Source organism: Rhodococcus sp. WY5 (assembly GCF_018588185.1).
In the GTDB taxonomy this organism is placed as follows: domain Bacteria; phylum Actinomycetota; class Actinomycetes; order Mycobacteriales; family Mycobacteriaceae; genus Rhodococcus_F; species Rhodococcus_F qingshengii.
The window spans coordinates 5,693,565-5,750,275 of sequence record NZ_JAAMPR010000001.1; the positions used below are offsets into that span (position 1 = coordinate 5,693,565).

Genomic DNA, 56,711 nt, shown 5'->3' on the forward strand with positions numbered 1-56,711 from the left:
CCGCGATCTTGTCGCGGCCCCGCTGAGCGGTCTGCGCCGTCAGATCGACCTCGACGGGTTGACCCGTCCGCAGAACTTCCTGAGCAGCCCGCCAAGCTCGCTCGTCGACCAGACGATTCTTGACGAGACCGAGTTCCTCGGCGCGAGGATTGAAGAGCACGACGTCGTGAAAACCGTCGACGACGGCGATACCGCTTTCCGAAGCCAACACGATGAGGTCGAGAACCTGGGACATCGTGAGCCCGGTCTGTTCGTCCGAGCGCTGACTCTGGCGCGACGACAGCCTGGGTACCAGCACCCCGCCGACGAGGTAGCCGACCAAGCCGGCGACCACGACCAGCAGCACTGCAATCACGACACTCACGGCGCAATCGTACGTTCGCGCGAAGAGTCGGTTACGGCGGGTTCGGACGTTCCCACCCGTGTAATCCGCCAGGTGGACGGCGTTGGTTCGTCGTTCATCTGCTGTTGGCCGAGGCCCCCCGAAATCACTGTTCGGGGGGCCTCGACGCACATCATCGGGTTGCTACTTTCCGCCCTGATTCGCCACCGCGGCGGCGCCGGCAGCTGCGGCCTCCGGATCCAGGTAGGTGCCGCCGGGATTGAGCGGCTTCAGGTTCTCGTCGAGGTCGTAACGCAGCGGGATTCCGGTCGGGATGTTCAGGCCCGCGATGTCCTCGTCCGAGATGCCGTCGAGGTGCTTGACCAACGCACGCAGCGAGTTGCCGTGCGCGGTGACCAGCACGTTCCGACCGGCGAGCAGCTCCTGGGAGATGGTGTCCTCCCAGTACGGGATCAGACGCTTGACGACGTCGAGCAGGCACTCGGTCAAGGGAACCTCGTCGAGGTTCGCGTACCGGGGATCGGTGTCCTGGCTGTACTCGCTGCCGGCTTCGATGGCGGGCGGCGGGGTGTCGTAGCTACGACGCCAGAGCATGAACTGCTCGTTTCCGTACTCTTCCTTGGTCTGCGCCTTGTTCTTGCCCTGCAGAGCGCCGTAGTGGCGCTCGTTGAGACGCCAGTCGCGCACTACCGGGATCCAGTGGCGATCGGCGGCATCGAGCGCGAGGTTGGCGGTGCTGATCGCGCGGCGCAGCAGAGACGTGTAGAGAACGTCGGGCAACAGGTTGTGCTCGGCGAGCAGTTCGCCGGCGCGCTTGCCCTCGGCCATGCCCTTGTCTGTCAGGTGTACGTCCACCCAGCCGGTGAACAGATTGAGTGCATTCCATTCGCTCTCGCCGTGGCGGAGCAGGACCAGGGTTCCGATACTCATGGCGTTCATCCTGGCACGAGTACCGGAACCCTTCTTGATCAACCCTGTCCGGAAATCAGCTCGGGGCTACTTCCGCAGTTCGCAGATCCTTGCGGAGGATCTTTCCGGCCGCGGATTTCGGCACGGTGCTGATGAACGAAACCTGGCGAACCTTCTTGTGCGGCGAGACGCGCTCGGCGACGAACGAGATCACGTCGTCTTCGGTCAACTCGGCGCCGTCCTGGAGCACGACGAATGCCTTCGGAACCTCTTCGCCCTCAGCGTCGAGCACACCGATCACTGCGGCGTCGGCGATCTGCGGATGGGTCAGCAGCAAGGCCTCGAGTTCCGCCGGGGGAACCTGGTAGCCCTTGTACTTGATCAGTTCCTTGAGGCGGTCGACGATCTTGACGACGCCGTCGCCGTCGACGGTCGCGATGTCACCGGTGTGCAGGTAACCGTCGTCGTCGAGGGTGTCCTTGGTGGCCTGGTCGTTGCCGAGGTAGCCGAGCATGATGTTCGGGCCCTTGCACCACAGTTCGCCGGGCTCGCTGACGCCGTCCGAGCCGAGAGCCGGGTACGCGACCTCTTCGCCCGTTCCGGGGTCGACGAGCTTGCATTCCATGTTGGCGATGGTCGGACCGCAGGTGTCGAGCGCGATGTCGTCGCGGTCGAACGGAATCGCGTGCGAGACCGGGCTCATCTCGGACATGCCGTAGCCCTGGCGGACGTGGCAGTTCAACCGGTCGGCGACGGCCTTGCCGAGCGCCGCGTCGAGCGGGGCCGCACCGGAGAAGATGGTGTGCACGCTCGAGAGGTCGTACTGATCGACGAGCGGATGCTTGGCCAGCGCGACGGCAACGGGCGGTGCGACGAAGATGTACGTCGACTTCTGCTCGGCGACGATCCGCAGGAACTCGACGAGATCGAACTTCGGCATCGTGATGAGGCTCGCGCGGCGATAGAGCGCAGCGTTGAGCAGGACAGTCATGCCGTAGATGTGGAAGAACGGCAGGACCGCGAGAATCTTGTCGTCGGTCTCGATGCCCATCCGCGGAATGATCTGGCAGACGTTGGCCACGAGGTTCCGATGGGTGAGCATGACCCCCTTGGGTCGGCCGGTGGTGCCCGAGGAGTACGGCAGCACCGCGAGTTGGGTGGCCGGATCGAAGGAGACCTCCGGCGCCGCTGCACCCTCGCCGAGCAGATCACGCAGCGAGAGGTGGCCTTCGGCCCCGTCGAGTACGAACACGTTCTCGGCCGGGATACCGACCAGGTCAGCAGCGGCCTTTGCCTGCGGCAGGAGCGGCGAGACGGTGAAGAGGAACTTGGCCTTGGAATCGGTGAGCTGCTTGGCGATGTCCTCGGCGGTGTAGAGCGCGTTGATCGTGGTCGCGACGCCACCGGCACGAAGGATGCCGTGGAAGACGGAACCGAAGGCCGGGACGTTGGGCGAATGCAGCCCGACCACGTCGCCGACGGCGAGTCCGCGCGCTGCAAGAGCGCCTGCAACGCCGTTGATCTGTGCGATCAGCGAAGCGTATGTGGTGACTGCGCCCGAACTGCCCTCGACGAAGGCCGTCTTGTCGAGGTCTGCGGGGTCGGTGTTTCCGAACAGGAAGTCGTAGACGCTGAGGTTGGGGATTTCAACGTCGGGGAACGGACTCTTGAAGCTCACTGTGCTCCTCGAAAAGTTGCGCGGCGGGGTGGTGTGACCAACTTACTGTGACTCACGGGAACAGTATTATTCCGTGACGACAGTCACAAGTAAAGGTCACTTTACGTGACACATCCGCGATGTGTCTCACCCCGCTCGATCAGCTCTGCGCGGGCTCCTCCTCGATGAGGTGCTTGAACGGTTCGAGATTCGCCAGCGACTCGCCTCGCGACACCCGCCACGCCCACTCACGCTTGATGGACGAGGAGAAGCCGAGTTCGAGGATGACGTTGAAATCGCCGTCGGCGGCTTCGAGAACCTGACCGAGCACTCGGTCGAGTTCATCGCCGGTCACGGCATGCTCCGCGATCTTGCCGACCAGGTAGATGTCCCCGACCTTGTCGAGTGTGTACGCCACCCCGTACAGACGGCGGTTGCGCTTGAGCAGGAACTTGTAGACGCCTTCGAAGTTCTCGTCCACCTTGCGGCACACGAAGGCCTCGACCCGCACACCGTGATTGCCAACGGTGAGCAGAGTCGACGTCTTGAGTTTGTGTTCACCGGGAAGTTCGACGATGAAATGCGCGTCGTCTTTTCTGGTGAAGTCGAGTTCACGCTCGGTGAGGGCCTGCTCGATGGTGTCCGAAATGCTGCTCATGTACGCACTCCCCCGGTCCGGCGCAGACGCCACAGACCCCGCGCACGGCGGGGCGAGAAGTCGCTGGGACCGGTTCCGTTGTTGTAGTTGACTGCGGCTTTGCGATAGCTCTCGAGCAAACCGTCCGCGGTGTGTTCCCACGAGAAATTTTCGGCGTGACGCGGTGCCTGCGCGGCGAGTTCGGTCAAACGCGTCGGTGCTGTCACCAAGGATTCGAGGGCGCCGGCCCAATCTTCGGTGCGGTGTCCTTGAACCAGCAGGCCGGTCTCACCGTTGCGCACGGCCACTCCCAGCCCGCCGACGTCGGCAGCGATCACCGGGGTTCCGCAGGCTTGAGCTTCGATCGCCACCAACCCGAAGGACTCCGAATAGCTCGGCACCGCAACCAGATCCGAGGCACGGTAGACATCGGCGAGACGCTCCGGTGCCTGCGGCGGCAAGAATGTCACCTGCGCGGTGATGCCGAGTGATCGTGCAAGTTCGATCAGCACGTCCGGCCGCGCGAGGCCAGTTCCGGACGGCCCGCCGACGACGAGGATGCGCAACGGCAACTCGGGGCGACGGCTGATCACTTCGGCGGCAGCACGCAGCAGAACGTCGGGTGCTTTCAGAGGTTGGATGCGGCCGACGAAAGTCACGACGATCTCGCCCGGGTCCAACCCCAACGACGCGCGGGCTGAATCGCGATCGCCCGGTCGGTAGCGGGTGAGATCGGCGCCGGGAGCCACGACGTCGATACGCGTGGGATCTGCGCCGTACAACTCGTGCAGCGCCTTGGCTTCGTCGGTGGTGTTGGCGACCAGGCGATCGGACTCGGCGACTACTTGCTGCTCGCCGATCTGACGTGCTGCCGGCTCCGGGGTGTCTCCCTCGGCAAGCGAAAGATTCTTCACCGCCGCGAGGGTGTGGGCGGTGTGTACGAGGGGCACGCCCCAGCGGTCGCGGGCCAGCCAGCCGACCTGACCGGACAACCAGTAGTGCGAGTGAATCAGGCTGTAGTACCCGGGCTCGTGGCGCGCTTCCTCCCGCAGAACTCCTGCGACGAAGGCACACAGTTGAGTCGGCAGATCCGCCTTGTCCAGCCCTTCGAAGGGACCAGCAGCAAGGTTCCGAACCCGCACTCCGGGAGCGGCGTCCACCACGGGTGCGTCGGCCGAGGACGTCGCGCGGGTGAATATCTCCACCTCGACGCCACGTTTGGCGAGCTGAATGGCGGATTGCAGAACGTAGACGTTCATCCCACCCGCGTCACCGGTGCCGGGTTGCGCCAATGGCGAGGTGTGGACCGAGAGAACGGCCACCCGGCGAGGGCGCGAAATGTGCATGGGCGTCACGACTCCATACTGCCCCCTCACCGGGCGCGAACTCTAACCGAGGCTCGAGATGAAGGTTCGCACTTCGGACACGAATCGTGTCGGATCCTCCACGAACGGGCCGTGATTGCAGCCTTCCCAGTACGACGCCTGGGACTTGGGAATCAGTTCCTCGGCGTGCTTACCTGCGCTCACGTCGACGACGGAGTCCTCGGTTCCGTGCAGAACGAGAACGGGGATATCCAGGTTGCGGAGCAAGTCGTCGTGACCGACAGCACGGTTGAACAGTGCTGCGCGCACCCGCGGACGCGTCGAGAGGCTGTACCCGAACAAGGCCTGCGACGCTGCACCCTTGCCCTCGGGTGGGCCGGTGAGAGCATTGCCGAAAGCGCCGAGTGCACGGATCGCCTCGCGCGGATCTTCGGACATCGCGCCGGGAACTGCGCTACGCATCGCCGAGCCGACCTTGCCACCTTTTTCGCCGCGCCCGATGCTGGTGATCGCCCCGACCAGAACCGCGCCCGCCACCGCGCCGGTGCCGTGCGCTGCCAGGTAATCGCAGATCACCAGACCGCCGTACGACCAGCCGAGCAGGATCGCGTTCTCGGTGACGCCTTCGGCCGCAAGAACAGCCGCGACGTCGCCGGCCCAGTTCGCGGAGTCGTCGTATCCGGATTCGGGCGCATCGGAGTAACCGTGGCCGCGCAGATCGACGGCGATCAGCCGATAGTCCGCGGCCAGGTCCGCGAGGACCTGCTCGCCCCAGCACTGCGAGGACTGAGCCCAGCCGTGCAGCAACACCAGCGGGGTCCCCGCCGAATTTCCGGTTACTCGATAGACGATGGACGTGCCGTCGACGCTGACGGCTTCACGAATAGACATGCCGTCACGATAGAGGCTGCGACTGCGGCGCCGACGGCGAGCATGTAGGCCGACGGGACGCCGTAGCGATCGATCAGCTGTCCGGCCAGCGCAGACCCGAGCGCCACGCCGACGCCGAGGCCGGTAACCGTCAGGGTCATTCCCTCGGTGAGCTTTTCCGGCGGGACGATCTGTTCGACCAGGGCTGTCGCGATGATGAGCGTCGGTGCGATGGTCGCGCCCGCCAGCACGTAGGCACCCGCAAGTGCGGCCACGTTTCCGACCAACAGAAGCGGGACGCTGAGAACGGCGACCGCCGAGGACGCGATCATCAACTGCCCGCGCAGCGATCGCGCCGGGTGCATCGACCCGAAGATCAGTCCCGCGATTCCCGAACCGCCGGCGAACAGCGCGAGGACCAGCGTCGCCGACCCCGGCGAATTCTGTTCCTTGGTGAACGCGATGGCGCCGACGTCGATGACGCCGAAGATCGTTCCGAGCATCACCATGATCACGATGACGATCCACATCACGTGGTTACCGAGAACCGATCGTCCGCGGCCGGGTCGACGCGGATGCACCTTCGGTTCGGTTCCGCGCTGTATGACCAGCAGCAGGGTTCCGGTGACCAGCAGGATCAACCCTGCCAGTGGTCCAGCCTCGGGGAAGAGCCCGATGCTCAGACCTACCGATATGACCGGGCCCGCCACGAAGCAGAGCTCGTCCACCACCGATTCGAAGGCGAAGGCGGTGCGCATCTGAGGTTTTCCGACGTAGATCGCGACCCATCGGGCGCGAATCATCGCGCCGATCGTCGGCGTGGCGCCGCCAGGCACAATCAGCACGAACAGCAGCCAGTCGGGAGCTTCCATCCGGACTGCGAGCAACAGAGCCCCGATCGCGGTGACGCTCACGGCTGCGGCAATCGGCAGGACCGCTCGCTGTCCGAAGCGGTCGACGGCACGCGAGACCGCGGGCGCGATGATCGCCGACGAGAGCGCAAAAACCGCGGCGAGCGCGCCGGCGAGCGCGTAGTCACCACGAAGTTGCGAGATCATCGTCACGATTCCGATGCCGATCATCGCCATCGGCAGCCTTGCGACAAATCCGGCGGCCGAGAAGGCGACCGATCCGGGGGCCGAGAATATCTCGCGGTAGGCGCTCAGCAGGCCTTTGTTGGTGGATTCGCTCATGTCAGCTTCTCGTGCACTGAACAAGGTTCACAGAGCCGAGGCCGACTCGACAAATCGTTTTCACTGTGCGCTCGGGTTGACCTGTCGGTAACTTGCCTTACGATTGCGCGAATGAGTGTCCTGGTGTGTTTCCACGCCCATCCCGATGACGAAGTTTTCACTACGGGCGGCGTGATGAGAATGGCCGCCGACGCAGGTCACCGCGTCGTAGTCGTCACCGCTACCGACGGTGCTCTCGGTGAATTCCCCGACGGACTGTTGGACGAATACGAGACGTTGGCTCAGCGCCGCAGCCGTGAGCTCGAGGCGTCCACCGACGCGTTGGGTGCCAGTCGCGTCGTGTCCCTGCACTACCCGGATTCGGGGATGGTGGGTACGCCCGAGAACGAGAATCCGGAAGCGTTCTGCAACGTCGACGTCGAGAAGGCCGCCGAGCGTCTGGCCGAGGTTCTTCGTGAAGAGAACGCCGATGTCCTGACCATCTACGACCCCAACGGCGGATACGGCCACCCGGATCACATCCAGGTCCACCACGTCGGCGTTCGTGCTGCAGAACTCGCGGGCACGCCGTTCGTCTACGAGGCGTCCACCAACCGCGATCACATGAAGATGCTGATGCAGGCCAACCCCGAGTGGACCGAGGAGGCGCAGCCGCCGGACATCGAATCGTTCGGGCTTCCGGCTGACCAACTCACCACCGCGGTCGATGTCAGTTCGGTGATCTCGTCCAAGCGCGCGGCCATGTACGCGCACGCAACGCAGGTCGGCGATTTCGGCCCGTTCCTCGAAATGCCGACGGAGCAGCTCGCCGCGGCATTCGGCACCGAGTGGTTCCGTCGTCGCAACGCGCCGGAAGGACTGTCGGAAACCGCCCTGCCCCTGTGAGTCACCGCCCTCGATAAACCGAAGTCCCGACGGAGGTTTCGGAGGCTCGTTAACATCGGTAGGCATGGACCTCGAACAACTTGTCGCGAGCATGCCTTTTGCAGTTCACACCGGAATTCAGTTGGACAGCGCGGCACCCGAACAGGTTGTCGGCCATCTGGATTGGGACAGCCACCGCACCACCGCCGGCAACGGAATGCACGGCGGCGCCTTGATGACGCTGGCAGACAGCGTCGGCGCCGTCTGTGCATTCCTCAATCTGCCGCCCGGCGCAAGTACGTCCACCACCAGTTCGTCGACCGTCTTCACTCGCGGCGTGCGCAAGGGCACGGTCACCGCCACCGCCCGGCCACTGCACGCGGGGCGCAGCACCGTCGCGGTGGTGACCGAGATCCGCGACGACGAGGGCCGCCTCGTCGCTCAGGTCACCGCATCACAGGCAGTACTGGGACCGTGAAGCTTCCCGCGTACCGCGCCTCGGGTGCCACCCTGCCGTACGGCAATCTGCTTGCCTCCCATGACGTTGCGATGGAGGGTTACTTCTGGCGATTCACGATGCCAGACAGCGGACGGGTGGTGATCGCGCTCGCCGGAATCAACAAGGCCGACGGCGGCAGTTGGTCGACGCTCGGCCTCGCGGCACACCCAGGCGGATTCCTCCGCACTGCTGAGCATCCGAATGGATCGGCCGATCCCCGTATCCTGGGGGCCTACGCCGACAACGCTTTCCGCGGCAATGCCGATCGACTCCAGGTCGATTTCGGCGACAGTCATCTCGACGTACGCATCAGCAATCAGCGATTCTGGCCGCACCGCCGCTTCGGGGGGTCGAGTTACTTCCAATCAGTTCCCGCACTCAATCAGTACTGGCATCCGTGGCTGCTCGGCGGCCGGGTCGAGGGAAGCGCCGTCATCGACGGACAGAGCTGGGATCTCACCGGAGCGCAGGTGTACGGCGAGAAGAACTGGGGAAAGGGAGGATTCCCGGAATCCTGGTGGTGGGGACAGGCACAGGGGTTCACCGATCCTCGAGCCTGCGTGGCGTTTGCCGGCGGACAGGTCAGCGCCGGACCTCTGCGCACCGAAGTCACCGCCGTCGTTGCCGCGCTACCGGACGGAACGGTGTTGCGGCTGGGTAATCCTCTGACGTCACAGGTGGAGACGACGGTGTCCGACGATCGCTGGACGCTTCGGGGTTACAGCCGGAAGTGGAGCGTCGACATCGACGGGACCGCACCCATCGCCGACGCACACATACTTCCTGTTCCGATACCTGCCGAGCGTCGAAACGTGCCAGGAGCGCTCGAGCATCTCGGTGGAACGATGTCGGTCATCGTCCGGCGACGCGGCACCATCGTCTGGAAGGACAGGTCGAGGTTGGCTGCTCTCGAGCACGGCGGATTGGATCGGGCGCAGGCCGAACTCACTCGGCGGGAACAGCTCTCGCAAGATCGATGAGAGCAGAGGCCGCCGGATTCTTGCCGCCCGACGAACGCCAGACCAATTCCAGCCGAGATCGTGCTTCCGGTTCGAGATCGATCCGATGCAACTCCCCCACTGTCGACTCCGGAAGCACGGCCATTCCCAGCCCCTGCGCTGCCAATGAAACGATGATGCCGAGGTTGCTTGCCTCGAGCGCAACCGTCGGCTTGGTGCCGGCTGCGGCGCACGCGAAGTCCAGACACGTTCTGATGCCGGTTCCCTCCGGCAGACAGATGACCGATTGCGTCGCGAGTTCGGCAAACGGCAGAGACGACACCTCGGCCAGCGGATGATCCGCCGCCACTCCGGCCACCAGTCGTTCGTCGGTGATCACCCTCGATTCGAGCCCTTCCGGCAGCTCTCCCGCCACCCCGATGACGGCTATGTCGAAGGTTCCGTCCGACACTCCGGCAAGCAGACTGCGCGAATCGTCCTCGGCCAGCGAGATGTCCAGGCCGGGGTGTCTGGTGTGCAACCGACTGAGCAGATCTGTGAGGTCGGCGGAAGCGCAGGCGGTAACCATCCCGACCGAAACGGAACCCCGGACCAGTCCGTTCAAGGCATCGACAGCGTCGCGGGTGCTCTGAACGGCAGCAAGTGCAGCGTAGGCGTGCGGGAGGACAGCTCGCCCGGCGTCGGTCAGACAAACGGTTCGACCACTACGATCGAGCAATTCCTGCCCCAACTCACGTTCGAGCCGTTTGACCTGGGCACTCACACCGGGTTGGGCTACGTGAAGCCGCTCGGCGGCGCGAGTGAAGTTGGCTTCCTCCACTACCGTGACAAAGTATTCGAGCTGCCGAAGTTCCATAACTGCTGATTCTAGCTGCGAGACAAACTAGATCTTGGACTTATCGCCTGTGCGGTAGAACGATGGAAGCATGACAACAACAGATGACGTTCAGAAGGCCGGAACCCCGGAAGACATCGCGAAGCTTTTTGTGCAGTTCGCCAACGCTGGTGACGCAGACGCCGTCGCCGCACTCTACGAGGAGGATGCGGTGATGGCCTTCCCGCCCGGATCACTCACCGTGGGCCGCCAAGCCATCCGCGAGGTGATCTCTCAGATGCTGGCAGCTGCACCGAGATTCACCGTCGAGGAAGCCCTACCAACGGTGATCAGCGACGACCTCGCCATGACCTCGACCAAACCTTCCGACGGAACCGGCGGACGCACACAGGTGGCGCGCCGCCAGCCCGACGGTTCGTGGTTGCGGGTGCTCGATCGACCAGAACTCTGACTGCCCTCTTCGCAGTCAGACGGCCGACGCACGCCGCATGGCCGCCGCCGGATCGGCGAACAGCGAGCTCAGTGACACGACCGTGGAAGCGTATTCCTGAACCCGATTGCCGAAACCGGTAATTCGAATGTCCTTACGCTCCAAGGAGGATGCCGTCGAGAAGGCCTCGGCGACATGGGGCACCCCGGCCGGATAGTCGGTGAATGCCTGACCACCCAGAATCACCCGATCCGGGTTGAACAGGTCACGCAGCATCGCCACTGTCCGGCCGAGGACGCGTGCTCGATCAACCAGAAGCTCGTGTGCCGGAATGGAACCCGACGACGCTGCCCGGTAGACGTCCGCGATCGTGACACGCTCGCTGCCCTGGATCACGGCGCCCGAAGACAAAGCCTGCGCGACTACGGCGCGGTCACTGATCGTCGCTTCAAGGCAACCCACGGCTCCGCAGGTGCACCGTGCGGACGAACCGGTGGGGAGGTGCGCGATCGAACCGGGTCCGCTGGACGGCGTGTGTACTCGCCCTTCGAAAGTGATTGCGATACCGGCAGTTTCACGAGCGTAGAAGTACAGGCCGGTAGTGCCCGGCGTCGGGGCTTCGGCACGGTCGGTGCTGAGCAGAAGTTCCGACGCGGCCATCGCCTCGACGTGGGCGGCTACCGATACAGGGAGATCCAAGCCGGCTCCGATGATGGACCCGACCTTGGCGCCCTTCCATCCCAGACGCGGGTGATCGACGACTCCGGTCGCTGAATCGACGCGACCGCCGATGGCCACGCCGACGGCGAGCGGACGACGCTTGTGCCACCGCGAGGCAAAGGATTTGGCCGAGCGCGCAATCGTGGCAAGCGCGACAGCAGAATTGGTGGCAGGCGTCGGAATCTCGACGGCGCCGAGCACCTTTCCTCGAATGTCGCTGGCAATGATGCTGGTGACGACGGCACCGATGTGGATGCCGACTGTCAGATAAGGCTCGTGGTTGACCTCGAACGGAACTCGCGGACGCCCGATTGCTCCGGATGCCGTCAGGTCCGCGCGTTCGCGCAGGATCCCGAGGTCCAGCAGGCTCGTGACCTGCCGGTTCACGGTGGCGATGCTCAGCCCTGATGCCTTTGCCGCAGTGTCACGTGAGAGCGGCCCACGGGATCGAGCAATGCGCAACACAGTCGCGGACGGACCGTCGGCGATGCGTAGTTCGGGCGCAACTATCTGGGTACGGGTCCGGGTTCCCGAGAGCGCGGTTCGCGATCGGATGTTCGGAATGGCGGAGATTGTGGGTGTCGACATGGCTGTCCCTTGCAGAAGGAGGAGAAGGCGCATATCTCTGTCGACCGAGAAATCAGCGTTTCCACTGGTCACACGAAGAAATAGACAGAAAAGGCGCAGAAATTAGCTGCAGAAAGAACGGCGGCGACAACACAGCTCTCGCGCCAGAGGCAGACGCGAACCAAGCGCAGCGGTCACATAGGTGACCCGCAAAGCGGCAGGCTGGTCGGTCGACATGGCTCCAAAAGTAGCAGCTTCACCGAGATTCACAAATCAGGTGCGGTAACGATCACACTGAACGCAACCCTGTCGGGGCGAAATCTCGCGTGTTTGGGTGGGCACACTCCCCACGAAAGGTGCACCATGTCTACAGCTTTCGCCAAGCCGACCCTCACGAATTCGGCATCAACGAACGGAGCGGCCGTTGACGCCGCTCGCGGCACTGTCACCACCCTCGGCGCGCATATCGGCGCCCGAATCGACGGAATCACTCTCGGCGGGCATCTCGACCCGGCGACGATTTCCCTCATCCGGCAAGCACTTCTCGAACACAAGGTGATCTTCTTTCGCGGGCAAGACCACCTCGACAACGATTCGCAGTACGAGTTCGCCCAGCTGCTGGGTACCCCGACCACTGCCCACCCCACCGTGAAGTCGCACGGCGCAAAAGTTCTGCCCATCGACTCGGACCTGGGCAAGGCCAACAGCTGGCACACCGACGTCACCTTCGTCGACCGCATCCCCAAGGCTTCGATCCTGCGCGCGGTGCAGCTACCCGAATACGGCGGTTCCACGACGTGGGCGTCGGGGGTAGCCGCCTACAACGGACTGCCGGATCCGCTCAAGGCGCTCGCGGAGAACCTCTGGGCTCGCCACACGAACGTCTACGACTATGCGGCAACCAGCGCCGAGCGGCTCACCGAAGATCGCACGGCCGCCTACCGCGAGGAGTTCCAGTCCACGTACTTCGAGACGGAACACCCGGTGGTGCGGGTCCACCCCGAAACCGGAGAACGCACGCTCGTCCTCGGACATTTTGTCAAGAACTTCGTCGGGTTGAGCACCGAACAGTCGAACGGTGTATTCAAGCTCTTGCAGGATCACGCCATCAAGCTCGAGTACACGACGCGGTGGAACTGGGAAGCGGGTGACGTCGCGATCTGGGACAACCGCGCCACCCAGCACTACGCGATCGCCGACTACGACGATCAGTACCGGCGTCTGGAGCGCATCACCCTTGCCGGCGACATCCCGGTCAACATCCACGGGGAACGAAGCCGCAGCATCGCCGGCGACGCTTCCGAATACTCGATCATCGAAGGCGCCTCGACTCTCCCATGACTTCACCGGATTCCGCCCCTCCTCCGCACGCCCGCGGATACGAAGGCTTCGAGGGTCGAATCGGCCGCACCGCAGCCGATTCGACCCCGTCGTGGCCCACCTCCACGACCCCGATTCCCGGATCACCCAACATCGTCGTGGTTCTGATCGACGACATGGGGTACAGCGACATCGGGCCGTTCGGCTCCGAGATCGAGACTCCCACCCTCGACCGCCTTGCCGCGCAGGGCATTCGGATGACCAACTACCACACGACGCCCCTCTGCTCGCCGTCGCGCGCAGCTCTTCTCACCGGCCTGAATCCGCACCGCGCCGGGTACGGTTTTGTCGCCAACGCCGATCCGGGCTACCCCGGACTGCGTCTGGAATTGGCCGACGACGTCCAGACACTCCCCGAAATCCTCCGCGGCGCGGGCTATGCGACCTATGCCGTCGGCAAGTGGCACCTCGTACGCGACGCCAACCTGGCCCCGGGACGAAGTCGTGACTCCTGGCCGACGCAGCGCGGTTTCGATCGCTACTACGGCTCACTCGAAGGCCTCAACTCCTTCTACTATCCCAATCAACTGATCTCCGACAATTCTGTGGTCGACGTGGACGAGTACCCCGAGGGGTACTACCTCACCGACGATCTGACCGACAAAGCGGTCGGGTACATCAAGGACCTCCGCGCCCACGATCAGGACAAGCCGTTCTTCCTCTACTTCGCACACGTCGCCATGCACGGACCGTTGCAGGCCAAGCCTGCCGACCAGGAAAAGTACCGCGGCCGCTACGACGAAGGGTGGGATCGAATCCGCGAGTCGCGGTTCGCCTCTCAGCTCGTGCAAGGCCTCTTTCCGGAAGGTACGCAACAAGCACCGCGAAACTCCGAACCCGGCTTCGACGTCCCCGAATGGGAATCACTCACGCCGGAAGTGCAGTCCAGGTTCGCCCGCTACATGGAGGTGTACGCGGCGATGGTCGACTCGATCGATCAGAGCGTCGGACGCATCGTCGACACCCTGGACGAACTCGGCGAGCTCGACAACACGATCATCGTCTTCACCTCCGACAACGGCGGCACCGCCGAGGGCGGTTCGGACGGGACCCGAAGCTACTTCGCACAGTTCGCGCATATTCAGGATCCGGACTGGGTGGGCGATGTCCCCCACGACGAATCCCTCATCGGCGGACCTGAATTGGGCGTCCACTATCCACGTGGATGGGGACAGACGTCCAACACCCCGTTCCGGTTCTACAAAGGGCAATCCTTTGCCGGCGGGATCCGTGTTCCTTTTCTCCTGTCCTGGCCCGCTGGATTGAAACCCGGAGCAGACGACAACGGGATTCGCGACCAGTTCGCGTACGTCACCGACCTGACCCCTACGCTGCTCGAACTGGCCGGAATCGACGCACCCAGTGTGCGAAACGGGCTCCCGGTGAAAGAGTTCGACGGGGTGTCTTCCGCGTCCGTTCTGCGTTCGTCTGCCGCTCCGAGCACTCACACCGAGCAGTACACCGAGATGACCGGCAACCGTGGCTACTACAAGGACGGCTGGAAACTGCTGGCTCTCACCCCGGCGGACATCGACAAACCGCACTGGCAGTTGTTCGACGTCCGCACCGACCCGACCGAGCTCGACGACCTGGCATCACGGTTTCCCGACAAGGTTCGCGAACTCGCCGAGGCCTGGGACCACTCGGCGTGGGCGAACACCGTGTTTCCTCTACTCGGCAATACCGTCGGCGCGGTTCGCCGTCCGGAGGAAGGAGCACTCTCACGCCCGGTGCGACTACTTGCCGGAACGCCCCCGCTGGAGCGCTACCGCTCATCCAAGCTGATCGGGTTCCGCGACTTCGACATCACGGTCGAACTCGACGGTTACCGCGAAAGTGACGCCGGTGTCCTTGTCGCCCATGGCGATCCGCAGGGTGGGTACCTTCTCTACGTCGAGGACGGGCACCTGCATCTCGGGTACAACGCGTTCGGTTCCTACTCCGTTGTCGACGCCGGACCGCTGGCGCTCGGCACCAAACGCATCGAGCTGTCGGTGACGGTGGTACCGCGGTTGCGTTGGGATCTCCACGTCAGCGTCGACGGCATTCACGCGGGCCGGCTGCTCGGGCAAGTACAACTGGTGGGAATGGCGCCGTGGACCGGTATCTCGGTCGGTGTCGACGCCAGGGGACCTGTGTCGTGGGAGGTACGACGACGCCATGGTCCCTTCCGGTACAGCGGCGCGCTGCGCGCCGTCACCTACACACCCGGCCGGATACAAGTACCGCGTCGTCACATCGAATCCATCGAACGGGAAGCAGAGTATGCCGCCGACTAGCCCTACGATTGCATCATGACCATTTCTTCCGATGCCCGCATCGCCGTAGTCACCGGAGCCAGCTCCGGAATCGGTGAGGCCACCGCCCGCACCCTGGCAGCTCAGGGATTCCACGTCGTGATCGGTGCTCGCCGCGTCGATCGTCTCGAGAAGATCGCCGAGGAAATCGGTGGTACCGCTCTCGAACTCGACGTCACCGACGAGGATTCCGTCGACGCGTTTGCGGCCGTGGTCCCACGTGTCGACGTGTTGGTCAACAACGCGGGTGGTGCAAAGGGTCTGGCAACAGTCCTGGACGCCGATCTGGACGACTGGCGGTGGATGTGGGAGACCAATGTTCTGGGCACGTTGCGTGTGACGAAGGCACTGCTGCCGAAGCTGATCGATTCGGGTGACGGTCTGGTCGTGACCATCACCTCGGTGGCCGCGCTGGAGGCATACGACAACGGCTCGGGCTACACCACCGCCAAGCACGCTCAAGCCGTCCTTCATCGGACATTGCGTGGTGAACTGTTGGGCAAGCCCGTTCGACTGACCGAAATCGCGCCGGGAGCCGTCGAGACGGAGTTCTCACTCGTCCGGTTCGAGGGCGATCAGGACAAGGCCGACAAGGTGTACGAGGGAATCACACCGTTGGTGGCGCAGGACATCGCCGAGATCATCGGTTTTGTCGCGTCGCGGCCGTCACATGTGAACCTCGATCAGATCATCGTCAAGCCGAGGGATCAGGCAAGCCCCGGTCGGTTCCACCGCACCACCAGCTAGTTCGAATCGTTCTGACTAACCAGTGCGAATCACCCGGTGCAGGACGAGGCCGAGATTGCGTGCAATCTCGGCCTCCGTCATTTCCGTGGAAGCGCTACGGGCACTTACGGTTTCATCAGCGGTGACGATGTACCGACCATCTCCGGCATAGTCGTACCAGTGGAACGTTATTCCGTCGTCTGTCGGTCTGCTGTCCACCGCTCCTCCCGGGTATGTGGTGACTTCACCGATCGAGGTCCGCTCTCGGCCGAAGAATCTGCTCACTTCCTCGCTCCCGCGCGCACCGGCAGCACTGCTCAGAAAGCTCGCTCTACCGGAAGTTTTCGGCCTTTCGATGCTCACACCACGCTCCGATCCAGCGGGGCAGGTCGGCAGGTGATCGACGAGCATCCGTGGAATTGCCGATGGGCGTACCACGGTGAAAACCACGTCGGAGCCACAGTCGACAGTCCTGCCGGGCAGTTGAGTCAGGAGCACCCCCAGGTCGCCGGCAACAACGCCGTGCAATCGCGTCACCGTACTCATGTTCTGCCCGTGAAAACCGGAAACCTCCACGCGAGCATCAGGATTCGCAAGAGCACCGAGTACGTGATGCAGCCGATCGTCGAGCAACCAAGCCAGGTGTGCTCCCGCTCGACGTCGCTCTTCTGTCAGCTCGTTCATGGTTTCGGCCGTCGGACGAAACCGCAGCGGGTACGGGAGTCGGTCACGTCCGACCGCTTCCCAGAGAATCTGGAATTCGAGGCCGGTGAACTGCCACTGCATGGTGGTCATTCGCCCAGCACCGCCGGGGAGACCATCGGTAGGTCGCCGACCAGGGCATTGCCGTTCTCGACGGTGACGAGGTAGCCGGGGGTGTCGTGAACGTTGTCTTCGTCTTGCCCTTGCCCTCGTCCCGGTGCCATGCCGCCGACGCCACCCATCGCGCCCCGACCGCTCTGCGCGCCCGTCGCCGAGGTACCGCCAGTTCCGTTGACGCCCCCACGCCCGCCACCGGCGAGGCCACCGGTGCCGCCAGGGCCGAGGGCTCCGACTCCGGTTCCGCCTGGCCCGAAGCCTCCGGTACCGATTCCACCAGCAGGACCACCACCCGAACCGCTACCTACCAGGCCTGACGGCGTTCCGGAACCAAGCTGAGCGCCATTCGGAGTTGCACCTGCCAGGCCACCTGGCGCTGCACCGGCCGGCAGTGGGCCGGCATGTGCCGCCGTGGTCCCGGCCGGGTCGGAATCGGTTCCGGATCGAACTGCATCGACGTTCGGATTCCCTTGGGCATCAACGCCGCTACGGTTGTCACCATTTCCGGAATCGGTGCCGGATGGATTCTGACCGGAACCGTCTCCGGCCGGGTTTGCACCGCCGGAGTTTCCACCGTCCGCTCCCCCACCGACTCCGCCACCCGATGTAGATGGCGTGCCGAGCCCGTTTCCTGGACCCGAAAAGTTCCCGCCGTCGGCACCACCACCACCGAATGCACCGCCACTTCCAGCCCCGCCACTTCCAGCCCCTCCACCGCCGGTGACCGGATTGAATGCGGCCGGGAGGATCGGCACCTGATCGTCCGCACGCTTCATGGACGGCAGATACACGTCCTTCATCACCTGGCGCGCTTGACGTTCGGCTTCTTCCGCTTCGTATTGGGCCTGCTTCCATGTAGCCCCGGGAACCATGCTGAGAAACCTCTCGACCGTCGAGGCGCCGTCGGGGGCCGGAATCGAGCGTTTGGCCTCGTCGAGTGCGATCTTCGCCTCCTCGATCTTGTTCGAGATCAGATCGACCCGCACCTTCAGCTCACCCGCATCAGCCGAGTAGGCCAGCACTGCTTCCAGCGCAGCCGAGCCGCCGCGCCCCTGCCAGCCTTCGGTGATCGCACCGTTCACGTCGTTCTGGAACTTCCCGATGCCGGCTTCGACCCGGCCTGCAATGGCCTTCCAAGCCTCACCGATCGCACTCAGGGTTGCCGGATTCATCTCGTTGACGTGGTCGAAGATTTCGGAGTGCGACATCGCATCGAACGGATCGTCGTCCACGATTGCGTGTTCGCTGTACTCGAGCGACGACGTCTGGGCGGTGAGGGCATCGCGCTCACCCCAGGCTCGTGCGCGCTCCACATCGGCGTCGACGGTCGCAGCAGCCATCTCGTCGTCGAACGCGCCGCGGTCGTCGGTTATGGATTGCACCAGAGCAGATGTAGCGATTGCGCTCGCGATGGGAGTGCCGACAACTGGCAATGCCGCCACGCCGGGAGGCACGGCCTGCGTCGCTTCGGAGATTCTTCCCAGCACGTCTTCCAGAAATGGAATGCCCACCGCTGTCCCCCTGAAGTCGAAAACCCCCGTCGGACTCCCCCGAGCCGACAGCACTTACCTGTACAGACGCAAGCAGAGCCCGGACGGTTCCCTCATCCACGGATTTACCGCAGTACAGAGTTACGGCAGTGCCGACATCGACTTCCAGGTCGGCAGATCGATTGCCCAGTCGTAGATGTCGCCGTCCGCAGGAGACAGGTCGATCGACGTGCCGGTCACCTCTACGGGGTCACCGTAGAGGGCGGTTCCGAAGTATTCCTGCGCGTCGGATGTCGACAGGTTGATGCAACCGTTCGTGACGTTCGACGAGCCCTGCACCCCGGTGGTCTCAGGATTGGCGTGGATGAATTCGCCGTTGTTGGAGATGCGCACGGCCCAACGCTCACGCACGTTCTCGTAGAACGGCGGATTGGACATCATGAAGTCTTCGTACTTCTCCGTCACCATGTGAATGCCGCTGCGCGTGACGTTGCGAGGTTCGTTTCCCTCGCCGTAGCTGACGGGAATGTCCATGATCGTCTGACCGTCGCGCACCACCTGCATGCGGTGGCTGGGCGCATTCGCCTTCACGATCTGGCTACGACCGATCGTGAAGTCGAGCGTGAGATCCTGGTCGCCGAAGGCGCCACCGCCGTAGTTCAAGCCGTAGAGCTTGGCGTCCAGATGGACAGTCGTGCCCGGCACCCAGTAATCGGCCGGACGCCAATGGGCCCGCGATCCGCCGTTGTCGTCGGCCAGCCAAGCCCACGATCCGGCGGTGGGCGGCACGGTGGTCACGACAAGCGCCTTCTCGACGGCCGCCTTGTCGACGACGGAGTTGTCGAACTGCAACGTGATCGGTGCCGCGATACCAACTTCTTGGCCGTCGGCGATGTTGAGGGTGGCGCCGGTGGTCGACTCCGGGGCAACCGTCGTAAAGCTCCCTTGGACTGGCACGGATTTACCGTCGGTCCCGGTTGCCGAGCCCGACCACGAATACGTGGTGCCGTAGCCGAGTGCCTCACTGACGGTGAACGATGTCTTGTCAGGCGACAATTGTCCTGCAACGGCTTTACCGGCCGCATTGCTGAGGCTGACGTCGGACAGCGTTCCCTGGGTCACCGCCACCGAGACGGGGGCGACCGGGCTGACATCTTTGGTGCCGGGCGCCGGCGTCGACACCACGGTCGCCACCGGTGCTGGCTCGGCGGCCGCCGCGCCGCCCTGTCCGTCCTTGCCACCGATCGTGCAGCCGACGACGGCCACCATCACAGCGAGCAATACAGCTACCAACGCAACAAGACGCGAACGACTTCTCCTACCACCCAGCTCATGCACTTCAACAGGCTACCTGCGGGCTCCGTCAGGAATCAGATGGTGCAGCCCACAGTTACCGGTTCCGGTTCCAGGTGGACACCGAACGCGGCTTCGACGCCGTCGCGCACTGTCCGCGCGAGCGAGACCACATCCGCGCTCGTTGCCGACCCTCTGTTGGTCAACGCCAAGGTGTGTTTCGTCGACAGCCTGGCCGGTGCATCTTCACCGGGATAACCCTTCGAGAATCCGGCCCGTTCGATCAACCATCCGGCCGAGAGCTTGGTTCCACCACTGCCCGGGAACTGCGGCACGGTGACGTCTCCGAGCTGTTCGGTTATTGCTCCGAGCACAGCGGGCAGCTTGTCGTCCGGCACCACGGGGTTGGTGAAGAAGGAACCCGCGCTCCAAGTGTCGTGGTCGTACGGATCGAGCACCATCGCCTTACCCGTCCGAAGACCCAGAACTGCCTCGCGGACCTGCGACGCAGGTAACCGCTCGCCTTCTTCGGCCCCGAGTGCGGTGAACAGTTCGCGGTACGCGAGCGGGGCACTCAGTCCGTCGGTCGACGCATCGAATTCGACGGCGAGAACCACTGCTGCATCGGAATGCTTGAGAACGCTCGACCGGTAACCCAAGTCGAGTTTCGACGGTTCGACCCACGACACTTCGCCATTGCGTCGGTCGAGCAGTTGAACTCGCCGGAGTCGCGAGCCCACCTCGACGCCGTACGCGCCGACGTTCTGCACCGGCGTCGCACCGGTCGAGCCCGGAATCCCGGACAGGCACTCGAGGCCACCCAGTTCCGCGGCGACCGATTGACCGACTACTTCGTCCCACACCGCGCCCGCTTCGGCGACGACGCGGTCCGTGTCGAGGCTCACGGTGGTGTTGGCCACACGAACGACAACTCCGTCGAATCCCGAGTCGGAGATCACGAGATTGGATCCGCCGGCGAGAATCAGCGTCGGGATCTGCTCGCGATCGAGCAGCGTCACGACGTCGATCAACGACTGCGTCGTCGGACATTCGGCGAGCAGCCGCGCCGGTCCCCCGATTCGGAGCGTCGTCAATCCCGACAAGTCAACGTTCTCGGACACGAAAGCGCCTGATTCCACGACGCGTCTGCCAATGGTTACGTCCCACACATCGATAAACGGTAGCCTCCACAATCGTGAGCCGTCGCATCGAGCATTCGTCGAAGTACACAGTCCCCGCCGAGAAGGTCCATGAGGCGGTGACCTCCGAGCAGTACTGGCGCGACCGAATCGTCGCTGTCGGTGGTCCCGGCGCAACGATCGAAGAGCTGACCGTTCGCGACGAGACCGTCGCGGTCACGATGTCGCAGATCATTGCCGCAGAGCATCTCCCCAGCATGGTGTCGAAAGTCGTCAACGGCGACATCGTCATCAAGCGCAGTGAAACGATGGCGCCTTTCAAGGACGGCAAGGCCACCGGCACCTTCTCCGCCCACGTCGACGGCGTTCCCGCCCGTGTCGAGGGCACGCAGGTGCTGACAGGTGACGAGAACTCCGCCACTCTCGAGATCGACGGTGAGGTCGAGGTCAAGATCCCGTTCCTCGGCGGAAAGATCGAAAGTGCGATTGTCGACGAGGTTGTCCGGCTCATCCAAGCCGAACAGGATTTCACCCGGGAGTGGATCACGAAGTAAAACCCTGCGGGCGGCGGCAGTTGTGGATACAGCCGATTTGGCTTGTCACAGCGTGTAACCGGTATTCTTTCCGATCATGGCTCGCCGCATCGACTACTCCGCCCGCTATCAGCACTCCCCCGAGCAGGTCTATGCGGCGCTGGCGGACCGCTCGTACTGGGAGGCCCGTGTCGAGGAGATGCGCAAGCATTCCGAGAACCATGTGGAACATTTCGAGGTCACCGATTCCGGAATCGATCTCGTGCTCCACCACATTCTTCCGCGCACGGATTTGCCTGACATCGCTCAGACAGTGATGAAGAAGGATCTTGTCATCACTCGTAAGGAGTCGTACGGCGCCTTCGGTGACACCGTGACCGGAACGTACGAAGCGTCCATCCCGGCCGGGCCGGGGAGTTTGTCCGGCACCATGGAGTTGTTCGCGACCGATACCGGGTCCACGCTGCGAACCACGTCCGAGGCCAAGGTCTTCATACCTTTCATCGGCGCGAAGTTGGAGCAACTGATGCTCATCAACCTCGTAGATCTGTTCCGCACCGAAGCCCAGGTCACCGCGACCTGGCTCGCCGCACGCTGAACCCGGCGTGAAGAAAGCTCCACCCCCGAAGATCGAGGGGGTCATCACCCGTGGCACGACGGGAATCAACAGACTGCGACGTAGTGACCGGTGGATCGTGCACAACCGCACTATCGCGCACGCCCTGAACAACGCGACCGATCCGTTGATCGTCGACCTCGGGTACGGGGCGAGGCCGGACACCACCTTCGAGATGGCAAGCCGCCTCACCGCTGTCCGGCGGGATCGACGCGTCATCGGGCTCGAGATCGACCCCGCCCGCGTGGTCGAGAGTCGTGACGGTGTCAGCTTCGCCCGTGGTGGATTCGAACTTGCCGGTCTCACACCCGTCTTCGTACGCGCCTTCAACGTGCTCCGGCAGTACCCGGAGGAGGCTGTGGACTCTGCGTGGTCACACATTCAGTCCGGTCTCGCACCGGGCGGGCTGCTACTCGACGGAACCTGCGACGAACTCGGGAGGCGTTGCGCCTGGGTGCTTCTCGACGCTGATCGTCCATTGACCCTGACACTGGCCTGGGACCCCTTCGACATCGAGCGTCCTTCCGACATCGCGGAACGTCTCCCGAAGGCTCTCATCCACCGCAACGTTCCCGGTGAGCCGATCCACGCGTTGCTCAGCGCGGCCGATCGAGCCTGGGCCACCGCCGCGCCGCACGCCTCGTTCGGACCTCGCCATCGTTGGGCCGCCGCATTGGAAATTCTTCGGGCACAAGGAATTCCCGTGCAACCCGCGCGGCGACGTCTTCGTGACTGCATCCTGACCGTGCCCTGGCACGTCGTAGCGCCGAATCCCTGAACTCACAGACGGGAAACGCCCCGCCGCGGAGGCGTTCTCCGCGGCGGGGCGTCCGTGTGCAGGCGTCGGGCTAGGACCCGAAGATGTTTTCCAGGCTTCCCAGTGAACCGGTCGAACTGCCGCCGTTGCCGGGATCGCCGCCGTCGGACGCTGCCGTTACCTTGACGGTGACTGCGGCCTGGGTCTCGGAACCGAGATAGCCGTCAGTTCCACTGAACACCGCGGTGATTCGGCGATCTCCGAGTTCAGTGAAGGTGTGCGAGAGCGTGGCCTTACCGTTCACCACCGCAACCGGTCCACCGATCGGGGTGGTTCCGTCCATGAACTGGACCGTTCCTGCGCTGAGCGTAGGTACCACTGCCGCAACAAGATCGACCTTCGCGCCCTTGACCGCTGACGCCGGAGCGCTCACGGTGATGGACGTTTCCTGATCCTCCGCGGCCGGAGCCGTGACCGAAACCGACTGAGCGGCCGAGGTAGAGGTGAGGGATCCTGTTGCACCCGAGTAGACGGCCGTGATGTCGTGCGTGCCGACGCTCGCGAACTCGTGCATGATCGACGCCTTGCCCTCGACGACCGGCACCGGCGAGCCGAGATTGCCCGAGCCGTCCTTGAACTGCACTGTGCCGCCCACCGGCGTCGGCGTGACAGTTACGGACAGACCAACTGCCGTACCGGTTTTTGCATCCGCCGGAACGGTCAAGACCGTCTGGGTCTGCTGGTCGGTGGGAGCCGGCGCCTTGACGTTCACGGTCTGGGCGTTCGATGTCGAACCCAAGTAGTTACCCGAACCCGAGAACACTGCGGTGATGCCGTACTCACCCGCCACGTTGAAGGTCGGCGTGGTTGTTGCCTTACCTGAGGCATCCACGGGAACCGGGGATCCCAGATCCCTGCCACCTTCCTTGAACTGCACGGTTCCGCCTGCAGCACCGGTCGAGACGGAGGCAGTGAACGACAAGGCCTCCCCTGTCGAACCTGTCGACGGGCCGACGAGGGTAGTCGTTGTGTTCTCCTCGACCACCACCGGAGCGACTGTCAGCGCATGTGGCGCCGATGTCGAAGTCTGGTAGACACCGGAACCGGAGTACACCGCCACGATCGAATGCGCTCCGACTACATAGGAATTCGTCAGCGAAGCCTTGCCGTTGGCATCGACGGGAACGGCGCCGCCGACGTCGGTTGCACCGTCCTTGAACTGCACCGTGCCACCCGCCGGAGTGGGCGACACCGTAGCCTCGACGGTCACGGACTCACCTGCAACTGCACTTGCGGGACCGGTGATCGCGGTTGCAGTGCTCTTGTCCGCTTCGGACACTACGACGTCGAAAGCTGACGACGTGGAGGTCGCCACCTTTGCATTACCGAGATACTTGGCCGTCACGCTGTGGGTTCGGACGTCAGCCGGTGTCCAGGCAAGCGTTGCAACACCATTGGCGAGCGCGCCCGCACCGACCTTGGTGGCACCGTCGAAGAACTCCACCGAATCACCGTCGGCACCACCGGTCACCGTCGCGCTCAGCGGAACAAGTTGTCCCAACTTCACGCCACTGGTCGGTGACAGCGTCGTCGTCGAAATGTTCTTCGACACCGTCACCGCCGGGCCCTTGTTCTGGAAATCGGAACTCGTCACTGACGCGTTGTAATGCACCGAAGTATCCAACGGCACCTCACGCGCACAATCCGCGCCCACCGTGTACTTGAACTCGAAAGTCTTCGAGTCGTTGTTGTACAGCGGCCACTCTGTCAGTGACCCCTTCACACGAACAAAATCAGCACCCTTGGACTCGACACTCCGCGTCGAACCATTCACCTTCGCTGAACCCTCGACGTACGTCAGACATGTCGGATGAACATCCTTGATCGCATACAGGTAATCCACGACGATGTTCTTCCGCTTGAACACAGTCTTCACGGTGATCGTCTCGCCCTCGGACGGAGTCACATTGCTGATCGTCCGCGTGTATTCGTAGTTGTTCGCATTCCACGTCAACGAACCCGGTGTCTCCGGCGCAGCTCCCGCAACCCCGACACCCGCAACCACCGCGAAACCCGCAGCAACAGCAAACACACTCAGACCTGCAACTGCACGACGTGCAGAACCTACAGACATAGATTTTCCTTCTCGAGAAGTGAGGGATATGGGTGATGCCCCACCACCTGAAGCGGGCGGGGCATCACCGGGTATCGATTGCTAGGAGCCGAAGATGTTGCCGAGGCTGCCGAGCGAACCGGTGCCGTTGCCTGGTTCTTCACCGTCGACGGGTGCGGCGATCTGGACGGAGACCTGATCGGACGATGCCGTCACCGTGCCGGCGCCCGAGTACTCCGCCGCGACAACTCGCTGCCCTTGAGTTGCGGGCTTCCACGAAAGGCTGGCCTTTCCGGATGAATCGACCGTGGCCGTGCCGATGACGGTCTCGCCGTCCTTGAAGGTGACTGTGCCACCCGCATTGGCGGGGCTGATTTGAGCGGAGATCGTCTGGGCAACGCCGACCTGGCCCGCTACTACGCTGAGATCTGTTGTGGAGCTTGTTGTTCCGGCGGGCTGTTCGGCGACTGTCACATTCGCGGTGGTACTCGACCCGGTGACACCGGATCGACCGGCGAATACGGCTTCCACCGTCTGTGCACCGGCGACCGTCGGAACCCAGGCATAGGTCGCTTCACCGTTGCCTGCCACCGGCACCGAAGCGAGCACCGTTCCGCCGACCTTGAACGTGACCGTTCCACCGGTGCCCGACGCGGACACAGTCGCTTTGAGATTGGTCGACTTGCCGACCTGCGCGCCCGAGATCGGCGCCAGAGTCGTGCTGGACTGAGCATCGGCCTGCGAAACGTTCACGATCAGCGCTGCCGAAGCGGAGCCGACGGCACGCGCCGTGTCGGCGAACTTCGCTGTGATCGAGTGGTCTCCACGGGTGGTCGGTGTCCAGGCAAGTGTTGCAACACCATTGGCGAGGGTACCCGCACCAATCTTGGTGGCGGCGTCGAAGAACTCCACCGAATCACCGTCGGCACCACCGGTCACCGTCGCGCTCAGCGTCACCGGTTGCCCCACCTGAGCGCCACCGACGGGCGCAAGTGCTGTCGTCGAGACGTTCTTCTGAATGTTGACCGAAGGACCACGACCATTTGTCGTGTCATTCACCCAAGCCGAACCGTCGAAATGCACTGTGCTTGCCAGATCGGTCCCGCGCTCACATCCTGCGCCGACCCGATACTGAAACTCGAACGACTTCGTATTGTTCTGATACAACGGCCAATCCGTGATGCTCGCGCTCACACGCACAGAATCAGCGCTCACCGGCGTTTCCGGGGAATAGGCCTTCCCGTTCACCCTCGCCGAGCCCTCGACATACGTCATGCACGACGGATGAAAATCCCGAACCGCGTAGAGGTAATTGACCACAAAGTCGGTCCGCTTGAACACTGTCGTAGAGGTGATCACATCACCTTCCGACGGCGTCGCGTTACTGATCGTTCGTGTGATCTTGTAACCACTCGAATTGAACTCCGCCGTCACCGGAGCCGCACCAGCAACCCCGACGCCCGCAACCACCGCGAAGCCCGCAGAAACAGCAAAAACACTCAACCCACCGACAACACGACGAACACCACTCACGGACATCCAGATCCCTCTCGACAACGGGGCAGACAGGCGTCCAGGACAAGCGTCCGTCTGCTTTCGATGCCGTGACGTTATCCCATTGACTGTAAAGTAACTACGCTTTTCGCAGATTTAGTTCATCGGCGACATCGCCGAACTGCAATAACAGTGGGCTGAACGTCCCGAACCGCACATCTGGATGCGTTCTTACCTGCGCTAAAGACAAAACAGTCGCCCGAAAATAGCGATTTACAAATCTCTGATATCGGCGTCATATTCGATTTCGGGCGTGATGCCAGAAGGTCGCAGGAGCCTCGAAGATCTCTCTCGGCTACAGGCTTGCGGCCAGAGCCAACTCGACCCGAACAGCAACGTCGACGCTCGCGTTCTCACACGAGAGATACAGCTCGTGCGCGTCCAGTCGACCTATCGCGACCGCATCGGCGACTACTTCGTTGAGCAGGACTTGAGAAATTCCACCGGAAGCGAGGTCGTGCACGGTACGCAAAGGCGTGGTGATGCGGATGGGCCCGATCTGTTCACACTCGTCGTCCGCGAGCGGCAGTCGGTGCAGCGCTACCTGACGGGTCGGCGCCGCGAGAGGGTGCGCAACGGAGAGGTGAATGAAGCGAGGTTGCAGGTGCCCGAGGCCATGCAGATCTGCGGCACTGTAGTGCGAGACGGTGGCGCTACCGGCGAACCACGTGCACCACTTCGCGAACTCGTCCAAGGCGGTATGTCTGACGCGTTCGAGGCGAAAAAGTCCGCGACACTCACATGTCCATGTTCCGGATTCCGTCATTTCTTCCATCAACGCCAGACCGAAACCCAGTTCGGATGCCTGGAGAGCCGTGACAAATCCGCACTGTCGCAGCGCCAGCAGCTCGAGTGATTCGTAGTCCGAAGCCATGACCACCTCCGGTGACCGTCGAAAACGCCGTTTCGAACAGACTACGGGCGAGTGTGTCGCGCATCACAGGAATGAGGAAGTGCGTATTCACAGAGTTCGTTCAGACTCGTCGGGAAGAATCTGGCGAATGACTGTCGCAGCGAACAACCCTCGTCCGCGCAACCGAGTGCTCATCATCCTTCTCGTGGTGATCGCCGTACTCGTCGCGGCGCTCGTCGGTGGAGAACTGTACGTACGCAACCAGGTGAAGACCTGCATGGCCGATCAGTTCCAGAGCGAACTGGGATCCCAGGTCGACGTCGGGTTGAGCTGGAAGCCCGTACTCCTGCAGGCAGTCGACAAGAAGGTGCCGTACATCAGCATCGACAGTGACGACTCTTCGTTCGGCCCCGCAACGGGAATGCAGGTTCACGCGAAGGTGAACGACATCAACTTGCAGCCCTCGGCGGGCAACAGCGGCACCATCGGCAGCTCCAGCGCCGACGTCACCTGGTCTACCGCAGGCATTCTCGCCACCTTGCAGGAACAGACCTTCGGCGGGCTCGTCTCCGGCGTCACCGCCGACTCGAGCGCCGGAACACTCGCGTTCGACGTCGGTCCGGTCGGGCTCGCGAAGCTCACGGTCAAGCCCACCGTCACCAACGGTGTGGTCGACGTCCAGACCGTCGGCGCCGAGATTCTCGGATTGGGTCTGCCGACCGATCTGGTCGACGGCATCGTCCAGACACTCACCGACAGCCTGCAGACCTACCCGCTGGACATGAAGCCCACGAAGCTGACCGTCACCGACGACGCTATCCTGATCTCGTTGGAGGGCGGCGCTTACGCCATGCCCGTCGCCGACGCGAACAACCAGAACACCTCGGCGGTTCCGGACAGCTGCGGCCTGCTGACCTAGTCGGCCAGACCGTCCAATACTGCTCGACTTCCGGATAGTCCGAGGCGGGTGGCGCCGGCCGCGATCATGTCGAGCGCTGCCTGCGTCGTACGTATTCCGCCACTGGCCTTGACTCCCACGCCCGGGCCGACCGTCTGCGCCATCAGTGCGACGGCCTCGACCGTCGCTCCACCCGCGGGGTGGAAGCCGGTGGAGGTCTTGACGAAGTTCGCCCCGGCACGCACAGCTGCGCGGCAACATTCGACGATGGCCTCGTCGGACAGCGCTGCGGTTTCGAGGATCACTTTGAGGATCGCACTCTCCCCCATCGCCTCGCGGACGGTGAGAATATCGGCCAACACCGCGCTGTAGTCGCCGGCGACCGCCGCTCCTACGTCGATGACCATGTCGATCTCGGCTGCGCCTTGATCGACGGCCAGTCGCGCTTCAGCACCCTTGACCAGCGAATGATGCTTCCCCGACGGGAATCCGACGACGGCCGCCGTCACAAGTCCCTCGGCGCGAATCGGCAACATCGACGGCGAGACACAGACAGCCAGCACACCGAGGCTGCGTGCTTCGTCGATCAGGGCGGTCACATCGGCCGCGGTGGCTTCGGGTTTGAGGAGAGTGTGGTCCACCATCGCGGCAACCTGGGAACGAGTGAGTGCAGCTTCAGACATGTTGGAAAGCTTGGCACACCACCACGCGACCGTCGCTGCAGCCGCACCTGAGAGACTAGGCCGCATGACCGCTGCACCATCGATCGATGATCGTCGCTATGTTCTGTCCCTCGGCTGCCCCGACACCACGGGCATCGTCGCACGCATCTCGACCTTTCTCACCGACGTCGGTGGATGGATCGTGGAGGCCGCATACCACGCCGATGCCGACACCGGATGGTTCTTCACGCGTCAGGCGGTCCGTGCATCGTCGGTGAGCATGAGCATCGACGAGCTTCGTGAACGGTTCAAAGCTGTTGCGGCCGAGATCGGTCCGGAAACCGAGTGGACTCTTCACGACTCCGGCGCACCCAAGAAGATCGTGTTGCTCGTGAGCAAGGAAGGTCACTGCTTGCATGACCTCCTTGGCCGCGCCGCGGGTGGGGAACTCCCCGCAGAAATCAGCGCCGTCATCGGAAACCACGAAGATCTGCGCAGTGTCACCGAGCGCCACGGGATCGACTTCCACCATGTTCCGTTCGCCAAGGACCCGGCAGAACGGGGACCGTCCTTCGCGAAGGTCCGCGCCCTGGTCGACGCTCACAATCCCGACGCCGTGGTTCTTGCCCGATTCATGCAGGTGCTGCCCGAATCACTGTGCGAGCACTGGGCCGGGCGCGCGATCAACATCCACCACAGCTTCTTGCCGTCGTTCATCGGTGCCCGCCCCTATCACCAGGCGTTCGCCCGCGGCGTGAAGTTGATCGGCGCCACCTGCCACTACGTGACCGCCGAACTCGATGCCGGTCCGATCATCGAGCAGGACGTGATCCGTGTGGACCACGCCGACGATGTCGCCGACATGGTCCGTCAGGGTCGAGACATCGAAAAGCTCGTACTCTCCCGCGGACTGCGCTGGCACCTCGAGGATCGTGTGCTTGTCCACGGGCGCAAGACGGTCGTCTTCAGCTAGAGCTGCGTTGCGCTAGAGATTGCGCAGTCGCACGATTTCCTTGTCGAACTCGTCGATGTTCTCGATCGACGACATGTGACCGACGCCCGGCAACACGATTAATCGTTCGAGGTTGCCGGCGTCGTCGAGGACCTGCGCAAGCTTGCGCGCATGGACCGGCGGAGTGAGCCGGTCGAGCGAACCGACGAGCACGGTGGTCGGCACTTCGAGATTGTCGAGTCCCTCGTGAATGTCGAGGGTGCTCAGCGCTGCTCCCCAACCTCCACGGATGCGGGGCTTGCACTCACGAACGATGTTCTCGCAGAACTGAATCTCGGCCTTGGTCGCGTTCGGTGACATCGAGACGTACTGGATCGCCTTCGTCATGGCGCCCGAGGAGACGAACGGAACGGGCGAACTGAGGATGGCGCGGCCCACGGGGACCGGCACGCGAGGGAAACGATTGGGCAGTGGGATGACCGTGGTCTCGGCGATCAACCTTTCGCTCGCGGTGCTCGCGAGCATGACCGCCGACGCGTACTTCTTGACCTCGTCGGGGTGACGACCCGCCCAGGCGATGATGCTCATCCCGCCCATGCTGTGACCGACGATGACGGCCTTCTTGTCCTCACGAACGGTGGCCGCCAGCACTGCAGAGAGATCGTCGGCAAGGACGTCCGGGCCGAGCGGAAGATTGCCGACGGTGCTGCGGCCGTGACCGCGCTGATCGTAGGTGATGACCCGATATTCGCCGGCAAGCGCATTGACCTGCGGGTACCAGAATTCGGTGGAGCACGTCCAGCCGTGACTGAGAACGATCGGATCGCCGTCGACGGGACCGTAAGCCCGGACATTGATGATCGCACCGTCGTCGGTGGTCAGTTCGCTGATGTCAGCTTTGAGAGTCGGAGTCTTCAGGAGTGCATTGGGCTCGACGTCGCTCGACAGAGTCAACCCACGCGTGGATCGCCGATGACGGATCCCAGCGACGGCCGCGACGAGTGCTCCCACTCCGACGGCGCCTGCCAGTACTCGAAGCTCTGTGGTGCGCGAACGACTGGACATGCATTTACCCCTGACTGCTGCTGACGACAGACGGATGCAATCTATGTGTGACTGCCGTTAACCGACACTATCACTCGAACAACGCCCGTTGTCAGCGTTGGAGAGAAGAGTGGGGCAGCACACCATGAGCCGGGAACCACGGCTCGGAATGAGCGGGAGTGCGGCAAACTACCAGCGAGAACCGCCGTGCTGAATGTCGTCCACCCGCGGGCGAACGTCGACGAGATACACGCACACTGCAACGACCGCGATGATGCCCAGGAGCCCGACAGGGGACGTCGCCAAGAGAATCAATGCCGCGACGATCAGAATTCCCAGCCAGATCGGCTTGGTCAATTTGTTGACCGCGGTGAAAGCGTCAGGACGCTGCCTGACGGCATGAACGATCGCGTAGACAGCACCCACCAATGCGAGCACTTTGAGTGCGAGAAAGATCAGACCGACTAGCCCATCGACTTGAGTCACAACTACATCCTAAGTTCTCATCCGGTTCCCGACGAACACGAAGGCTCCCACACTCGGCTGAGCGCGGGAGCCTTCGTCAGGTGGAGCTGGGCAAATCAGGCCTTCTTGGCCGGAGCAGCCTTCTTGGCCGGAGCCGGTGCGGTGGCCTTGGCCGGAGCAGCCTTGGCGGGTGCAGCCTTGGCCGGAGCGGCCTTCTTCGCGGCGGTGGTCGCGCGCTCCTGGACGTCGGAAGCAGCAGCGGTCACGCGAGCGGCAGCTTCCTTGGAAGCCTCGTCAGCCTGGTCACCGAGGTCGAGGACCTTCAGTGCAGCCTCGTCGCCTGCGTCGGCGATCTTCTCACCGGCGTCAGAGATCTTCTCGCCGACCTCTTCTGCGGTGTCGGAGATGCGTCCGGCAGCGCGGCCGGCCAGCTTGGCAGCCTGCTCGCCCACGGCGCGCGTCTGACGAGCAACGGTTCCGAGTGCGTCTTCGGTCAGCTCGACGGCGTCGCCGAGTGCCGACTCTGCAGCAGCGATGCCTTCTTCGACTGCGGGCTGCTTGCGGATGCGCTCGACTGCGTCTTCGCCACGTTCTGCGAGGGAGTTGTACAGATCTCCGGCAACCTTGAGGTATGCCTCGGCGACCTTGCGGAGTTCCTCGGGTGAGAACTTCTCGCGCAGCTCGGCAAGCTCTTCGGGCAGCTCGGACGGCAGGCCGGCGAGACGCTCGCGCAGCGCATCGACGCTCTCGGCAACGTCACCCTGGACGGAAGCGAGCTTCTCGCGAGCACCGTCGACACGGCCGTTGACATCGCCCTGGGTGTTCTCGGCGCGCTCACGAACCTGAGCAACTACATCGGCCACGGCCTGGACAACCAGGTCGCCTGCGCCGACGGCGGCGTAGAGCGAGGTCTTGACGCTGTCGATGGCGTTCTTGTCAGTCATCTTGTTCTCCTAGTGAAGTCTCGGTGTCTGGAATTGCGGCCGATTCAGCGAAATCGGGCGCTGCGGCTGGTCTTGACGACTCGTTCTCGCGACAGAACGAGTCGTAGATTTCGAGCAGTACTTGCTTCTGCCGTTCGTTGATGGCCGTCTCGGCCAACACCGCGTCCCTGATGGGACTGTGCGGGCGTTGCTCGAGATATCCCGCTTGGACGTACAGCACTTCTGATGAGACTCGAAGGCCCTTGGCGATTTGCGCCAGTACGTCCGCCGACGGTTTGCGCAATCCGCGTTCGATCTGACTCAGATACGGATTGCTGACGCCGGCGAGTTGAGCGAGTTGGCGCATCGAAACTTGGGCGGCTTCCCGCTGTGCACGAATGAACCCCCCGATGTCGTGTGCCGCAGAGCTGACGACGCGAGCTGCCAAGTCGCTTGCTCCGGCTGCGGCACCGGATGATTCACGATCTCCGTCATCGGAGTTCGTCGACTTCGCTGGCATTGCGTCCTCCCTTTCCAGTGGACATTTCCCAGGATAGGAGAGGGTGCTAACTATTGCAAGCACTACTGCTAGCACTCGTGGTGGACGTCACATACCGGACAGCTCAGCCGAAGATGAGCGTCGAAATCGTGTAGATCAGCAGTCCGGCGATCGAGCCCACAACGGTGCCGTTGATACGGATGAACTGAAGATCTCGACCGACCTGCAACTCGATCTTCTGGCTCGCTTCGTCGGCGTCCCACCGCTCGACGGTGTCACTGATGACTCCAGTGATCTCGTCGGTGTAGTTCTCCGCGATGTACTTGGTGCCCTGCACCAGCCAGCCGTCGACCTTCTCACGCATGGACTCGTCGTCACGCAGCCTGACTCCGAAGCCGGCGACGTTCTCGGCGACCTTGGTCCGCAGGGTGCTGTTCGGATCGTCGACGGACTCCATGATGAGCCGCTTGGCAACCTGCCATGTCGACGACGCCAGACCCGTCACTTCCTCGCGACCCATGATCTCGGCCTTGATCCCCTCGGCCTTCTTGATGGTCTCCGGGTCGTTCTGCAGATCATCGGCGAAGTCGATCAGGAAGCGGTTGGCGGCGAGGCGTACCTCGTGTTCGGGGTTGGAACGGACCTTCCAGGTGAACTCGACTAGTTCCTTGTAGATCTTCTCCCCCAGCATGGCGTCGACGAACTTCGGCGACCACGCGGGCGAATCGCGAACGATCACACGATCGATCGTCTCCTGGCTGCCGAGAGCCCACTGATGTGCCCGCTCGGCAAGCAATTCGATGATCGGCAGTTGCTTGTTGTCCTTGAGAAGTTCACCGAGCACTCGGCCGATCGGCGGTCCCCACATGGGCTCGGCCAGACGCTTCACGATCGTGTTGTCGATGATCTGGGCGATGTCCTCGTCGCGAAGAACCTCGACCATGCCGCGCAAGACCGTCGACGTCTCGGCGGCGACGCGAGCGGCGTTGGCAGGTTCGGCCATCCACGTTCCGAGCCGCAGCGGAATCTGCGCCTGCTGCACCTTGGCCGACACAACCTCGGGAGCCAGGAAGTTTTGACCGACGAATGAGCTCAGGCTGGCTCCGAGCTGGTCTTTCTTACGCTTGATGATGGCAGTGTGCGGGATGGGAAGGCCCATCGGATGACGGAAGAGCGCGGTGACGGCAAACCAGTCGGCAAGCGCGCCGACCATGCCCGCCTCGGACGCGGCCCGGACGTACCCGACCCACTCTCCGGCGCCGCGGGATTCCTGCCACCGGCAGAAGATGTAGACCACCGTCGCGAAGCCCAGAAGGCCAGTAGCGAAGACCTTCATCTTGCGAAGGTCCCGACGCTTGGCGGCGTCGTCGAAGGCGGAGAGGCTCAGTTGCTGCACCCTCGCCATTGTGCCGAAAGGTGTGACGCGGCGTAGCGCGAGCGACACGAAGTCCGATTCTGCAGGACCTAATCCCCCGAACTGCGGATGTGAGTGCCCGAGATAAAGGCGCGGACATTAAGCTGGACCGGAAAGTAGACCGATCGGACGTGGCTCGCACCACAGATATGAGATGACTCGTGGCCAAGAATGCCGTGCAGGACAACGAGCAGGTAGACGGCCCAGTCGTTGCTGATGCGAAGCCCGAGAAATCCGACGGTCGTAAGCGTCGTTGGCGTGAGCACAAGATCGCTCGCCGCGAGGAACTCGTCGACGGCACCATCGCCGCCATCCGCGCGCGCGGCCGTGAGATCGGCATGGACGAGATCGCGTCCGAGATCGGTGTCTCCAAGACCGTGCTCTACCGATACTTCGCCGACAAGAGCGACCTCACCACCGCCACGATGATGCGGTACGTCGAGACCATCCTGTCGCCGCGTATCTACGAAGCGATCAGTGGCGATCTCGACGATTTCGAACTCACCCAGGCGAGCATCACCGCATACGTCGAGACGGTGGCATCCGACCCCGACATCTACCTCTACGTCATGGCCAACGGCGCCGGCGCCAACCGCGACGTCGTTGCCGATTCCGAGCGCATGATCGCCGAATTGCTCTCCACGGTGTTGGGCAATCGTCTTCGCGAGATGGAGATGGATTCCGGCGGTTCGCTGCCGTGGGCGTTCGGGATCGTGGGCGGAATTCAGCTCGCGACGCACTGGTGGATCTCCAACAAGTCGATGTCCGCGGAATCGCTGATCGACTACCTCACGATGATGACGTGGGGCGGCATCACCGGCATAGCTGCGGTCAACGGATCACCGGCCAAGTTCAAGTCGGTTCCGCATCCCCTCGTCAAGCCTGCCGAGGACTGACTCGCCCGAGACCGAACTTTCGAGCCGCCGGGCGCGATCCTGTGGCACTCTTTCGGCATGGCACAAGACTCGCTGTGGGAAACACCGGCCGCCAAGACCCTGCGGGCGGAGCCCGGGTTCGAACTCGATCAACTCGATCGCAACAGCACTCCGGGATTCACCGGAAACAAAGCTGACGGCGAACGTCTGCTCGAGGAACGCGGCGCGGTTCTGTCCGACCTGCAGGAGTTGCTGTACGCCAACGGCCGGTCCGGGGACAGTCGTTCAGTCCTGCTGGTTCTGCAAGGAATGGACACCGCAGGCAAGGGCGGCATGGTCCGACACGTGATCGGTCACGTGGATCCTTCGGGAGTTCAGCACGCGGCCTTCGGCGTCCCGACCGAAGAGGAAAAGCAACATCACTACCTTTGGCGGATCAAGAAGGAACTCCCCCGCGGCGGCTATCTCGGTGTGTTCGATCGCTCCCACTACGAGGACGTCCTGGTAGTGCGCGTCCACGATCTTGTCCCGGAGGATGTCTGGAGCAAGCGCTACGACGAGATCAACCAGTTCGAAAAGGAACTCGTCGACGCCGGAACCACCATCGTGAAAGTCGCGATGTTCGTCTCGCTCGACGAGCAGAAGAAGCGACTCGAAGAACGTCTCGACCGCCCGGACAAGTACTGGAAGTACAACCCCGGCGACGTGACCGAACGCGGTTTGTGGCCTGCATATCAACAGGCGTATCAGGCAATGCTCGACAAGACGTCGACCGAGCACGCGCCGTGGTACGTCGTGCCGTGTGATCGGAAGTGGTACAGCCGCATTGCGGTCACGGAGCTACTGATCGACGCTCTGGAAAAGCTCGATCTCGACTGGCCCCCTGCCGACTTCGACATCGAGGCGGAGAAGGCACGACTCGCACAGTCTTGATCAGAAGCAGGCCTGATCAGAACAGGTGTGGGGATTCGCGGTGCACTTTGTGGTCGTGACGCACAGTACTGGCGTACAGGGCTACCGCGAGGCCGATGCACGCGACGCCGGCGAGGCCGGCGATCAATGCCCAACCACCCTGGCCTGAACCTGCCGCCACCAGAAAACTGCCGAGGCAGACCACTGTGGCCAGCACCAGGAAATACGACGCCCACGCTGCAAAGAGATTGAGCTTCATCGTTCGCTCCTCCGGTCGGATCTCTTTCGTTTCGACCGTACGCCGGAGCATGACGGTCGACAAGACACTGCCGTCGCGAGGTTTCCCGACGTCTACGCCGGGTAGCCGAATTACATGGACATCGGAACTCTTTATCGCGGAATCGAATCCACTCGCGGACTGGACGGTCCGTCCACTGGCCTCAGGCGCAGAATCCTCGAGATCACGGAGCGATCCGACCGATCGCGCACTGTCGCCGCACTTCTGCGCGGCGCCGCCGTCGGGCATCCCATCCATCCTGCCCTCGTGACCATTCCCGCGGGCGCGTGGACGGCTTCGTTGGTCTTCGATGTTCTAGGCGATCCGCAGACTGCACGACGGCTGATCGGGCTCGGATTGGTTTCGACTCCGCCGGCTTTGCTGACGGGATGGCTGGACTGGTCCGAACGTGGCGACGTCGCACGCCGAGTGGGGCTGGTGCACGCGGCGTCGAATGCAGTGGGGATCTGGTCTTTTGCGGCGTCGTACAGGCTACGCGGAAAGGACTCACTCGCGCTGGCGCGAGTGCTGTCGGTGCTGGGGCTCACCGCGGTCGGTGTCGGTGGCGCGCTCGGTGGTCACATCGTTTTCAAGCTCATGGACGATCCGGCCGTCGAGGCTGCAGCGACTCCGGTTCTCGATCCCATCCTGGATGTAGTCAACTGAGCCGATCGGACCTCGATACTGTTCAGGCGTAAGCACTTCCGGAGTAGCTCCGCAGTTCTCGCGCGGTCTCGTCCGAATCCGCCAATGGTCTGTTCATGACCCAGTGTGGGCTGCGCGTACCCAGTGTCGCGGCAAAATCGGCGACGGCGTCCGGGGTCGGCACTGCGTGTTCGCCCAGATATCCGAGAACGATGAGGTCCTCCCCTGATCTGGTCTCCACGGCCAGGGCCCAACCGCACGTCTCCTCCCACAGCAAAGCCACCTCGCGCCCGGGGAAACGCGGCACAGTTCGGTCCAATGCGATGTAAGCCTCCAGAGGGTGCTCGCGCCTGCAACACCACTGCTCGATGCCGGCCCCCACACCGACCGCCACCCGTTGTACGTACCGCTCGAACCCGAGTCCGACGGTTGCGTCGACCAGCATTTGTTCTGTCATCGAACCTCACTCCTCGCCATCGTGTTTGGAATGTGCCCAGCGCTGACCGCGTCGAAACCCGGTTCAGATCACGGACTCCGGGTATCCCCAGACGAACCGATCAAGTGGAGAGGGGACCCGATGAAGTACTCGCCCGCTATGGCTCCCGGACGAATGCTGAAGATCTCCATGGTGTCGGTGAACGCCGATCCACTCGCACCGGTGGGCTGCTCGGCAGCCGGTGCACAGAACCTGCACGTCGACGAACTGTCTGCCGCCTTGGTTCGTGCCGGACACGACGTCACCGTCTTCACCAGGCGTGCCCACGTCGGTGGGCCGGACCGCGTTCGCGCCCGCGCCGGGTACTCCGTCGACTATCTCGAGGCCGGCCCGACGCAGGCTCTTCCGGATGCCGACATCCTCCCTCACCTGGGAACCTTTGCCAGCATTCTGCGCGCTCAGTGGAGTACCGACCGACCCGATGTGGTGCACTCGCACTTCTGGATGTCCGGTGTGGCAACGGAACTCGCGACCCGATCGCTCGGCATCCCCGTACTTCAGACATTCCATTCCCTGGGATCTGCGGCGCACCGCCACCTCGGAGCAGCCGACGACAGCCCCTCGGAGCGGACTCACCTGGAACCGTTGATCGCCAGGGGCGCAACCCATGTCATCGCGACCAGTTCGGACGAAATCTTCGATCTGGTCCGGCAGGGATCACCGCGATCACGGACCACGATGGTGCCCTCGGGCGTGGACACCGAAGCATTCACCCCGGAGGGACCCGCCGCGAAGAAAACCGCACCGCATCGATTGATCTGCGTCGGAAGACTGGTGGAGCAGAAGGGCTTCGATGTTGCCGTCGCCGCGCTGGCTTCGCTGCCGGATACGGAGTTGGTGGTGATCGGCGGGCCACCCGTCGCGCAACTGAGCACCGACGAAGTGGCGATCCGCTTGGTCAAGCTCGCCGAGCGCCTCGGCGTCGCAGATCGCGTCCAATTGTTGGGACGGGTTCCGCACCGCCAACTACCGAAACTGATGCGATCGGCCGACGCCCTCGTGTGCACCCCTCGATACGAACCGTTCGGAATCGCGGCACTGGAAGCAATGGCGTGCGGAGTTCCCGTAGTCGCGACTCCTGTTGGCGGACTGCGGGATACGGTGATCGACGGACTCACCGGGCGTCGGGTCCCGGTCAACAACCCGGTGGAAACCGCGCGCGCAGTCCGCCATCTTCTCGACGACGAGGACGAAGGCGCGGCGTTTGCACGGCAGAGCCGGGCCCGAGCGTGCGAATCGTATTCGTGGGATCACGTCGCCACCGAAGTGGTCCGCACCTACGGCCGCTGCGTCACAGCACCGCCGAGAGCCCGCCAACACAAGGGCACTCACCGAAGTGAAGTGCACTGACGCTGACGGGCTCTACGAAACTGAATTCACGAAGGTGATTTCACGAAGGTGATTTCACGAAGCTTGGACTGAAACTGCGTGATCAAGCGGGGAAACGTCGGGTCTCTTCGAGTCCGATTGCATGATCGAGCGACTCGTAGCAGGCAAACATCGACTCCTGACCAGCTGCTTTGAGCAACCTTTGCACCGGGCGGGCGCAGACGAGCGCGAGTGTGCCGCCCACGTCGCGTGATCGCGTCGACAGGACCGACAGTACGGACAAGCCGCACGTCCCCATGAATTCGAGTTCGGATAGATCGACGACCAGCGTCCGGTCCGCGGCCACGTGGTACGTCAAGAAGTCACGAAAAGCATTGGCGCTCATCAGATCGATCTCACCACGAACTTTGATCACAGCGGTGTGTGCACTGATGCGGTGCGCGTGAAACGATGCGGTCGCTGTCCCGGTCGCGGGAGGTCCGTAGTCTACCGATCCCTTCGCCGCGTTCGTAAAGCCTGAAATAGATGATCCTGGAACAACAGTCATGGTTCTCCCATCCCGCAACGGTTTACACTCTGCAAAAGAGAAGGGACCTCCGAAGGAGACGCACGATGAACGGGTCTCCAGAAATACGGATAAATCCCTCATCGGCTGTGTGCTCAACCTCGGTTTGAAACAGTACGCCAGCATGACGGACGTCACAAGTGCGTTGCGACCATTCGTTTCGGTGTTCCGAACAAAAATGTGGTTTGGTCTGCGGTTCCGCGAGGTAATCCGATGTTGCGATCGCCAACGGTCGTGAGCAGAATCGTGTCGTTTACCCCGGCACCACCATCGACCAAATTTCGTGTTCGGGGGTCACTGTGAAGGTCGGGATGGGTATCGTTCTCGGCACCAGACTTCACCGCGACCCCTGGTACGACGATCCGGAGAACTTATGGCACACCTCAGCGCACTCGAGCCCGATCAGGATCAGACTCAGCCAGTTGTGGAGTTGAGGATTCAAGCGACTCTCGATCAGCTGTCGATTTTGCGTGCACTGGCCGCCACCGTTGCCATTCAGGAAAACTTCGACCTCGACGCCATCGCCGACATCAAACTGGCCATGGACGAAATCTGTACGCATCTGATCGTTCGCGCTGCGCCTGATTCGGTTCTGGTGTGTCGGTTCGTCTTCACGCCGCCGCAATTGCACGTGTCCGTGTCCACGACGACCACGGAGTACGAGGACAGCAGTCAGCGTTCGTTCGGGTGGCACATCCTCACCGAACTCACCGATTCGATTTCGCTCGACCAGGAAGAGAACCTCGGCGGCGTCGGCTACATCACCACCATGAAGTTCACCAAGGCCCTCAGCGGGCGCCTGTGACCGCTTCCGCAGACGGCCCGTCACGCCCGCGTCGGCGGTCCACCGACGAATATCGGGACGTAATACCAGTTTTCGAGGAACTGCGGACCCTCGAGCCCCACAGCCCGGAGTACGAACGAGTGCGCACTGCACTCATCACCAGATGCCTACCGTTGGCCGAGCACATCGCCAGACGATTCGACGGTCGTGGCGAGGCACACGACGATCTGGTTCAGGTGGCGCGTCTCGGTCTGGTCAACGCCGTCGACCGTTTCGATTCCACGCGCGGATCCGATTTCGTCTCCTTCGCAGTTCCCACCGTGATGGGCGAGGTTCGACGACACTTCCGCGACACCGGTTGGGCATTGCGGGTTCCCCGCCGGATGAAGGAGTTGCACTTCCAACTCGGGCAGGCCATCAGCGAGCTGTCACAACAGCTCGGGCACGCGCCGACCGTCGACGAGTTGGCCGAGACGTTGGGGATCGAACGCGAAGAAGTTGCCCAGGCCTTGATCGCCGGCAACGCGTATCAGACGGTCTCGGTCGACGGTGCCGCGTCCAATCACACCGACGATCTCCCGCTCGTGGAAACACTCGGTGACTACGACGCAGCACTCGAGAACGTCGAGAATCACGAGGCGTTGCGTCCGCTTCTCGACAAGCTGCCCGAGCGAGAGCGGACGGTGTTGATGCTCAGATTCTTCGGAAATCTGACGCAGACACAGATCGCCGAGAAAGTAGGTGTGTCCCAGATGCACGTGTCGAGGTTGCTCGCGAAGACGCTGAGTAATCTTCGCGAGCAACTCGACTGAGCTCCGCGAACAATTCGACTGAGCAGGATCGAGCGGGTCAGATTGTTGCGGTGTCGATCACGAATCGGTATCGGACGTCGCTCTTGATCACGCGCTCGTAAGCGTCGTTGATGTCGCTCGCCGGGATCAGTTCGATTTCTGCGCCGATGCCGTGCTCGGCGCAGAAGTCGAGCATCTCCTGTGTCTGCGGGATACCTCCGACCATGGAGCCGGCGAGGCTACGACGGTTTGCGGCGAGCGAGAATGCTCGAACTTCGATCGGCTTCTCGGGCAGGCCGAGTTCGACGAGAGTGCCGTTGATGGCGAGCAAGGACATGTAGGCATCGATGTCGAGGTTGACCGAGACCGTGTTGAGGATCAGGTCGAACTCGCCACGAAGAGCCTTGAACGTCTCCCGGTCGTTGGTCGCGTAGTAGTGATCGGCACCGAGACGAAGGCCGTCTTCCTTCTTGCCGAGCGTCTGGCTCAGGACGGTGACTTCCGCGCCGAGCGCCTTGGCGATCTTCACACCGACGTGACCGAGGCCGCCGAACCCGATGATGGCGACCTTCTTGCCTGGGCCGGCATTCCAGTGCCGCAGCGGTGAGTACAAGGTGATGCCCGCGCACAGGAGCGGCGCTGCAACGTCGAGTTCGATGCCCTCCGGGATCGAGAGCACGAAGTGCTCGGTGACGACGATGTGCGTCGAGTAGCCACCCTGAGTGCGCTCGCCGTCGCGGCCGGTGGCGTTGTACGTACCCGTCACACCCTTGCGGCAGTACTGCTCTTCACCGGCGGTGCAGGCGTCGCACTCCCCGCACGAGTCGACGAAGCAGCCGACGCCCACTCGGTCGCCGACCTTGTGCTTGGTGACATCGGACCCCACGGCGGCGACGACGCCGGCGATTTCGTGTCCGGGGACGATCGGGTACTTCGCTCCGCCCCACTCGTTGCGAGCGGTGTGGATGTCGGAATGGCAGATGCCGGCAAATTTGATGTCGATGAGAATGTCCAGTGGACCGAGCTCGCGGCGTTCGACAGTGGTCTTCTCGAGGGGACCGTCAGCGGACGTCGCGGCATAAGCAGCAGCAGTAACCATGCACACATGCCTACCCGTGCATGGAGGGACCTGCAACTCGCAGGCCCCTCCATGACTTGTTCTTTACGTGACTTACCCGGCGTCGCGCTCGGCTTGCTCGGCCCGACGACGCAGGCGCCTCGCGGCCGCAACCATATTGCGCAGCGAAGGCTCGAGTTGCCACGGATGGCGGGTCTTGAGGCCGCCGTCCGGGTTTGCCCACAAGCGATCGAGAGAGATCGATTCGCTTGCCTCAGTGAGCAATTCGTCGAGTTCGTCGATGTCGGGAATCCGAGCCGAGCGAGATTCGTAGACACCGGGGCCGACGCCGTGCGTGAGCGCGCCTTCCTTGAGTGCTTCGAGAACCCACGTGATGGAGCGGGTCGCGACGATAGCCGTCACATCGGCGTCCAACCGTTCGATGGCGTCGACCACCGACGACCGAGCGGAGTACGTCAAATGTGTGTGGATCTGTGTTTCCGGCTTCGCTCCACCTGTTGCCAGACGGAACGCGTCGACGGCCCACTCCAGGTAGGCCTCCCGGCCGTCCTCACGCAGTGGCAGCAGTTCACGAATTGCCGGTTCGTCCACCTGGATGATGGCGATTCCGGCAGCTTCGAGATCCGCGATTTCGTCTCGAATGACAAGTGCCAGTTGCTCTGCCGTTTCGTAGAGCGGCTGATCCTGGCGAACGAACGAACGGGCGATCATGGTGACCGGACCCGTCAGCATGCCCTTGACCGGCTTGTCGGTCAGCGACTGCGCGTACGCGATCCACTCGACCGTCATCGGCTTCGGACGTGCGATGTCGCCGTAGAGAATCGGCGGACGAGTGCAACGAGATCCGTAGGCCTGAACCCAACCGTTGTGCGTGAAGGCATAGCCCTCGAGCAGTTCGGCGAAGTACTGGACCATGTCGTTGCGCTCGTGCTCGCCGTGCACGAAAACATCGAGACCGATGTCCTCTTGCAGACGGATTGTGCGCTCGATCTCTTCCTGGATGCGCTTGTAGTATTCGTCCCACTCCAAACGCCCCTGGCCGAGTTCGTAACGAGCCTGGCGAATCGCGTCGGTCTGCGGGAACGAACCCAGTGTCTGGGCCGGCACCAAGGGCAGATTCAACCGTTCCTGCTGAGCCTTACGACGCTCCTCGTACGGTGCACGCACACGATCTTCGGGCTTGATCGCGTTCACCCGAGCACGGACAGCGTGCTTGAGCTTGAAGTGCACCTTCGTCGGACGCTTACGCCACTTGTCCGAAGGACCTTCGGTGAGCGCCTTCGCCAGTGAGACGACTTCGCCGACCTTCTGCTTCGCAAAAGCCAGACGGTCTGCGACGTCTCCCGGAATGTCGTACTCGGAGAGCACGTCGTACGGCACGTGCAGCAGCGACGACGACGTGGAGACGACGAGGTCAGGCACAACATCTTTGAGTTCGTTCAGGTACGTCAAGGTGTTGAACCGGTCGACGCGCCAGACGTTGCGACCGTCGACGACGCCCGCGTAGATGCGCTTGCGCTTGATGTTCGGCACCGCGGCCAGTTCCTCGGCCGTGATCTTGCCGTGCACCAGGTCCAGACCGAAGGCTTCGATCTTGGTGGGCGCCAAGATGTTGAGGGCTTCGCCGAACTTGCCGTACGGACCCGTCACCAACAGGCGCGGGCGCAGCGGGGCCGTCGAAAGCTTCTCGTACGCACGTCCCAGAGCGGCTAGCTCCTCGGGGGTGCGGTCCTCGGTGACCGAAGGCTCGTCCAACTGAACACAGGTCGCACCGGCCTTGGCGAGCTGCTCGAAGAGCTTCTCGTACTCGGGCAGGAGCGCGTCCAACAGGTCGAGCGGGGTGAAGTTCGGATCGGACTTCTCGGTGGCAGGTCCGACCTTCGAAAGCAGAAGCAGCGAGACGGGCCCCATGATGACGGGGCGCAATTCGATGCCGCGCGCCTTCGCACGTTCGAACTCGTCGAGAAGTGCATCCGAGTTGAGCGAGAACACTGTGTTCGCGTCGATCTCGGGCTGACGGTAGTAGTAGTTCGTACCGAAGAAGCGCACCAGCTCGAGAGGCGGGAAGTCCGGGCGGCCGCGGGCCATCGTGAAGTAGAAATCGAGCGGCTCGAGGGCGCCCTCGAGCGGCTTGAACCGCTCCGGCACTGCGCCGAAGAGCAGCGCATTGTCGAGCACGTGATCGTAGAAGGAGAAGGTGTTGCCGGGAACCTGGCTCAATCCCGTCGCAGCCAATTCGCTCCAGGTCGATTCCTGGAGTTCCTTGGCGACCGCGAGAAGTGCGTCCTTGTCCGAAGTGCCGTGCCAGTAGGACTCGAGGGCGCGCTTGAGCTCACGGCGCGGCCCGATGCGCGGATACCCCAGGACGCTGGAGCCGAATGCTGCAGTGCTGCTGGACATGCGGTCGACCTTTCTAACCGAGGGGCGCGAGCGCCCTGTGCGCCTTTGTGGTAGCCGGAACTACCAGAAAGGCGCACAGGGGCGTTGGGCCTTAGCTTGCCTGCTTGGTGGAGCGACCGTTGTCGGCGTATTCGTAGAAGCCCGCGCCGGACTTCTTGCCGGTCAAGCCGGCTTCGACCATACGCAGGAGCAGCGGCGGAGCGGAGTACAGCGGCTCCTTGAACTCTTCGTACATGGAGTCGGCGATGGACTTGACGGTGTCGAGTCCGACCAGGTCCGTCAGAGCCAGCGGACCCATGGGGTGCGCGAGGCCGAGAACCGTTGCCTTGTCGATGTCTTCCTTGGTCGCGAAGCCCGACTCGACCATGCGGATCGCCGAGAGCAGGTACGGCACCAGGAGTGCGTTGACGACGAAGCCGGAGCGGTCGGCACTGCGGACGACCTGCTTGCCGAGGATGTCGCTGGCAAAAGCCTCGGCGCGCTGCGAGACGGAGGCACTGGTCTTGAGCGTCGTCACCAATTCGACGAGCGGCAGAACCGGAACCGGGTTGAAGAAGTGCATGCCGATGACTCGCTCGGGACGCTTGGTCGAGATGCCGAGCTTCATGATCGGGATCGACGACGTGTTGGACGCGAGAACCGCATCCGGGTCCGTCACGACCGCGTCGAGCTCGGCGAAGATTTCGCTCTTGATCTTCTCGTCTTCGACGACGGCCTCCACGACGAGCTGGCGGTCCGCGAAATCTCCCAGATCGGAGGTGAAACGCAGACGCCATGCGGCCTGCTCACGCTCACGTTCTGTGATCTTTCCGCTGCTCACGCCGCGGTCGAGCGAACGCAGGATGCGTGAACGCCCGGCTGCTGCAAGCTCGCGAGTCTGCTCGAAGACCAGAACATCGACATGTGCGCGGGCGCACACCTCGGCGATTCCGGCACCCATGATTCCGGCGCCGATAACGCCGACGCGCTGAATTTTTTCGCTGGTCACGTCAGCTCCTTGTTTGTCTCGTGGAGTTTGTCTGGTGAAGGTGTTGCAAAACAAGCACTTCGAACTGCGTCGACGCTGGTGGCCGACGCAATCGGAACTGCCTTGAAGACGAGAGAAAGTAGTGCGGTGATACAAGCAGGGGAGAGACCCGAAGCCGAGCCTCTCCCCCACCCGAAGTCAGTTCTTAGTGGAACTGTCCCTCTTCGGTGGAGCCCTTGAGAGCTGCCGTCGAGGTGTTGGGGTCAACGGTGGTGGCGATGGTGTCGAAGTAGCCGGCGCCAACCTCACGCTGGTGCTTGATGGCGGTGAAGCCACGCTCTTCGGCAGCCTTGAACTCGCGCTCCTGCAGGTCGACGAATGCCGTCATGCCTTCGCGGGCGTAGCCGTAGGCAAGGTCGAACATGCCGTAGTTGAGCGAGTGGAAGCCGGCCAGCGTGATGAACTGGAACTTGAAGCCCATTGCGCCGAGCTCCTTCTGGAACTTCGCGATGGTCGCGTCGTCCAGGTGCGCCTTCCAGTTGAAGGAAGGGGAGCAGTTGTAGGCCAGGAGCTGGTCCGGGAATTCGCTGCGAACGGACTCGGCGAACTTCTTTGCAACCTCGAGATCCGGCACGCCGGTCTCCATCCAGATGAGGTCTGCGTACGGTGCGTAAGCCTTGGCGCGAGCGATGCAGGGCTCGATGCCGTTCTTGACGCCGTAGAAGCCTTCAGCCGTGCGGGTTCCGTCGAGGAACGGGCGGTCACGCTCGTCTACGTCGGAGGTGATGAGGGTTGCGGCCTCAGCGTCGGTGCGGGCGATGATGACGGACGGAACGTCCGCGACGTCGGAAGCCAGGCGAGCCGAGGTCAGGGTGCGGATGTGCTGCTGCGTGGGGATGAGCACCTTGCCGCCGAGGTGGCCGCACTTCTTCTCCGAAGCGAGCTGATCCTCCCAGTGGACACCGGCAGCGCCGGCGCCGATCATGGCCTTCTGCAGCTCGTAAGCGTTGAGAGCGCCACCGAAGCCGGCTTCGGCGTCGGCAACGATCGGAGCGAGCCAGTTGCTGACGGAGGTGTCACCCTCGGTCTTGGCGATCTCGTCGGCGCGCAGCAGTGCGTTGTTGATGCGACGGACGACGGTCGGAACCGAGTTGGCCGGGTAGAGGCTCTGGTCCGGGTACGTGTGGCCCGAGAGGTTCGCATCGCCGGCAACCTGCCAACCGGAGAGGTAGATGGCCTTCAGGCCGGCGCGAACCTGCTGCACAGCCATGTTGCCGGTAAGTGCACCGAGGGAGTTGATGTAGTCCTCGTTGTTCACGAGATCCCACAGGATCTCGGATCCGCGACGAGCGAGGGTCTGCTCCTCGACGACGGTGCCCTGGAGCTTGACGACCTGATCGGCCGTGTAGTTACGAGTAACGCCCTTCCAGCGAGGGTTGGTGTCCCAATCCTGCTGGAGCTCAGCTGCGGTCTTCGGGGTGCCGGTGGTCGACATCAAGACTCCATCTCTTTGATCTGCTGGTCCGGCCTGTTGTGAGCAGTACGTGCGTACTACTTCACATACTTGCCAGGCCCTTCTTGTGTACTTACCGAGAATGGCACATCGAAAAAGTGCCGTCTACCTGTTGCTAATGCCAATCTTCGCTACCTTTTCAACACACTTTGCTAAGTCTGTGAAGATTCCTACGCGGCTGGTACTACCCAATCGGACAGGTTCCGTACTGGCGAGTAGGAAAGAAACCGCAGGCTGTGAACGAAATGCACTCAACTCCGCCGCTTGCGAATTCCGGCAGTTCGCACGCCACTCGGAACAGGCCTGTCCGCTACTTCGGAGCCAACTTCACTACCCGCGAGTGACCGCAATCACTCCTCGGCAACAGCCTTCGCTCGGGCGATTCCAGGGATCTACCCGTCAGAAAGCCACAGACAACCCATTCGCCGGCCATATGCTGTCGAACCATGACTTGTCGTTCGACGCCCCCGACCGGGCGATAAAGCGGTGCCGGACAACTATCAGCGGCCACCGAACAACCAGGCATGGTCGCAATCCGGTCCACAGCCGCCGCAGTTGGGCTACCGAGCCGCGCCGCAGTCGTATCCCCCGCCCCAGGGATTCCCGCCTGCACCGCCACGTGGAAATCCGCCGCCGCGTCGGCCCGGCTGGGTGATTCCGGTATCCGTAATCGGAGTCATCACTGTGTTGGCTCTCTTCGGCGGGCTTGCCTGGGTCCTCTGGCCGAAGGACGTCCCCAACTCGGCCGCCGGTGGCGCCGCCCACACCACCATCAGCGCCGCGAACACACCCGGCACCACGACAACCGCTCCCAGCACGACATCCCCGACGACCACACGCGCCGCGAACTTCCCGGCCGGTGCGTCCGCCTGCCCCGGCGGGCAGCCGGCCGGAAGTTACAAGGAGTCCGCGACAAGTGGGGGCAAAACTTCATGTGAGTTTGCCGAGGCGGTTCGGATCGCCTACGGGAACTCCGGTGCAACCGGTGCATCCAGCACCGTGTCCGCACGTAGTCCGGTGACCGGCAAGGAGTACACGATGGCATGCAAGGTGACCTCCGGCATCGTCACCTGTACCGGCGGAGACAACGCGGTTGTGTACTTGCGCTGACGGGCGCAATTGCGGCATCGGCAACCCGGTGCGTGTCGTTCCAGTGTCGCACTTACGGATCCTCCGATAGCGTGACCGCATGCCTCTGTACGAGTTTCGCTGTACCGGCTGCGGCCCGCTCGAGCGGTCGTTCGCGATGGCCGAAGTGCCCCAGTCGATTACTTGCCCCCAGTGCAGTCTCGAGTCCAAGCGGGTGGTCTCGTCTCCCCGGTTGAGTCACGCGTCGTCGGCCGCGATGGGTCTACTGGACAGCACTGCTCGATCGGCTCACGAGCCTGCCGTGGTCAGTGGGTCGCTACCCGGCCGCGGCCGGCAATCTGCGCCGACGACATCCAATCCGTTGCACCGCAAGCTACCTCGCCCCTGAGCGTCTTCACCGCGCGTCCTCGCCGTGAGTCCCGATCCGACACGAAAGTCCTGCCGCCACGAGTTTTCCGTTTCTTCGAGAATGAGGAGTGCATATGCCTGAACTGCTGTTTCCACTCGATTCCGCCAAGAAATTCACCGACCAGGCAATCGTCGGCCACAATCGGTGGCACCCGGACATCCCAGCGGCGGTGACGGTGAAACCCGGTGATGCGTTTCGTGTCCATTGCCGCGAATGGTTCGACGGCGCAATACACAACGACGACTCGGCCGACGACATTCTGAATGCACCACTGACCACGGTCCACACGCTGTCCGGCCCCTTTGCCGTCGAAGGCGCGAAGCCCGGCGACCTCTTGATCGTCGACATCTTGGATATCGGGCCTATCCCCCAAGAAGATTCGGGTCCGTTGGCCGGCCAAGGCTGGGGGTACACCGGCATCTTCCCTCGGAACAACGGCGGTGGCTTCCTCACCGAACAGTTCCCCGACGCGTACAAGGCCGTCTGGGATTTCTCCGGCCAAACGGCGACGTCGCGTCACATTCCGCACGTCTCGTTCACGGGCATCGTCCACCCGGGACTCATGGGCACGGCTCCGTCGGCAGCCTTGCTCGCCAAGTGGAATGCCCGCGAGGGCGCCCTCATTGCCACCGATCCCAATCGGGTTCCCCCGCTTGCACTTCCGCCCGAGCCCCGCGATGCAGTACTGGGAACCTTGACCGGTGACGAGTACACACGCGTGGCCGGCGAGGCGGCTCGTACCGCTCCCCCGCGTGAGAACGGCGGAAACCAGGACATCAAGAACCTCACCAAGGGCAGCCGAATCTTCTATCCGGTGTTCGTGGACGGTGCGAATCTGTCGGTCGGCGATCTTCACTTCTCCCAGGGCGACGGTGAGATCACTTTCTGCGGTGCCATCGAGATGGGCGGCTTCATCGATCTTCGTGTGGACATCATCAAGGGCGGAATGGATACCTACGGTGTTTCCGAGAACGCCATCTTCATGCCGGGCAACACGGATCCGCAGTATTCCGAGTGGCTTGCGTTCTCGGGCACTTCCGTCACGTTGGACGGCGAACAGAAGTACCTGGATTCACATCTGTCCTACCAGCGTGCGTGCCTGCATGCGATCGAGTATCTGACCAAGTTCGGGTACGCGCCAGAGCAGGCGTACCTGCTACTCGGTGCGGCGCCGATCGAGGGTCGCCTGTCGGGTGTCGTGGATATCCCCAACTCGTGTTCGACGGTCTATCTCCCGACTGCGATCTTCGACTTCCCCCTTGCACCCTCGTCGAGCGGGCCGTTCCAGATCGATCCCGGAATCGGCGCCCCTCGTTCGGAGAACAGGGTCTAGGCCTCCGGCCCCATGAGTGGTTAGGGAGTGCCGAGGCTCCTCAACCACTCACGGGGGCGGAGCCCCTGTGCGAAGACTGCGAACCCACCTTTGCGAAGCCGGACTGTCACTCGTATCCTGGGAAAATGTCGAAAACCTTTGTCGGTGTCCGGCTCCGCCAACTGCGGACCGAGCGCGGGTTGAGTCAGGCTTCGCTGGCCAAGACGCTCGAGATCTCGGCAAGCTATCTCAATCAGATCGAGCACGACGTCCGGCCACTCACCGTGCCGGTGCTCCTGCGAATCAGTGAAGTCTTCGGTGTCGACACCACCTTCTTCTCCCCGCAGGACGACACACGCCTGATCGCGGAAATGCGTGAAGTTGCCCTCGATCAGGAGATGGGTATCGACGCCGACGCCCACGAAATCGCGGAGATGGTCTCCACCCACCCGGGCCTGGCCAAGGCGATGGTGAACATGCATCGCCGCTTCCGCAACACGACGGCCCAGCTCGCCGCAGCCACGGAGGACCGTTTCTCGGACGGCAGCGGCAGCGGTTCGATCACCATGCCGCACGAGGAAGTGCGCGACTACTTCTATCAGCGACAGAACTACATCCACGATCTCGACACCGCAGCCGAAGAACTCACGGCCCGGATGCGCTTTCACCGTGGCGACGTCGCCGGCGAGATCGCCAGACGTCTCGAGTCCGTCCATGACGTGCAGATCGTTCGACGAGTCGACTTGGGCGAGAACATACTTCATCGTTACGACCCGGACACCAGGGTCCTGGAAATTTCCGCACGACTCTCCGGCGGGCAACAGGTCTTCAAGTTCGCGACAGAACTCGCATACCTCGAGCATGGCGACCTGCTCGACTCGTTGGTGGCCGAGGGCAACTTCACCAGCGAAGCGTCGGTCTCCCTGGCGAAGCTTGGTTTGGCCAACTATTTCGCCGCGGCCACCGTGCTGCCCTACAGCCAGTTTCACGAGGTTGCCGAGGACTTCCGGTACGACATCGAGCGCATGTCCGCCTTCTATTCCGCGAGCTACGAGACGATCTGCCACCGCCTCTCGACCCTGCAGCGCCCCAAACTTCGCGGGGTTCCTTTCATGTTCGTGCGTGTCGATCGTGCCGGAAACATGTCGAAGCGTCAGTCCGCCACCGGATTCCACTTCTCCACCAGCGGCGGTACGTGCCCGCTGTGGAACGTCTACGAGACGTTCTCATATCCGGGCAAGATCATGCCTCAGATCGCGCAGATGCCCGACGGTCGTCGATACCTCTGGGTTGCGCGCACGGTCGAACGTCGAGCGGCTCGATACGGACAGCCCGCAAAGATCTTCGCCATCGGATTGGGATGCGAGATTCGACACGCCCACCGACTCGTCTACAGCGACGGTCTGGATCTGGACGAGTCGAATCCGGGAACGCCGATCGGCTCGGGCTGCCGTGTCTGCGAACGCCTCAATTGTCCGCAGCGTGCCTTCCCTCCGCTGGGTAAAGACCTCGACATCAGCGAGCACCGGAGTTCGATTTCGCCGTACGTGATTCGCTGACCGCGCTAACGCACGTGGTCGCGTAGGAACGCGACTGTGCGATCGAACGCGACCATCCCGTCCACGGTGTCGAGGTCGAACTGATATTCGTGGTCGAGTGCAGGCTCGTGATCGTCCGGGTAGAACAGTGCATCGACCTCGACGCCCAGATCGGCGAGCCGTTCTGCCATGGGTTTCGACTGGCTGGCGGTCAGTGGGTCGACATTTCCGCCGGTGATGAACGTCGCTGGAAAGTCCGAGGTCACATGACCCAGTGTCGACATCTGACCCACTGCAGTCGACCCGTCGAAGTCCCTCGTTCCGAGGTACCCCCACAGCGATTGCTTGTCGACGCCCCAACCGAAGTACTTCCCCTGTGACAGCAGCGGTTTCAGATCGAAGACCCCACAGTCGAGGACAACTCCGCGTATCTGCTCGGGACGTAATGCCGGCTCCACACCCATTTCCGACGCGTAGTCAGGGCTGGTCATGACGGTCGCCAACTGACTGGACAACTGCGCGCCTGCCGAATCTCCCGCAAGAAAGAGATTGGTCGAATCGACATGCAACCTGTCCGCATTGCTCACGATGAATCGATACGCGTCGTTCAGCTGATTCACTGCGGTGGGGTAATACGCATCTGGTCCCAGTGAGTAGTCCACCGAAATCACAGTGAAGCCTTGATTTGCCAACAGTTTGTAGTAACCGTCGGCATCAGTTCTCGACCCTGATATCCAGCCACCGCCGTGCACCCAGACCACCGTGGGTAGCGCCGAAGTGGACTCCGACGGGTAGTACGCGTCCAGTTGTGCATCGTCGTCGCCGTCGCGGTACGACTGATCGAGAATCGAGACGATTCCTGACGGTGCATGCCTGTCGAGTTGTGCGTGAGTCGCTTCGGAGCCACCCGCTGACATCCACCGTACGACGAGAACTCCTGGCCACGGACTGACGAGTGCCGCGGTTACCCCGGACAGCAGAATGACGACGAATACCGCCGCGATTCCGACAATGCGCCTTCGCCGTCTGTCGGGGGAAGACGCGCGCACAACAACTCCTGGGGTCGGATCGGATTCACCCAGGCTAGACCAAAAGGACTAGTTGAGAATTCCCTGGCAACGCACCCGCGGAGCTTTGTCCAAAATGACCATTTTCTCAGTGGTTCACCACAATCCGACATTTAGCCGGTATGAGCCTCGAGAAACTGAACCGTGCGATCGAGCGCACTGAGACCGTCGGCATTGTCCAGATCGAACTGATACTCGTGCCCGAGCGCCGGAACGTGATCGGCCGGATAGAACAGTGTGTCGACCGCAACTCCCAACCCGGTCAATTTGTCAGCCATCGGTTTCGACTGAGAATCCGTCAACGGATCGGCGTTGCCGCCGCTGACGTAGGCAGGCGGAAATCGATCGGTGACGTAGTTCAAGGTCGACATCTGATCCGCTGCGTCGGTACTCATGAAGTCACGCACGCCGGTATACGCCCAGAGGGACCGATCAACTCCCCAACCGATGATGCCGGGTCCGCCGACCATGTTCCCGACGTCGTAGATTCCACAGTTCAGGATTACTCCACGTAACTGATCCGGCCGCAGCGACGGGACCACGCCCACACGGTTCGCATAGGCGGGATCAGTGATGAGAGTGGCGAGCTGACTCGAGAGTTGCGCTCCCGCAGAATCACCGGCCAGAACGACCGTCGTCGGATCAACATGCAGCCGTTCCGCATTCGCGACGACGTACGCGTGAGCGTCGTTGAGCTGCCGCACTGCCGTCGGATAGTGGTGCTCAGGTCCGAGTGAGTAGTCCAGGGACACAACTGTGTAGCCACGCGAGGCCAGCAACTCGTAGTACGGCGCGTAGTTGGACTTGCTTCCCGAGATCCAGGCACCGCCATGAGTCCAGATCACCGTAGGCAATGCGGTCGTCGTCGCTGCGGGAAAGTAGACATCCAGGTATGCGTCGTCGTCATCGGCGCGGTACTGCTGGTCCTTGATCGAGTCGACGCCTTCGGGCGCGTGCTTCTCGAGCGCCTCGGTGACTTTCACCGCATCACGATCGAAGACCCATCGCACGGTGAGTGCGCCAGGTCTCGGGCTCAGAACGAAGGCCAGAACCACGGCTCCGACCAGAACGAACACAATTGCCAGAGCCCACAGCAAGCGCCTGCGCCACCGATGCGGTGAAGGGTTCGTCATCGGGTTTCCTTCACTCTCGGCACAATGTCCGGATCAGCGTAACGCGAAGCCGGTACCGCCAAGTGCGATCAGCCGAGTTCAGCGATCCGCCTCTGCGCGAGTGCCTTGACTTCACCCTTGGCTACTTTGCCGCCTGCCGCCATCGGCAATTCGGCGACCGTCATCACGTACTCGGGTATGTACTCGCGGGTCACTCCTCGGCTCTGCAGCCAGGCGGTCAGATCCTCCGAACTCAGATCGTCATCGGCGGACACGACGACCGCACAGACCTTCTCACCGAACAGCGGATCGTCGACCCCGACCACGGCGACCAACTCCACCGAAGGGTGCGCGCGCACGTACTCCTCGACTTCGACCGCGGAGATGTTCTTGCCGCCACGAATGATGATGTCGGCTTTGCGCCCGACCACACGCACCCGTCCTGTCTCGTCGATCTCGACGATGTCGCCGAGAAGCATCCAACCGTCATCGGTGTACAACTCGTCGTTCGCATCGGTGTCCCCCCAATAGCCCTGACACATCAGCGGTCCGTTCACCCCAGGCTGACCGCGGCGGACGGAGCCGGTCATTTCCTTTGCCGCATCGTCGAATACACGAACTTGCATGCGATCGATGACGTGGCCGCACGTCTTCAGTCGGGTGTCGGAATCGTCCGAAACCGTCGTCACCGAGACGGCGCCGGTTTCGTTCGATCCGTAGAACTGCAGGACAGCCGCTCCGGTACGTTGTTCGAATGCCAGCGCCTCCGAATAGGGCACGGCTTCACCACCGGTGAACATGAAACGAAGTGACGAGAGATCGGCCGATTCCGCGGCCTCCGAACGCAACAGCATCTTGAATTGTGTACTCACACAATTCAAAGCAGTCACCCGTTCGCGCTCGATCAACTCGATCATCACCGAAACGTCGAAGCGTTCCATGACGACATTGCGAGCACCGAGTAGTGCCGGCAGGAAATGCGAAGTCCAGAGCCCGAATCCGAAAGGTGCTGGAACCGCGCCGAGGAACACCTCATCCGAACCGATCGCCGCCGCCTCGGCGGCAATCTCGGAGAAACCAACCCAACGATCCTCGGTTTGTGTGACCAGTTTGGGTAGGCCCGTTGTGCCGGAGGTCGAGTTCAGCATCGAAACGGCTGACGTGACAAAACACGGACTGGTTGCGGGGAACTGCTTTAGCTCGACCGGCAACGAGGTGAGTTCGCCGTTTGCGCTCACGCGTTCGAAACTCACGTCGGCGCGTTCGTCGGCGAAGACGACGTCCAGTCCGGGATGCTCTGCCCGCAGACTCGCCACGAGTTCGGCGGTATCGACGCCGCGCAGCGTGCGAGTGGTGACGAGTACGGAGGCTTCCGAGCGGGCGATCAGATGAGAGATCTCGCGAATGCCCGAGCGCGAACCGATTCCGACGGCGACGCGGCCGGTACGAAATGCTGCGCAGAGAGCCGCATGGAATACAGCGGTGTCGGGGAGCAACACGGCTACATGTCCGTATCCCTCACCAGCTAGATCCAGCGCCGACGCGATCGCATCGGCAGCCGCGTCGTACTGCTTCCACGACACCCTCGATTCCGGAGTGACAAAGGCGGTTTCGTCCGGGATGGTCTCAGACCAATGCCTGACCATTTCGCTGATGCTGACGCCGGCGAAGCGGTCCGGATTCGTGGCGAATTCACCGACGGTGAAGTCGAGTGTCTTCGTTTCAAGCATGATCGTCGATCATCTCCCGTCGGCGCTGAGGACGCCCATCGATTGTTTGTACGCGTTGTCCAGTGTCGCTTCGGAATCGCATTCGCGGACGAGTTCGCCGCGCTGCATGACATATCCGCGGTCGACAACCGATTTCAGTGCAGTAAGTGCCGGTTCCGTCACGATGACGGTCACACCCTCGGCGGCCAGACCCCCGACCAATGCTCGCAGCTCCGCGACGATTTTCGGTGCCAGTCCTGTCATCATCTCGTCGAGGAGCAACACCTTCGGGGTTTCCAGAAGGGCCCGCCCCAGAACCAACATCTGCTGCTCACCACCGCTGAGGACCCCGGCATAACTCTCCGAGCGTTCACGCAGGATCGGGAACCTCTCGAAAGCTGTTTCCACGGCTTCGGCTTTCAATCCCAGCAGGTCTGCGCCGACGCGTAGGTTCTCGCGAACGGACATTCGCATGAACAGTTGCCTGCCTTGGGGAACGTAGGCAAATCCGCTGCGGACACGATCCAGTGCCGATAATTTCTGGATCTCTCGACCATCGAATTTGATTGTCCCGGTGGCGGGAACCGAGCCGTAGATGGATCCCGCCAAGCTGGTCTTGCCCGCACCGTTCGGCCCGACGATCGCTGTCACTTCACCGGCGGGGGCGACAAGGGAGACTTCCCGGACGGCGACAGCGGATCCGTATCGAACTGTGACTCTGTCGAGTTCGAGCATGTCAGGCGCCTTCCTCGTATTCGGAACCGAAATAGACTTCTCGCATCGCGTCGCTGGCCAAGCACTCCTGCGGTGGTCCGTAGAACGCCACTGATCCGAAATTGAGCAGCACGATCTTGGTGGCGAGCGCCGCGATGAGATCGACGTTGTGATCGACCAGGACTACTCCCTTGCCCTGCGCGGCAATCGATCGCACGGCACCGGAGATGGCAGCGATGCCGTCGTGATCCGCACCGGCAAACGGTTCGTCCAACAGGAGGACTTCGGGTTCGGTCGCCATCGCCCGCGCCACCTCGACCAGACGCTGCGCGCCCAAACTGAGATCCCCGCAAGCACTCTCGACGTCGGTGACCGAGTATCGCGCAGCAATCTCCCGGGCCCGCTGTGCTGTCCGGTCCCAGTTCTCGAAAGGTCCTTTGATCGCCCACCACAGCGAGTGCAGCGGTGAGGTGATCTTGTGCCCGTACAGTCCCGGGATGATGTTGTCGACGGCGTCGAGTTCCGCCGCGAGCTGCGGATGTTGAAACGTGCGCGAGAGCCCTTGCCGTGCACGGCGCTCCGACGGCCCGGTCAAGGGAGCACCCGCGAGCGCGACGGTTCCGGAGTCTGCTTGCTGAGTGCCGAAGATGCAGTCCACCAGTGTGGTCTTGCCTGCCCCGTTCGGGCCGACCAGTCCGATCACCTCTCCCGGTCCGACGCTGAACGAGACATCGTCGACAGCGCGGACGCCTCCGTAGGACTTGTGGAGCCCGCTCACTTCGAGTAGCCGAGTCATCGATTGCCACGCTCCTTGTACAGACGGTTCATTCGACCCAGAACGTTCTGACTCCACCCGATCACCCCACCAGGCGCGACGATGAGGATCACCAGGAC

Annotated in this window: 57 protein-coding genes (2 of these 57 cut by a window edge); 22 read left to right on the forward strand and 35 right to left on the reverse strand. The window is 62.7% G+C overall.

Annotation, left to right across the window (positions count from 1 at the left end; genetic code table 11):
- The 7 genes from G4D79_RS26200 to G4D79_RS26230 form a co-directional block, all read right to left on the reverse strand.
- Positions 1-364: the start of a cell wall metabolism sensor histidine kinase WalK gene (locus tag G4D79_RS26200; RefSeq protein ID WP_003941938.1), read on the reverse strand. Its footprint begins 872 nt before the window's first position; the window shows 364 of its 1,236 coding nt (coding positions 1-364); the start codon lies at positions 362-364; its stop codon lies beyond the left edge, outside the window.
- 162 nt (positions 365-526) lie between these two features.
- Positions 527-1,282: a phosphoglyceromutase gene (locus G4D79_RS26205; RefSeq protein WP_003941992.1), complete on the reverse strand. Its 756-nt coding sequence runs from the start codon at positions 1,280-1,282 to the stop codon at positions 527-529.
- A gap of 46 nt (positions 1,283-1,328) precedes the next feature.
- Complete coding sequence (locus G4D79_RS26210) at positions 1,329-2,930, reverse strand: AMP-binding protein (RefSeq protein ID WP_042452995.1); 1,602 nt, start codon at positions 2,928-2,930, stop codon at positions 1,329-1,331.
- A 139-nt stretch (positions 2,931-3,069) separates the two neighbouring features.
- Positions 3,070-3,567 (reverse strand): YbjN domain-containing protein, encoded by a 498-nt coding sequence (locus G4D79_RS26215; RefSeq protein WP_047268888.1) that lies wholly within the window; start codon positions 3,565-3,567, stop codon positions 3,070-3,072.
- Entirely contained in the window at positions 3,564-4,892 is a 1,329-nt protein-coding gene (gene mshA, locus G4D79_RS26220) for a D-inositol-3-phosphate glycosyltransferase (RefSeq protein ID WP_214514643.1), read from the reverse strand. Before mshA ends, G4D79_RS26215 begins: the two co-directional genes overlap by 4 nt.
- Before the next feature lie 42 nt (positions 4,893-4,934).
- On the reverse strand, positions 4,935-5,762 hold the full coding sequence (locus tag G4D79_RS26225) for an alpha/beta fold hydrolase (RefSeq protein WP_058038159.1): 828 nt from the start codon (positions 5,760-5,762) through the stop codon (positions 4,935-4,937).
- Complete coding sequence (locus G4D79_RS26230; protein ID WP_214514547.1) at positions 5,708-6,934, reverse strand: MFS transporter; 1,227 nt, start codon at positions 6,932-6,934, stop codon at positions 5,708-5,710. The genes G4D79_RS26225 and G4D79_RS26230 overlap by 55 nt, the downstream gene beginning before the upstream one ends.
- A 111-nt stretch (positions 6,935-7,045) precedes the next feature.
- Here G4D79_RS26230 and G4D79_RS26235 point away from each other — a divergent pair, with 111 nt between their 5' ends.
- The 3 genes from G4D79_RS26235 to G4D79_RS26245 all read left to right on the forward strand — a co-directional run bounded on the left by G4D79_RS26235 (position 7,046) and on the right by G4D79_RS26245 (position 9,277).
- The gene (locus G4D79_RS26235; RefSeq protein WP_003942001.1) at positions 7,046-7,819 is read left to right on the forward strand and encodes a PIG-L family deacetylase; all 774 of its coding nucleotides are present in this window, start codon (positions 7,046-7,048) and stop codon (positions 7,817-7,819) included.
- 64 nt (positions 7,820-7,883) lie between these two features.
- Complete coding sequence (locus G4D79_RS26240) at positions 7,884-8,276, forward strand: PaaI family thioesterase (protein WP_003942017.1); 393 nt, start codon at positions 7,884-7,886, stop codon at positions 8,274-8,276.
- The gene (locus tag G4D79_RS26245; RefSeq protein ID WP_007735336.1) at positions 8,273-9,277 is read left to right on the forward strand and encodes a tocopherol cyclase family protein; all 1,005 of its coding nucleotides are present in this window, start codon (positions 8,273-8,275) and stop codon (positions 9,275-9,277) included. Before G4D79_RS26240 ends, G4D79_RS26245 begins: the two co-directional genes overlap by 4 nt.
- On the opposite strand, the gene G4D79_RS26250 is transcribed toward G4D79_RS26245, so the two are convergent.
- Positions 9,243-10,112, reverse strand: a complete 870-nt coding sequence (locus tag G4D79_RS26250) for a LysR family transcriptional regulator (RefSeq protein ID WP_214514548.1) — start codon at positions 10,110-10,112, stop codon at positions 9,243-9,245. The genes G4D79_RS26245 and G4D79_RS26250 overlap by 35 nt on opposite strands.
- 70 nt (positions 10,113-10,182) lie before the next feature.
- Between G4D79_RS26250 and G4D79_RS26255 the strand changes: the two genes are divergently transcribed.
- Entirely contained in the window at positions 10,183-10,542 is a 360-nt protein-coding gene (locus G4D79_RS26255; RefSeq protein WP_054782316.1) for an SgcJ/EcaC family oxidoreductase, read from the forward strand.
- Between the two features lie 15 nt (positions 10,543-10,557).
- Here the strand turns inward: G4D79_RS26255 and G4D79_RS26260 are convergent, their stop codons facing one another.
- Positions 10,558-11,829 carry an ROK family transcriptional regulator gene (locus G4D79_RS26260; RefSeq protein ID WP_074447122.1) on the reverse strand — a complete coding sequence of 424 codons (1,272 nt, stop codon included), beginning with the start codon at positions 11,827-11,829 and terminating at the stop codon, positions 10,558-10,560.
- A 342-nt stretch (positions 11,830-12,171) separates the two neighbouring features.
- Between G4D79_RS26260 and G4D79_RS26265 the strand changes: the two genes are divergently transcribed.
- The 3 genes from G4D79_RS26265 to G4D79_RS26275 are packed head-to-tail and all read left to right on the forward strand — an operon-like array spanning position 12,172 to position 16,232.
- The gene (locus G4D79_RS26265) at positions 12,172-13,149 is read left to right on the forward strand and encodes a TauD/TfdA family dioxygenase (RefSeq protein ID WP_042452972.1); all 978 of its coding nucleotides are present in this window, start codon (positions 12,172-12,174) and stop codon (positions 13,147-13,149) included.
- On the forward strand, positions 13,146-15,467 hold the full coding sequence (locus G4D79_RS26270; RefSeq protein WP_214514549.1) for an arylsulfatase: 2,322 nt from the start codon (positions 13,146-13,148) through the stop codon (positions 15,465-15,467). The genes G4D79_RS26265 and G4D79_RS26270 overlap by 4 nt, the downstream gene beginning before the upstream one ends.
- 15 nt (positions 15,468-15,482) lie before the next feature.
- Positions 15,483-16,232, forward strand: a complete 750-nt coding sequence (locus G4D79_RS26275) for an SDR family NAD(P)-dependent oxidoreductase (protein WP_003942076.1) — start codon at positions 15,483-15,485, stop codon at positions 16,230-16,232.
- Between the two features lie 15 nt (positions 16,233-16,247).
- Here G4D79_RS26275 and G4D79_RS26280 read toward each other — a convergent pair whose 3' ends face one another.
- The 4 genes from G4D79_RS26280 to G4D79_RS26295 all read right to left on the reverse strand — a co-directional run bounded on the left by G4D79_RS26280 (position 16,248) and on the right by G4D79_RS26295 (position 20,934).
- On the reverse strand, positions 16,248-17,006 hold the full coding sequence (locus G4D79_RS26280) for an ESX secretion-associated protein EspG (protein ID WP_054187843.1): 759 nt from the start codon (positions 17,004-17,006) through the stop codon (positions 16,248-16,250).
- The gene (locus G4D79_RS26285) at positions 17,003-18,541 is read right to left on the reverse strand and encodes a hypothetical protein (protein ID WP_214514550.1); all 1,539 of its coding nucleotides are present in this window, start codon (positions 18,539-18,541) and stop codon (positions 17,003-17,005) included. The genes G4D79_RS26280 and G4D79_RS26285 overlap by 4 nt, the downstream gene beginning before the upstream one ends.
- Positions 18,542-18,661: 120 nt before the next feature.
- The gene (locus G4D79_RS26290) at positions 18,662-19,858 is read right to left on the reverse strand and encodes an Ig-like domain-containing protein (RefSeq protein WP_042452959.1); all 1,197 of its coding nucleotides are present in this window, start codon (positions 19,856-19,858) and stop codon (positions 18,662-18,664) included.
- A gap of 32 nt (positions 19,859-19,890) precedes the next feature.
- Positions 19,891-20,934 (reverse strand): UDP-N-acetylmuramate dehydrogenase, encoded by a 1,044-nt coding sequence (locus G4D79_RS26295; RefSeq protein ID WP_214514551.1) that lies wholly within the window; start codon positions 20,932-20,934, stop codon positions 19,891-19,893.
- Between the two features lie 74 nt (positions 20,935-21,008).
- On the opposite strand from G4D79_RS26295, the gene G4D79_RS26300 reads away from it, so the two are divergent.
- The 3 genes from G4D79_RS26300 to G4D79_RS26310 all read left to right on the forward strand — a co-directional run bounded on the left by G4D79_RS26300 (position 21,009) and on the right by G4D79_RS26310 (position 22,879).
- Complete coding sequence (locus G4D79_RS26300) at positions 21,009-21,506, forward strand: DUF2505 domain-containing protein (RefSeq protein WP_042452956.1); 498 nt, start codon at positions 21,009-21,011, stop codon at positions 21,504-21,506.
- Between the two features lie 76 nt (positions 21,507-21,582).
- Positions 21,583-22,083: a DUF2505 domain-containing protein gene (locus G4D79_RS26305; RefSeq protein ID WP_007735352.1), complete on the forward strand. Its 501-nt coding sequence runs from the start codon at positions 21,583-21,585 to the stop codon at positions 22,081-22,083.
- Positions 22,084-22,090: 7 nt separating this feature from the next.
- Positions 22,091-22,879: a hypothetical protein gene (locus G4D79_RS26310; protein WP_003941937.1), complete on the forward strand. Its 789-nt coding sequence runs from the start codon at positions 22,091-22,093 to the stop codon at positions 22,877-22,879.
- A gap of 70 nt (positions 22,880-22,949) precedes the next feature.
- On the opposite strand, the gene G4D79_RS26315 is transcribed toward G4D79_RS26310, so the two are convergent.
- The 3 genes from G4D79_RS26315 to G4D79_RS26325 form a co-directional block, all read right to left on the reverse strand.
- On the reverse strand, positions 22,950-24,992 hold the full coding sequence (locus G4D79_RS26315) for an Ig-like domain-containing protein (RefSeq protein ID WP_214514552.1): 2,043 nt from the start codon (positions 24,990-24,992) through the stop codon (positions 22,950-22,952).
- A gap of 81 nt (positions 24,993-25,073) precedes the next feature.
- Positions 25,074-26,510: an Ig-like domain-containing protein gene (locus G4D79_RS26320; RefSeq protein WP_250887578.1), complete on the reverse strand. Its 1,437-nt coding sequence runs from the start codon at positions 26,508-26,510 to the stop codon at positions 25,074-25,076.
- Positions 26,511-26,820: 310 nt separating this feature from the next.
- On the reverse strand, positions 26,821-27,399 hold the full coding sequence (locus tag G4D79_RS26325) for a hypothetical protein (RefSeq protein ID WP_003941523.1): 579 nt from the start codon (positions 27,397-27,399) through the stop codon (positions 26,821-26,823).
- A gap of 127 nt (positions 27,400-27,526) precedes the next feature.
- Between G4D79_RS26325 and G4D79_RS26330 the strand changes: the two genes are divergently transcribed.
- Positions 27,527-28,297 (forward strand): DUF2993 domain-containing protein, encoded by a 771-nt coding sequence (locus G4D79_RS26330; RefSeq protein ID WP_075835195.1) that lies wholly within the window; start codon positions 27,527-27,529, stop codon positions 28,295-28,297.
- Here G4D79_RS26330 and deoC read toward each other — a convergent pair.
- The gene (gene deoC / locus G4D79_RS26335; RefSeq protein ID WP_047268935.1) at positions 28,294-28,959 is read right to left on the reverse strand and encodes a deoxyribose-phosphate aldolase; all 666 of its coding nucleotides are present in this window, start codon (positions 28,957-28,959) and stop codon (positions 28,294-28,296) included. The two genes, G4D79_RS26330 and deoC, sit on opposite strands and share 4 nt — an antisense overlap.
- A 64-nt stretch (positions 28,960-29,023) precedes the next feature.
- Between deoC and purU the strand changes: the two genes are divergently transcribed.
- Positions 29,024-29,911 carry a formyltetrahydrofolate deformylase gene (gene purU, locus G4D79_RS26340; protein WP_214514553.1) on the forward strand — a complete coding sequence of 296 codons (888 nt, stop codon included), beginning with the start codon at positions 29,024-29,026 and terminating at the stop codon, positions 29,909-29,911.
- A 12-nt stretch (positions 29,912-29,923) separates the two neighbouring features.
- Here the strand turns inward: purU and G4D79_RS26345 are convergent, their stop codons facing one another.
- From G4D79_RS26345 to G4D79_RS26365, 5 genes are all read right to left on the reverse strand, one after another.
- On the reverse strand, positions 29,924-30,955 hold the full coding sequence (locus tag G4D79_RS26345; protein WP_021333908.1) for an alpha/beta fold hydrolase: 1,032 nt from the start codon (positions 30,953-30,955) through the stop codon (positions 29,924-29,926).
- A 168-nt stretch (positions 30,956-31,123) separates the two neighbouring features.
- Positions 31,124-31,420: a DUF2516 family protein gene (locus tag G4D79_RS26350; RefSeq protein ID WP_003941505.1), complete on the reverse strand. Its 297-nt coding sequence runs from the start codon at positions 31,418-31,420 to the stop codon at positions 31,124-31,126.
- Between the two features lie 95 nt (positions 31,421-31,515).
- The gene (locus tag G4D79_RS26355; protein ID WP_003941552.1) at positions 31,516-32,343 is read right to left on the reverse strand and encodes a heparin-binding hemagglutinin; all 828 of its coding nucleotides are present in this window, start codon (positions 32,341-32,343) and stop codon (positions 31,516-31,518) included.
- A complete protein-coding gene (locus G4D79_RS26360; protein WP_003941483.1) occupies positions 32,336-32,842 on the reverse strand; it encodes a helix-turn-helix domain-containing protein in 507 nt (168 codons plus the stop codon). The genes G4D79_RS26355 and G4D79_RS26360 overlap by 8 nt, the downstream gene beginning before the upstream one ends.
- 103 nt (positions 32,843-32,945) lie before the next feature.
- On the reverse strand, positions 32,946-34,226 hold the full coding sequence (locus G4D79_RS26365) for a DUF445 domain-containing protein (protein WP_020968906.1): 1,281 nt from the start codon (positions 34,224-34,226) through the stop codon (positions 32,946-32,948).
- Positions 34,227-34,396: 170 nt separating this feature from the next.
- Between G4D79_RS26365 and G4D79_RS26370 the strand changes: the two genes are divergently transcribed.
- On the forward strand, positions 34,397-35,131 hold the full coding sequence (locus G4D79_RS26370; protein ID WP_003941527.1) for a TetR/AcrR family transcriptional regulator: 735 nt from the start codon (positions 34,397-34,399) through the stop codon (positions 35,129-35,131).
- A 57-nt stretch (positions 35,132-35,188) separates the two neighbouring features.
- Positions 35,189-36,043 carry a polyphosphate kinase 2 family protein gene (locus G4D79_RS26375; protein ID WP_054827968.1) on the forward strand — a complete coding sequence of 285 codons (855 nt, stop codon included), beginning with the start codon at positions 35,189-35,191 and terminating at the stop codon, positions 36,041-36,043.
- A 16-nt stretch (positions 36,044-36,059) separates the two neighbouring features.
- Here the strand turns inward: G4D79_RS26375 and G4D79_RS26380 are convergent, their stop codons facing one another.
- Positions 36,060-36,281, reverse strand: a complete 222-nt coding sequence (locus G4D79_RS26380) for a hypothetical protein (protein ID WP_039973486.1) — start codon at positions 36,279-36,281, stop codon at positions 36,060-36,062.
- Between the two features lie 114 nt (positions 36,282-36,395).
- Here G4D79_RS26380 and G4D79_RS26385 point away from each other — a divergent pair, with 114 nt between their 5' ends.
- Positions 36,396-36,965: a DUF2231 domain-containing protein gene (locus G4D79_RS26385; protein ID WP_214514554.1), complete on the forward strand. Its 570-nt coding sequence runs from the start codon at positions 36,396-36,398 to the stop codon at positions 36,963-36,965.
- A 22-nt stretch (positions 36,966-36,987) separates the two neighbouring features.
- On the opposite strand, the gene G4D79_RS26390 is transcribed toward G4D79_RS26385, so the two are convergent.
- Positions 36,988-37,401, reverse strand: coding sequence for a DUF6292 family protein (locus G4D79_RS26390; RefSeq protein WP_003941464.1), 414 nt, complete (start codon positions 37,399-37,401; stop codon positions 36,988-36,990).
- 120 nt (positions 37,402-37,521) lie between these two features.
- Here G4D79_RS26390 and G4D79_RS26395 point away from each other — a divergent pair, with 120 nt between their 5' ends.
- Positions 37,522-38,790, forward strand: a complete 1,269-nt coding sequence (locus tag G4D79_RS26395; protein ID WP_003941555.1) for a glycosyltransferase — start codon at positions 37,522-37,524, stop codon at positions 38,788-38,790.
- An 82-nt stretch (positions 38,791-38,872) separates the two neighbouring features.
- Here the strand turns inward: G4D79_RS26395 and G4D79_RS35050 are convergent, their stop codons facing one another.
- Positions 38,873-39,460, reverse strand: a complete 588-nt coding sequence (locus G4D79_RS35050) for an STAS domain-containing protein (protein WP_308216553.1) — start codon at positions 39,458-39,460, stop codon at positions 38,873-38,875.
- A 247-nt stretch (positions 39,461-39,707) separates the two neighbouring features.
- Here G4D79_RS35050 and G4D79_RS26405 point away from each other — a divergent pair, with 247 nt between their 5' ends.
- Positions 39,708-40,139: an ATP-binding protein gene (locus G4D79_RS26405; protein ID WP_003941553.1), complete on the forward strand. Its 432-nt coding sequence runs from the start codon at positions 39,708-39,710 to the stop codon at positions 40,137-40,139.
- Positions 40,136-40,930 (forward strand): RNA polymerase sigma factor SigF, encoded by a 795-nt coding sequence (locus tag G4D79_RS26410; RefSeq protein WP_003941515.1) that lies wholly within the window; start codon positions 40,136-40,138, stop codon positions 40,928-40,930. Before G4D79_RS26405 ends, G4D79_RS26410 begins: the two co-directional genes overlap by 4 nt.
- Before the next feature lie 37 nt (positions 40,931-40,967).
- Here the strand turns inward: G4D79_RS26410 and G4D79_RS26415 are convergent, their stop codons facing one another.
- The 4 genes from G4D79_RS26415 to aceA all read right to left on the reverse strand — a co-directional run bounded on the left by G4D79_RS26415 (position 40,968) and on the right by aceA (position 46,849).
- Positions 40,968-42,008, reverse strand: a complete 1,041-nt coding sequence (locus tag G4D79_RS26415; RefSeq protein ID WP_042452947.1) for an NAD(P)-dependent alcohol dehydrogenase — start codon at positions 42,006-42,008, stop codon at positions 40,968-40,970.
- A 72-nt stretch (positions 42,009-42,080) separates the two neighbouring features.
- Positions 42,081-44,387 carry a 5-methyltetrahydropteroyltriglutamate--homocysteine S-methyltransferase gene (gene metE, locus G4D79_RS26420; RefSeq protein ID WP_214514555.1) on the reverse strand — a complete coding sequence of 769 codons (2,307 nt, stop codon included), beginning with the start codon at positions 44,385-44,387 and terminating at the stop codon, positions 42,081-42,083.
- Positions 44,388-44,478: 91 nt separating this feature from the next.
- Complete coding sequence (locus G4D79_RS26425) at positions 44,479-45,375, reverse strand: 3-hydroxybutyryl-CoA dehydrogenase (RefSeq protein WP_003941541.1); 897 nt, start codon at positions 45,373-45,375, stop codon at positions 44,479-44,481.
- Positions 45,376-45,559: 184 nt separating this feature from the next.
- The gene (gene aceA, locus G4D79_RS26430) at positions 45,560-46,849 is read right to left on the reverse strand and encodes an isocitrate lyase (RefSeq protein WP_003941533.1); all 1,290 of its coding nucleotides are present in this window, start codon (positions 46,847-46,849) and stop codon (positions 45,560-45,562) included.
- Positions 46,850-47,353: 504 nt separating this feature from the next.
- On the opposite strand from aceA, the gene G4D79_RS26435 reads away from it, so the two are divergent.
- From G4D79_RS26435 to ramB, 4 genes are all read left to right on the forward strand, one after another.
- Positions 47,354-47,977 (forward strand): serine/threonine protein kinase, encoded by a 624-nt coding sequence (locus tag G4D79_RS26435; RefSeq protein WP_223304378.1) that lies wholly within the window; start codon positions 47,354-47,356, stop codon positions 47,975-47,977.
- A gap of 79 nt (positions 47,978-48,056) precedes the next feature.
- Positions 48,057-48,344, forward strand: coding sequence for an FmdB family zinc ribbon protein (locus tag G4D79_RS26440; protein WP_037129638.1), 288 nt, complete (start codon positions 48,057-48,059; stop codon positions 48,342-48,344).
- Positions 48,345-48,438: 94 nt separating this feature from the next.
- On the forward strand, positions 48,439-49,698 hold the full coding sequence (gene fmdA / locus G4D79_RS26445; RefSeq protein ID WP_042923284.1) for a formamidase: 1,260 nt from the start codon (positions 48,439-48,441) through the stop codon (positions 49,696-49,698).
- A gap of 125 nt (positions 49,699-49,823) precedes the next feature.
- Positions 49,824-51,236: an acetate metabolism transcriptional regulator RamB gene (gene ramB, locus G4D79_RS26450; protein ID WP_003941547.1), complete on the forward strand. Its 1,413-nt coding sequence runs from the start codon at positions 49,824-49,826 to the stop codon at positions 51,234-51,236.
- 5 nt (positions 51,237-51,241) lie between these two features.
- Here the strand turns inward: ramB and G4D79_RS26455 are convergent, their stop codons facing one another.
- From G4D79_RS26455 to G4D79_RS26480, 6 genes are all read right to left on the reverse strand, one after another.
- Positions 51,242-52,264 (reverse strand): alpha/beta hydrolase, encoded by a 1,023-nt coding sequence (locus G4D79_RS26455; protein WP_214514556.1) that lies wholly within the window; start codon positions 52,262-52,264, stop codon positions 51,242-51,244.
- A gap of 131 nt (positions 52,265-52,395) precedes the next feature.
- A complete protein-coding gene (locus G4D79_RS26460; protein WP_214514557.1) occupies positions 52,396-53,415 on the reverse strand; it encodes an alpha/beta hydrolase in 1,020 nt (339 codons plus the stop codon).
- Between the two features lie 68 nt (positions 53,416-53,483).
- Positions 53,484-55,124 (reverse strand): class I adenylate-forming enzyme family protein, encoded by a 1,641-nt coding sequence (locus tag G4D79_RS26465; RefSeq protein WP_047268871.1) that lies wholly within the window; start codon positions 55,122-55,124, stop codon positions 53,484-53,486.
- A gap of 9 nt (positions 55,125-55,133) precedes the next feature.
- Positions 55,134-55,838 carry an ABC transporter ATP-binding protein gene (locus tag G4D79_RS26470; protein ID WP_210378194.1) on the reverse strand — a complete coding sequence of 235 codons (705 nt, stop codon included), beginning with the start codon at positions 55,836-55,838 and terminating at the stop codon, positions 55,134-55,136.
- 1 nt (position 55,839) lies between these two features.
- Entirely contained in the window at positions 55,840-56,613 is a 774-nt protein-coding gene (locus G4D79_RS26475; protein ID WP_007735383.1) for an ABC transporter ATP-binding protein, read from the reverse strand.
- A protein-coding gene (locus G4D79_RS26480; protein WP_214514558.1) for a branched-chain amino acid ABC transporter permease crosses the window boundary here: on the reverse strand, positions 56,610-56,711 show its end. Its footprint extends 927 nt past the window's final position; the window shows 102 of its 1,029 coding nt (coding positions 928-1,029); the start codon falls outside the window, past its right edge — the gene reads right to left on this strand; it ends in the stop codon at positions 56,610-56,612. Before G4D79_RS26480 ends, G4D79_RS26475 begins: the two co-directional genes overlap by 4 nt.

Coding starts and splice junctions, on each gene's coding strand:
- G4D79_RS26205 (WP_003941992.1), bottom strand. CDS start 1,282: ATGAACGCCATGAGTATCGGAACCCTGGTCCTGCTCCGCCACGGCGAG.
- G4D79_RS26215 (WP_047268888.1), bottom strand. CDS start 3,567: ATGAGCAGCATTTCGGACACCATCGAGCAGGCCCTCACCGAGCGTGAA.
- mshA (WP_214514643.1), bottom strand. CDS start 4,892: ATGCACATTTCGCGCCCTCGCCGGGTGGCCGTTCTCTCGGTCCACACC.
- G4D79_RS26225 (WP_058038159.1), bottom strand. CDS start 5,762: ATGTCTATTCGTGAAGCCGTCAGCGTCGACGGCACGTCCATCGTCTAT.
- G4D79_RS26230 (WP_214514547.1), bottom strand. CDS start 6,934: ATGAGCGAATCCACCAACAAAGGCCTGCTGAGCGCCTACCGCGAGATA.
- G4D79_RS26235 (WP_003942001.1), top strand. CDS start 7,046: ATGAGTGTCCTGGTGTGTTTCCACGCCCATCCCGATGACGAAGTTTTC.
- G4D79_RS26240 (WP_003942017.1), top strand. CDS start 7,884: ATGGACCTCGAACAACTTGTCGCGAGCATGCCTTTTGCAGTTCACACC.
- G4D79_RS26250 (WP_214514548.1), bottom strand. CDS start 10,112: ATGGAACTTCGGCAGCTCGAATACTTTGTCACGGTAGTGGAGGAAGCC.
- G4D79_RS26255 (WP_054782316.1), top strand. CDS start 10,183: ATGACAACAACAGATGACGTTCAGAAGGCCGGAACCCCGGAAGACATC.
- G4D79_RS26260 (WP_074447122.1), bottom strand. CDS start 11,829: ATGTCGACACCCACAATCTCCGCCATTCCGAACATCCGATCGCGAACC.
- G4D79_RS26265 (WP_042452972.1), top strand. CDS start 12,172: ATGTCTACAGCTTTCGCCAAGCCGACCCTCACGAATTCGGCATCAACG.
- G4D79_RS26270 (WP_214514549.1), top strand. CDS start 13,146: ATGACTTCACCGGATTCCGCCCCTCCTCCGCACGCCCGCGGATACGAA.
- G4D79_RS26275 (WP_003942076.1), top strand. CDS start 15,483: ATGACCATTTCTTCCGATGCCCGCATCGCCGTAGTCACCGGAGCCAGC.
- G4D79_RS26280 (WP_054187843.1), bottom strand. CDS start 17,006: ATGACCACCATGCAGTGGCAGTTCACCGGCCTCGAATTCCAGATTCTC.
- G4D79_RS26305 (WP_007735352.1), top strand. CDS start 21,583: ATGGCTCGCCGCATCGACTACTCCGCCCGCTATCAGCACTCCCCCGAG.
- G4D79_RS26315 (WP_214514552.1), bottom strand. CDS start 24,992: ATGTCTGTAGGTTCTGCACGTCGTGCAGTTGCAGGTCTGAGTGTGTTT.
- G4D79_RS26320 (WP_250887578.1), bottom strand. CDS start 26,510: ATGTCCGTGAGTGGTGTTCGTCGTGTTGTCGGTGGGTTGAGTGTTTTT.
- G4D79_RS26325 (WP_003941523.1), bottom strand. CDS start 27,399: ATGGCTTCGGACTACGAATCACTCGAGCTGCTGGCGCTGCGACAGTGC.
- G4D79_RS26330 (WP_075835195.1), top strand. CDS start 27,527: ATGACTGTCGCAGCGAACAACCCTCGTCCGCGCAACCGAGTGCTCATC.
- deoC (WP_047268935.1), bottom strand. CDS start 28,959: ATGTCTGAAGCTGCACTCACTCGTTCCCAGGTTGCCGCGATGGTGGAC.
- purU (WP_214514553.1), top strand. CDS start 29,024: ATGACCGCTGCACCATCGATCGATGATCGTCGCTATGTTCTGTCCCTC.
- G4D79_RS26345 (WP_021333908.1), bottom strand. CDS start 30,955: ATGTCCAGTCGTTCGCGCACCACAGAGCTTCGAGTACTGGCAGGCGCC.
- G4D79_RS26355 (WP_003941552.1), bottom strand. CDS start 32,343: ATGACTGACAAGAACGCCATCGACAGCGTCAAGACCTCGCTCTACGCC.
- G4D79_RS26360 (WP_003941483.1), bottom strand. CDS start 32,842: ATGCCAGCGAAGTCGACGAACTCCGATGACGGAGATCGTGAATCATCC.
- G4D79_RS26365 (WP_020968906.1), bottom strand. CDS start 34,226: ATGGCGAGGGTGCAGCAACTGAGCCTCTCCGCCTTCGACGACGCCGCC.
- G4D79_RS26375 (WP_054827968.1), top strand. CDS start 35,189: ATGGCACAAGACTCGCTGTGGGAAACACCGGCCGCCAAGACCCTGCGG.
- G4D79_RS26380 (WP_039973486.1), bottom strand. CDS start 36,281: ATGAAGCTCAATCTCTTTGCAGCGTGGGCGTCGTATTTCCTGGTGCTG.
- G4D79_RS26385 (WP_214514554.1), top strand. CDS start 36,396: ATGGACATCGGAACTCTTTATCGCGGAATCGAATCCACTCGCGGACTG.
- G4D79_RS26390 (WP_003941464.1), bottom strand. CDS start 37,401: ATGACAGAACAAATGCTGGTCGACGCAACCGTCGGACTCGGGTTCGAG.
- G4D79_RS26395 (WP_003941555.1), top strand. CDS start 37,522: ATGAAGTACTCGCCCGCTATGGCTCCCGGACGAATGCTGAAGATCTCC.
- G4D79_RS35050 (WP_308216553.1), bottom strand. CDS start 39,460: ATGCTGGCGTACTGTTTCAAACCGAGGTTGAGCACACAGCCGATGAGG.
- G4D79_RS26405 (WP_003941553.1), top strand. CDS start 39,708: ATGGCACACCTCAGCGCACTCGAGCCCGATCAGGATCAGACTCAGCCA.
- G4D79_RS26415 (WP_042452947.1), bottom strand. CDS start 42,008: ATGGTTACTGCTGCTGCTTATGCCGCGACGTCCGCTGACGGTCCCCTC.
- metE (WP_214514555.1), bottom strand. CDS start 44,387: ATGTCCAGCAGCACTGCAGCATTCGGCTCCAGCGTCCTGGGGTATCCG.
- aceA (WP_003941533.1), bottom strand. CDS start 46,849: ATGTCGACCACCGGCACCCCGAAGACCGCAGCTGAGCTCCAGCAGGAT.
- G4D79_RS26440 (WP_037129638.1), top strand. CDS start 48,057: ATGCCTCTGTACGAGTTTCGCTGTACCGGCTGCGGCCCGCTCGAGCGG.
- fmdA (WP_042923284.1), top strand. CDS start 48,439: ATGCCTGAACTGCTGTTTCCACTCGATTCCGCCAAGAAATTCACCGAC.
- ramB (WP_003941547.1), top strand. CDS start 49,824: ATGTCGAAAACCTTTGTCGGTGTCCGGCTCCGCCAACTGCGGACCGAG.
- G4D79_RS26460 (WP_214514557.1), bottom strand. CDS start 53,415: ATGACGAACCCTTCACCGCATCGGTGGCGCAGGCGCTTGCTGTGGGCT.
- G4D79_RS26465 (WP_047268871.1), bottom strand. CDS start 55,124: ATGCTTGAAACGAAGACACTCGACTTCACCGTCGGTGAATTCGCCACG.
- G4D79_RS26470 (WP_210378194.1), bottom strand. CDS start 55,838: ATGCTCGAACTCGACAGAGTCACAGTTCGATACGGATCCGCTGTCGCC.
- G4D79_RS26475 (WP_007735383.1), bottom strand. CDS start 56,613: ATGACTCGGCTACTCGAAGTGAGCGGGCTCCACAAGTCCTACGGAGGC.